The 53,643-nt window shown below is 45.3% G+C and carries 67 protein-coding genes, 1 pseudogene and 1 riboswitch; of the genes and pseudogenes, 45 read left to right on the plus strand and 23 right to left on the minus strand.

Going from position 1 to position 53,643, the window contains the following annotated elements; translation table 11 throughout:
• The 31 genes and pseudogenes from F0251_RS12745 to rplQ form a co-directional block, all read left to right on the plus strand.
• A pseudogene (locus F0251_RS12745) lies at positions 1 to 111 on the plus strand (elongation factor Tu); the annotation flags it as partial.
• Positions 112 to 428: 317 nt separating this feature from the next.
• Complete coding sequence (locus F0251_RS12750) at positions 429 to 617, plus strand: (2Fe-2S)-binding protein (protein WP_061033930.1); 189 nt, start codon at positions 429 to 431, stop codon at positions 615 to 617.
• Positions 618 to 698: 81 nt separating this feature from the next.
• Positions 699 to 1,181, plus strand: a complete 483-nt coding sequence (bfr, locus tag F0251_RS12755; protein ID WP_061033929.1) for a bacterioferritin — start codon at positions 699 to 701, stop codon at positions 1,179 to 1,181.
• A gap of 424 nt (positions 1,182 to 1,605) precedes the next feature.
• Positions 1,606 to 1,917 (plus strand): 30S ribosomal protein S10, encoded by a 312-nt coding sequence (gene rpsJ, locus F0251_RS12760; protein ID WP_004736761.1) that lies wholly within the window; start codon positions 1,606 to 1,608, stop codon positions 1,915 to 1,917.
• A gap of 14 nt (positions 1,918 to 1,931) precedes the next feature.
• A complete protein-coding gene (rplC, locus tag F0251_RS12765) occupies positions 1,932 to 2,561 on the plus strand; it encodes a 50S ribosomal protein L3 (RefSeq protein WP_004738804.1) in 630 nt (209 codons plus the stop codon).
• 16 nt (positions 2,562 to 2,577) lie between these two features.
• The gene (gene rplD, locus F0251_RS12770) at positions 2,578 to 3,180 is read left to right on the plus strand and encodes a 50S ribosomal protein L4 (protein ID WP_004738803.1); all 603 of its coding nucleotides are present in this window, start codon (positions 2,578 to 2,580) and stop codon (positions 3,178 to 3,180) included.
• Positions 3,177 to 3,479: a 50S ribosomal protein L23 gene (gene rplW / locus F0251_RS12775; protein ID WP_004738802.1), complete on the plus strand. Its 303-nt coding sequence runs from the start codon at positions 3,177 to 3,179 to the stop codon at positions 3,477 to 3,479. Before rplD ends, rplW begins: the two co-directional genes overlap by 4 nt.
• Positions 3,480 to 3,494: 15 nt before the next feature.
• Positions 3,495 to 4,319, plus strand: a complete 825-nt coding sequence (gene rplB / locus F0251_RS12780; protein ID WP_061033928.1) for a 50S ribosomal protein L2 — start codon at positions 3,495 to 3,497, stop codon at positions 4,317 to 4,319.
• 19 nt (positions 4,320 to 4,338) lie between these two features.
• Positions 4,339 to 4,617 carry a 30S ribosomal protein S19 gene (gene rpsS / locus F0251_RS12785; RefSeq protein ID WP_004736729.1) on the plus strand — a complete coding sequence of 93 codons (279 nt, stop codon included), beginning with the start codon at positions 4,339 to 4,341 and terminating at the stop codon, positions 4,615 to 4,617.
• 10 nt (positions 4,618 to 4,627) lie between these two features.
• The gene (gene rplV / locus F0251_RS12790) at positions 4,628 to 4,960 is read left to right on the plus strand and encodes a 50S ribosomal protein L22 (protein ID WP_004736732.1); all 333 of its coding nucleotides are present in this window, start codon (positions 4,628 to 4,630) and stop codon (positions 4,958 to 4,960) included.
• Between the two features lie 18 nt (positions 4,961 to 4,978).
• Positions 4,979 to 5,677 (plus strand): 30S ribosomal protein S3, encoded by a 699-nt coding sequence (rpsC, locus tag F0251_RS12795; protein WP_004738797.1) that lies wholly within the window; start codon positions 4,979 to 4,981, stop codon positions 5,675 to 5,677.
• 11 nt (positions 5,678 to 5,688) lie between these two features.
• The gene (gene rplP, locus F0251_RS12800; protein ID WP_004736736.1) at positions 5,689 to 6,099 is read left to right on the plus strand and encodes a 50S ribosomal protein L16; all 411 of its coding nucleotides are present in this window, start codon (positions 5,689 to 5,691) and stop codon (positions 6,097 to 6,099) included.
• Positions 6,099 to 6,290, plus strand: a complete 192-nt coding sequence (gene rpmC, locus F0251_RS12805) for a 50S ribosomal protein L29 (RefSeq protein ID WP_004736737.1) — start codon at positions 6,099 to 6,101, stop codon at positions 6,288 to 6,290. The genes rplP and rpmC overlap by 1 nt, the downstream gene beginning before the upstream one ends.
• Positions 6,290 to 6,544 carry a 30S ribosomal protein S17 gene (gene rpsQ, locus F0251_RS12810; protein ID WP_004738796.1) on the plus strand — a complete coding sequence of 85 codons (255 nt, stop codon included), beginning with the start codon at positions 6,290 to 6,292 and terminating at the stop codon, positions 6,542 to 6,544. The genes rpmC and rpsQ overlap by 1 nt, the downstream gene beginning before the upstream one ends.
• A gap of 161 nt (positions 6,545 to 6,705) precedes the next feature.
• Positions 6,706 to 7,077: a 50S ribosomal protein L14 gene (rplN, locus tag F0251_RS12815; protein ID WP_004738793.1), complete on the plus strand. Its 372-nt coding sequence runs from the start codon at positions 6,706 to 6,708 to the stop codon at positions 7,075 to 7,077.
• A gap of 11 nt (positions 7,078 to 7,088) precedes the next feature.
• Positions 7,089 to 7,406, plus strand: a complete 318-nt coding sequence (gene rplX, locus F0251_RS12820; RefSeq protein WP_004738792.1) for a 50S ribosomal protein L24 — start codon at positions 7,089 to 7,091, stop codon at positions 7,404 to 7,406.
• Between the two features lie 24 nt (positions 7,407 to 7,430).
• Positions 7,431 to 7,970: a 50S ribosomal protein L5 gene (gene rplE / locus F0251_RS12825; protein WP_004738790.1), complete on the plus strand. Its 540-nt coding sequence runs from the start codon at positions 7,431 to 7,433 to the stop codon at positions 7,968 to 7,970.
• Positions 7,971 to 7,986: 16 nt separating this feature from the next.
• The gene (rpsN, locus tag F0251_RS12830) at positions 7,987 to 8,292 is read left to right on the plus strand and encodes a 30S ribosomal protein S14 (protein ID WP_004738789.1); all 306 of its coding nucleotides are present in this window, start codon (positions 7,987 to 7,989) and stop codon (positions 8,290 to 8,292) included.
• A gap of 29 nt (positions 8,293 to 8,321) precedes the next feature.
• Positions 8,322 to 8,714 carry a 30S ribosomal protein S8 gene (rpsH, locus tag F0251_RS12835; RefSeq protein ID WP_004738788.1) on the plus strand — a complete coding sequence of 131 codons (393 nt, stop codon included), beginning with the start codon at positions 8,322 to 8,324 and terminating at the stop codon, positions 8,712 to 8,714.
• A 13-nt stretch (positions 8,715 to 8,727) separates the two neighbouring features.
• Complete coding sequence (rplF, locus tag F0251_RS12840; RefSeq protein ID WP_004738786.1) at positions 8,728 to 9,261, plus strand: 50S ribosomal protein L6; 534 nt, start codon at positions 8,728 to 8,730, stop codon at positions 9,259 to 9,261.
• Between the two features lie 9 nt (positions 9,262 to 9,270).
• Positions 9,271 to 9,624 (plus strand): 50S ribosomal protein L18, encoded by a 354-nt coding sequence (gene rplR / locus F0251_RS12845; RefSeq protein WP_004738784.1) that lies wholly within the window; start codon positions 9,271 to 9,273, stop codon positions 9,622 to 9,624.
• Positions 9,625 to 9,638: 14 nt separating this feature from the next.
• A complete protein-coding gene (gene rpsE / locus F0251_RS12850; RefSeq protein WP_004738783.1) occupies positions 9,639 to 10,139 on the plus strand; it encodes a 30S ribosomal protein S5 in 501 nt (166 codons plus the stop codon).
• Positions 10,140 to 10,146: 7 nt separating this feature from the next.
• Positions 10,147 to 10,323, plus strand: a complete 177-nt coding sequence (rpmD, locus tag F0251_RS12855; RefSeq protein ID WP_004736756.1) for a 50S ribosomal protein L30 — start codon at positions 10,147 to 10,149, stop codon at positions 10,321 to 10,323.
• A gap of 5 nt (positions 10,324 to 10,328) precedes the next feature.
• Positions 10,329 to 10,763, plus strand: a complete 435-nt coding sequence (gene rplO / locus F0251_RS12860) for a 50S ribosomal protein L15 (protein WP_004736758.1) — start codon at positions 10,329 to 10,331, stop codon at positions 10,761 to 10,763.
• Positions 10,764 to 10,783: 20 nt separating this feature from the next.
• Complete coding sequence (gene secY / locus F0251_RS12865) at positions 10,784 to 12,118, plus strand: preprotein translocase subunit SecY (protein ID WP_004738781.1); 1,335 nt, start codon at positions 10,784 to 10,786, stop codon at positions 12,116 to 12,118.
• Positions 12,119 to 12,159: 41 nt separating this feature from the next.
• Positions 12,160 to 12,273 carry a 50S ribosomal protein L36 gene (rpmJ, locus tag F0251_RS12870; protein WP_000868186.1) on the plus strand — a complete coding sequence of 38 codons (114 nt, stop codon included), beginning with the start codon at positions 12,160 to 12,162 and terminating at the stop codon, positions 12,271 to 12,273.
• 148 nt (positions 12,274 to 12,421) lie between these two features.
• The gene (rpsM, locus tag F0251_RS12875) at positions 12,422 to 12,778 is read left to right on the plus strand and encodes a 30S ribosomal protein S13 (protein WP_004738779.1); all 357 of its coding nucleotides are present in this window, start codon (positions 12,422 to 12,424) and stop codon (positions 12,776 to 12,778) included.
• Between the two features lie 19 nt (positions 12,779 to 12,797).
• Positions 12,798 to 13,187 carry a 30S ribosomal protein S11 gene (gene rpsK / locus F0251_RS12880; RefSeq protein WP_004738778.1) on the plus strand — a complete coding sequence of 130 codons (390 nt, stop codon included), beginning with the start codon at positions 12,798 to 12,800 and terminating at the stop codon, positions 13,185 to 13,187.
• 31 nt (positions 13,188 to 13,218) lie between these two features.
• Positions 13,219 to 13,839, plus strand: a complete 621-nt coding sequence (rpsD, locus tag F0251_RS12885; protein ID WP_004738777.1) for a 30S ribosomal protein S4 — start codon at positions 13,219 to 13,221, stop codon at positions 13,837 to 13,839.
• A 22-nt stretch (positions 13,840 to 13,861) separates the two neighbouring features.
• On the plus strand, positions 13,862 to 14,854 hold the full coding sequence (gene rpoA / locus F0251_RS12890; RefSeq protein WP_004729813.1) for a DNA-directed RNA polymerase subunit alpha: 993 nt from the start codon (positions 13,862 to 13,864) through the stop codon (positions 14,852 to 14,854).
• 24 nt (positions 14,855 to 14,878) lie between these two features.
• Positions 14,879 to 15,259 (plus strand): 50S ribosomal protein L17, encoded by a 381-nt coding sequence (gene rplQ / locus F0251_RS12895; protein WP_004729812.1) that lies wholly within the window; start codon positions 14,879 to 14,881, stop codon positions 15,257 to 15,259.
• A gap of 292 nt (positions 15,260 to 15,551) precedes the next feature.
• Here the strand turns inward: rplQ and F0251_RS12900 are convergent, their stop codons facing one another.
• Complete coding sequence (locus tag F0251_RS12900; protein WP_116871590.1) at positions 15,552 to 16,046, minus strand: DUF2780 domain-containing protein; 495 nt, start codon at positions 16,044 to 16,046, stop codon at positions 15,552 to 15,554.
• A 134-nt stretch (positions 16,047 to 16,180) separates the two neighbouring features.
• A complete protein-coding gene (locus F0251_RS12905) occupies positions 16,181 to 16,801 on the minus strand; it encodes an FKBP-type peptidyl-prolyl cis-trans isomerase (protein WP_008220519.1) in 621 nt (206 codons plus the stop codon).
• Between the two features lie 213 nt (positions 16,802 to 17,014).
• Here F0251_RS12905 and F0251_RS12910 point away from each other — a divergent pair, with 213 nt between their 5' ends.
• Positions 17,015 to 17,599, plus strand: a complete 585-nt coding sequence (locus F0251_RS12910) for a LysM-like peptidoglycan-binding domain-containing protein (RefSeq protein ID WP_008220517.1) — start codon at positions 17,015 to 17,017, stop codon at positions 17,597 to 17,599.
• Between the two features lie 22 nt (positions 17,600 to 17,621).
• On the opposite strand, the gene F0251_RS12915 is transcribed toward F0251_RS12910, so the two are convergent.
• The 11 genes from F0251_RS12915 to F0251_RS12965 all read right to left on the minus strand — a co-directional run bounded on the left by F0251_RS12915 (position 17,622) and on the right by F0251_RS12965 (position 27,601).
• Positions 17,622 to 18,488 carry a DMT family transporter gene (locus F0251_RS12915; RefSeq protein WP_171731112.1) on the minus strand — a complete coding sequence of 289 codons (867 nt, stop codon included), beginning with the start codon at positions 18,486 to 18,488 and terminating at the stop codon, positions 17,622 to 17,624.
• Positions 18,488 to 18,940 (minus strand): GNAT family N-acetyltransferase, encoded by a 453-nt coding sequence (locus F0251_RS12920; RefSeq protein WP_116871593.1) that lies wholly within the window; start codon positions 18,938 to 18,940, stop codon positions 18,488 to 18,490. Before F0251_RS12920 ends, F0251_RS12915 begins: the two co-directional genes overlap by 1 nt.
• A 57-nt stretch (positions 18,941 to 18,997) precedes the next feature.
• Positions 18,998 to 19,564 (minus strand): Crp/Fnr family transcriptional regulator, encoded by a 567-nt coding sequence (locus F0251_RS12925; protein ID WP_008220511.1) that lies wholly within the window; start codon positions 19,562 to 19,564, stop codon positions 18,998 to 19,000.
• A gap of 71 nt (positions 19,565 to 19,635) precedes the next feature.
• Positions 19,636 to 21,390, minus strand: a complete 1,755-nt coding sequence (locus F0251_RS12930; protein WP_171731113.1) for a lysophospholipid acyltransferase family protein — start codon at positions 21,388 to 21,390, stop codon at positions 19,636 to 19,638.
• 12 nt (positions 21,391 to 21,402) lie between these two features.
• Positions 21,403 to 21,846: a hypothetical protein gene (locus F0251_RS12935; protein ID WP_171731114.1), complete on the minus strand. Its 444-nt coding sequence runs from the start codon at positions 21,844 to 21,846 to the stop codon at positions 21,403 to 21,405.
• Between the two features lie 10 nt (positions 21,847 to 21,856).
• Positions 21,857 to 22,294 carry a YHS domain-containing (seleno)protein gene (locus tag F0251_RS12940; RefSeq protein ID WP_171731115.1) on the minus strand — a complete coding sequence of 146 codons (438 nt, stop codon included), beginning with the start codon at positions 22,292 to 22,294 and terminating at the stop codon, positions 21,857 to 21,859.
• Positions 22,295 to 22,306: 12 nt separating this feature from the next.
• Entirely contained in the window at positions 22,307 to 23,056 is a 750-nt protein-coding gene (locus F0251_RS12945; RefSeq protein WP_171731116.1) for an NRDE family protein, read from the minus strand.
• A gap of 2 nt (positions 23,057 to 23,058) precedes the next feature.
• Positions 23,059 to 23,601, minus strand: a complete 543-nt coding sequence (locus F0251_RS12950) for a hypothetical protein (protein ID WP_171731117.1) — start codon at positions 23,599 to 23,601, stop codon at positions 23,059 to 23,061.
• A 19-nt stretch (positions 23,602 to 23,620) separates the two neighbouring features.
• Positions 23,621 to 24,754, minus strand: coding sequence for an ATP-grasp domain-containing protein (locus F0251_RS12955; protein ID WP_171731118.1), 1,134 nt, complete (start codon positions 24,752 to 24,754; stop codon positions 23,621 to 23,623).
• Positions 24,751 to 25,338, minus strand: coding sequence for a DedA family protein (locus tag F0251_RS12960; protein ID WP_171731119.1), 588 nt, complete (start codon positions 25,336 to 25,338; stop codon positions 24,751 to 24,753). The genes F0251_RS12955 and F0251_RS12960 overlap by 4 nt, the downstream gene beginning before the upstream one ends.
• 286 nt (positions 25,339 to 25,624) lie before the next feature.
• Positions 25,625 to 27,601, minus strand: coding sequence for a bifunctional 2',3'-cyclic-nucleotide 2'-phosphodiesterase/3'-nucleotidase (locus tag F0251_RS12965; RefSeq protein WP_061033919.1), 1,977 nt, complete (start codon positions 27,599 to 27,601; stop codon positions 25,625 to 25,627).
• A 413-nt stretch (positions 27,602 to 28,014) separates the two neighbouring features.
• Here F0251_RS12965 and cysD point away from each other — a divergent pair, with 413 nt between their 5' ends.
• The 4 genes from cysD (at position 28,015) to cysC (ending at position 32,843) form a co-directional block, all read left to right on the plus strand.
• The gene (gene cysD / locus F0251_RS12970; protein ID WP_258166798.1) at positions 28,015 to 28,959 is read left to right on the plus strand and encodes a sulfate adenylyltransferase subunit CysD; all 945 of its coding nucleotides are present in this window, start codon (positions 28,015 to 28,017) and stop codon (positions 28,957 to 28,959) included.
• 18 nt (positions 28,960 to 28,977) lie between these two features.
• The gene (gene cysN, locus F0251_RS12975) at positions 28,978 to 30,408 is read left to right on the plus strand and encodes a sulfate adenylyltransferase subunit CysN (protein WP_061033918.1); all 1,431 of its coding nucleotides are present in this window, start codon (positions 28,978 to 28,980) and stop codon (positions 30,406 to 30,408) included.
• A gap of 65 nt (positions 30,409 to 30,473) precedes the next feature.
• A complete protein-coding gene (locus F0251_RS12980) occupies positions 30,474 to 32,198 on the plus strand; it encodes an SLC13 family permease (protein ID WP_171731120.1) in 1,725 nt (574 codons plus the stop codon).
• Between the two features lie 24 nt (positions 32,199 to 32,222).
• Positions 32,223 to 32,843, plus strand: a complete 621-nt coding sequence (gene cysC / locus F0251_RS12985) for an adenylyl-sulfate kinase (RefSeq protein WP_008220490.1) — start codon at positions 32,223 to 32,225, stop codon at positions 32,841 to 32,843.
• A gap of 146 nt (positions 32,844 to 32,989) precedes the next feature.
• On the opposite strand, the gene F0251_RS12990 is transcribed toward cysC, so the two are convergent.
• From F0251_RS12990 to F0251_RS13020, 7 genes are all read right to left on the minus strand, one after another.
• Positions 32,990 to 33,898, minus strand: coding sequence for a TIGR03899 family protein (locus F0251_RS12990; RefSeq protein ID WP_032498533.1), 909 nt, complete (start codon positions 33,896 to 33,898; stop codon positions 32,990 to 32,992).
• A gap of 426 nt (positions 33,899 to 34,324) precedes the next feature.
• On the minus strand, positions 34,325 to 34,840 hold the full coding sequence (locus F0251_RS12995; RefSeq protein WP_061033917.1) for a DUF3299 domain-containing protein: 516 nt from the start codon (positions 34,838 to 34,840) through the stop codon (positions 34,325 to 34,327).
• A 14-nt stretch (positions 34,841 to 34,854) separates the two neighbouring features.
• Positions 34,855 to 36,114 (minus strand): ABC transporter permease, encoded by a 1,260-nt coding sequence (locus F0251_RS13000; protein WP_008220483.1) that lies wholly within the window; start codon positions 36,112 to 36,114, stop codon positions 34,855 to 34,857.
• Complete coding sequence (locus tag F0251_RS13005; protein WP_116871603.1) at positions 36,111 to 36,827, minus strand: ABC transporter ATP-binding protein; 717 nt, start codon at positions 36,825 to 36,827, stop codon at positions 36,111 to 36,113. The genes F0251_RS13000 and F0251_RS13005 overlap by 4 nt, the downstream gene beginning before the upstream one ends.
• Before the next feature lie 140 nt (positions 36,828 to 36,967).
• Entirely contained in the window at positions 36,968 to 37,768 is an 801-nt protein-coding gene (locus F0251_RS13010) for a DUF2796 domain-containing protein (protein WP_171731121.1), read from the minus strand.
• Between the two features lie 41 nt (positions 37,769 to 37,809).
• Positions 37,810 to 38,100: a DUF2607 family protein gene (locus F0251_RS13015; RefSeq protein ID WP_061033914.1), complete on the minus strand. Its 291-nt coding sequence runs from the start codon at positions 38,098 to 38,100 to the stop codon at positions 37,810 to 37,812.
• A gap of 90 nt (positions 38,101 to 38,190) precedes the next feature.
• Complete coding sequence (locus tag F0251_RS13020; RefSeq protein WP_061033934.1) at positions 38,191 to 38,742, minus strand: YtfJ family protein; 552 nt, start codon at positions 38,740 to 38,742, stop codon at positions 38,191 to 38,193.
• Between the two features lie 252 nt (positions 38,743 to 38,994).
• Here F0251_RS13020 and F0251_RS13025 point away from each other — a divergent pair, with 252 nt between their 5' ends.
• On the plus strand, positions 38,995 to 39,195 hold the full coding sequence (locus F0251_RS13025; protein WP_008220470.1) for a DUF1107 family protein: 201 nt from the start codon (positions 38,995 to 38,997) through the stop codon (positions 39,193 to 39,195).
• A gap of 110 nt (positions 39,196 to 39,305) precedes the next feature.
• On the opposite strand, the gene msrA is transcribed toward F0251_RS13025, so the two are convergent.
• Positions 39,306 to 39,935 carry a peptide-methionine (S)-S-oxide reductase MsrA gene (gene msrA / locus F0251_RS13030; RefSeq protein ID WP_171731122.1) on the minus strand — a complete coding sequence of 210 codons (630 nt, stop codon included), beginning with the start codon at positions 39,933 to 39,935 and terminating at the stop codon, positions 39,306 to 39,308.
• Positions 39,936 to 40,128: 193 nt separating this feature from the next.
• Between msrA and F0251_RS13035 the strand changes: the two genes are divergently transcribed.
• The 3 genes from F0251_RS13035 (at position 40,129) to F0251_RS13045 (ending at position 46,027) form a co-directional block, all read left to right on the plus strand.
• Positions 40,129 to 41,841: an autotransporter assembly complex family protein gene (locus F0251_RS13035; RefSeq protein WP_116871606.1), complete on the plus strand. Its 1,713-nt coding sequence runs from the start codon at positions 40,129 to 40,131 to the stop codon at positions 41,839 to 41,841.
• Positions 41,838 to 45,596: a translocation/assembly module TamB domain-containing protein gene (locus tag F0251_RS13040; RefSeq protein ID WP_171731123.1), complete on the plus strand. Its 3,759-nt coding sequence runs from the start codon at positions 41,838 to 41,840 to the stop codon at positions 45,594 to 45,596. Before F0251_RS13035 ends, F0251_RS13040 begins: the two co-directional genes overlap by 4 nt.
• Before the next feature lie 74 nt (positions 45,597 to 45,670).
• A complete protein-coding gene (locus F0251_RS13045; protein ID WP_171731124.1) occupies positions 45,671 to 46,027 on the plus strand; it encodes a gamma-glutamylcyclotransferase in 357 nt (118 codons plus the stop codon).
• Positions 46,028 to 46,115: 88 nt separating this feature from the next.
• Here F0251_RS13045 and fbp read toward each other — a convergent pair whose 3' ends face one another.
• On the minus strand, positions 46,116 to 47,126 hold the full coding sequence (gene fbp / locus F0251_RS13050; protein WP_116871609.1) for a class 1 fructose-bisphosphatase: 1,011 nt from the start codon (positions 47,124 to 47,126) through the stop codon (positions 46,116 to 46,118).
• A gap of 271 nt (positions 47,127 to 47,397) precedes the next feature.
• Between fbp and mpl the strand changes: the two genes are divergently transcribed.
• From mpl to thiQ, 5 genes are all read left to right on the plus strand, one after another.
• Positions 47,398 to 48,756, plus strand: a complete 1,359-nt coding sequence (mpl, locus tag F0251_RS13055) for a UDP-N-acetylmuramate:L-alanyl-gamma-D-glutamyl-meso-diaminopimelate ligase (RefSeq protein WP_171731125.1) — start codon at positions 47,398 to 47,400, stop codon at positions 48,754 to 48,756.
• A gap of 37 nt (positions 48,757 to 48,793) precedes the next feature.
• Positions 48,794 to 49,417 (plus strand): flavin prenyltransferase UbiX, encoded by a 624-nt coding sequence (locus F0251_RS13060; RefSeq protein ID WP_171731126.1) that lies wholly within the window; start codon positions 48,794 to 48,796, stop codon positions 49,415 to 49,417.
• 43 nt (positions 49,418 to 49,460) lie between these two features.
• Positions 49,461 to 49,580, plus strand: a riboswitch (TPP riboswitch).
• A 53-nt stretch (positions 49,581 to 49,633) separates the two neighbouring features.
• Positions 49,634 to 50,626, plus strand: a complete 993-nt coding sequence (thiB, locus tag F0251_RS13065; protein WP_171731127.1) for a thiamine ABC transporter substrate binding subunit — start codon at positions 49,634 to 49,636, stop codon at positions 50,624 to 50,626.
• An 82-nt stretch (positions 50,627 to 50,708) separates the two neighbouring features.
• Positions 50,709 to 52,304: a thiamine/thiamine pyrophosphate ABC transporter permease ThiP gene (gene thiP, locus F0251_RS13070; RefSeq protein WP_171731128.1), complete on the plus strand. Its 1,596-nt coding sequence runs from the start codon at positions 50,709 to 50,711 to the stop codon at positions 52,302 to 52,304.
• A gap of 10 nt (positions 52,305 to 52,314) precedes the next feature.
• A complete protein-coding gene (thiQ, locus tag F0251_RS13075; RefSeq protein ID WP_061033907.1) occupies positions 52,315 to 53,019 on the plus strand; it encodes a thiamine ABC transporter ATP-binding protein in 705 nt (234 codons plus the stop codon).
• A gap of 79 nt (positions 53,020 to 53,098) precedes the next feature.
• Here the strand turns inward: thiQ and yjgA are convergent, their stop codons facing one another.
• Positions 53,099 to 53,623: a ribosome biogenesis factor YjgA gene (gene yjgA, locus F0251_RS13080; RefSeq protein ID WP_008220444.1), complete on the minus strand. Its 525-nt coding sequence runs from the start codon at positions 53,621 to 53,623 to the stop codon at positions 53,099 to 53,101.
• Positions 53,624 to 53,643 lie beyond the last annotated feature (20 nt).

The raw sequence follows: 53,643 nt of genomic DNA on the forward strand, positions 1-53,643 counted from the left end.
ATGACTGTTGAGCTAATCGCTCCAATCGCAATGGACGAAGGCCTACGTTTCGCTATCCGTGAAGGTGGCCGTACTGTAGGTGCTGGTGTTGTAGCTAAAATCTTCGCTTAATAGCATTTAGATTTTTGCACACTCTTCATTAGAAGAGCACGCATCAAAAAAAGGGGAGCTTCGGCTTCCCTTTTTTATTTTGGTTATAAGGAAAATTCCCAACTCGTAATATCCGCAGTCTATATTCCGATGTAAATACAGTTATTTACTTAGCGGCTTAAGCTGCCCACCTAAACTCTCTCCTCTCCAAAGCCCGTTAAACTCTCTTTTCGACGAAACACTATAACCAATCGATATAAATATACGGCAATTTTTGACTGGTAATAAGAATGATTCCTTTTTATATTTAACCTCAAGTTAAGGGGTTAGGTTTTACTATGTACGTTTGTTTATGCCATGGGGTCTCGGACAAGAAAATCCGCAAGTTGGTATTAGAAGAGGGTATTACTGACATAAAAGGAATTAAAAAGTGTACGGCACTTGGCAGCCAATGCGGAAAGTGTGTACGTTCAGCAAAAGAAGTCATTAACGACACCGCGAAAGACCTGTTCAAACAGGCAAGCTAGTTCTGCTCAAAGGGCAGTAGCTTTTTTGACACTTCTCGATTTGGTTCTACAGTTAGAAGAGCCAAAGAGGAGGGCTATGTCATGAAAGGCGATCCAATCATCATTCAACATCTCAATAAAATTCTTGGTAATGAACTTGTCGCAATAAATCAGTACTTCTTGCATGCGCGCATGTATAAAGACTGGGGTTTAAAGCACCTAGCCGACAAGGAATATCATGAATCCATCGACGAAATGAAACATGCCGACCATCTGATTGAACGAATCTTGTTTCTCGAAGGGCTCCCCAATCTGCAAGATCTGGGCAAACTTAAAATCGGCGAAGATACTCAGGAAATGCTGGAGTGCGACTTATCATTAGAGATGGAAGCCATTCCGGATCTGAAAAACGCCATCGCTTATGCTGAAGACATTCACGATTATGTGTCACGAGATCTGTTTCTTGAGATTTTGGAAGATGAAGAAGAACATGTCGATTGGTTAGAAACCCAACTCGGCCTCATCAAAATGACGGGTATTCAAAATTACCTACAAGCTCAATATGTCGATGAAGACGAAGGCTAAAAAGTACCGATAACAAGGGTAGTTGCTCAGGCGCATCCTAGCGGCTACCTTGCTTTTCTTTTTCAGTCGGTAGGGCACTACCAAGAATGAAAAATTCTCCAATCACCCCTTCCACCAGATTCTGCGATTATTTTTCAAACACAGCTTGCAAGTTAAAGTGTGATCTGTATAATGCACCGCACTGGCTTAAGCTGGTTGTGAACCAATGAGCACTGAGGAGTAGGTTTTACCTAGTAATGTATACTCAGCTTATGTTCGCGGTTAATAAAAATAGTAAGGCTTGTCTTTACTTCAAAAGTTAACTGACAATGCGTCCTAATTTTGGATGCTACGGTTTCACATAAATCAATCGGCATTCTCTCGTTTTATCGAGTTTGAGTGGCGATATTGTTTGTGTAATTTTTAATAATTGGAGCTCTGTCTCATGCAGAACCAACGTATTCGTATCCGCCTTAAAGCGTTTGATTACAAGCTAATCGATGCTTCAACTGCGGAAATCGTTGAAACAGCAAAACGTACTGGCGCACAGGTTCGTGGTCCTATCCCACTACCTACTCGTAAAGAGCGTTTCACTGTTCTTACCTCTCCACACGTCAACAAAGATGCACGTGACCAGTACGAAATCCGTACTCACAAGCGTTTGATCGACATCGTTGAGCCAACAGATAAAACTGTTGATGCTCTAATGCGTCTTGATCTTGCAGCTGGCGTTGATGTTCAAATCAGCCTAGGTTAAGGGAGATAAGAATAATGATTGGTCTAGTCGGACGTAAAGTGGGTATGACCCGCGTATTTACTGAAGAAGGCGTTTCTATCCCAGTAACTGTTGTTGAGGTTGAAGCGAACCGTATTTCTCAAGTTAAAACTCTAGAGAACGACGGCTACGCAGCAATCCAAGTAACTACTGGTGCTAAGAAAGCTAACCGTGTAACTAAACCTGAAGCTGGTCACTTCGCGAAAGCGGGTGTAGAAGCAGGTCGCGGTCTTTGGGAATTCCGTTTAGAAAACGGCGAAGAGTTTGAAGTTGGCGCTGAGCTAAACGTAGAACTTTTCAACGAAATTAAAAAAGTAGACGTTACTGGTACATCTAAAGGTAAAGGCTTCCAAGGCGCTGTTAAGCGTTGGAACTTCTCTACTCAAGATATGACTCACGGTAACTCTTTGTCTCACCGTGCACCGGGTTCAATTGGCCAATGTCAAACTCCAGGTCGCGTGTTTAAAGGCAAGAAAATGGCAGGTCACATGGGTGCTGAGCGTGTAACGACTCAAAACCTAGAGATCGTACGTGTTGACGCTGAGCGCAATCTGCTTCTTATTAAAGGTGCAGTACCAGGCTCAACAGGCGGCAACGTGATCGTAAAACCTGCTGTTAAAGCATAACGTCTAGGAGTAAGTAATGGAATTGATGGTTAAAGGTGCTGATGCACTAACTGTTTCCGAGACTACTTTCGGACGTGACTTCAACGAAGCTCTTGTACACCAAGTAGTTGTTGCATATGCAGCAGGTGCTCGTCAAGGTACTCGTGCTCAAAAGACTCGTTCTGAAGTATCTGGCGGTGGCGCTAAGCCATGGCGTCAAAAAGGTACTGGCCGCGCACGTGCTGGTACAATTCGTAGCCCAATCTGGCGTACAGGTGGTGTTACTTTTGCTGCGAAACCACAAGATCACAGCCAAAAAGTAAACAAGAAAATGTACCGCGGTGCTATGAAGAGCATTCTTTCTGAGCTTGTTCGTCAAGAGCGTCTAATCGTTGTTGATAACTTCTCAGTAGAAGCACCAAAAACAAAAGAACTTGTAGCTAAGCTTAAAGAGCTTGAGCTAAGCGACGTTCTGATTGTAACTGGCGAAGTAGATGAAAATCTATTCTTAGCTGCTCGTAACCTATACAAAGTTGACGCACGTGACGTTGCTGGTGTTGATCCAGTATCTCTAATTGCATTCGACAAGGTTCTAATGACTGCTGACGCAGTTAAGCAAGTTGAGGAGATGCTAGCATGATCACTGAAGAGCGTATCTTAAAAGTTCTACGTGCTCCGCACATCTCTGAAAAAGCAACTATGGCAGCTGAGAAAGCGAACACTATCGTTTTCAAAGTAGCTAAAGATGCAACTAAGAAAGAGATCAAAGCAGCTGTAGAAAAGCTATTTGAAGTTGAAGTTAAGTCTGTAAATACTCTTGTTCAAAAGGGTAAGACCAAACGTCAAGGTATGCGTGAAGGCCGTCGTTCAGACGTTAAGAAAGCCTACGTTACTTTGAAAGAAGGTCAAGATCTTGACTTCGTTGGCGGCGCGGAATAACAGGAGTAGTTAAAAATGGCTATTGTTAAATGTAAGCCGACTTCCCCTGGTCGTCGTCACGTCGTTAAAGTTGTTAACGCTGACCTACACAAGGGTAAGCCATACGCACCTCTTCTAGAGAAAAACTCTAAGAACGGTGGTCGTAACAACAACGGTCGTATCACAGTACGTCACATCGGCGGTGGTCACAAGCACCACTACCGTGTAATTGACTTCAAACGTACTAAAGATGGCATCCCAGCGAAAGTTGAGCGTCTAGAATACGATCCAAACCGTAGCGCTAACATCGCTCTAGTTCTGTACGCAGACGGTGAGCGTCGTTACATCATTGCACCAAAAGGTGTTCAAGCAGGTGACCAGATCCAATCTGGTGTTGATGCGCCAATCAAAGCAGGTAACACTCTGCCGATGCGTAACATCCCAGTAGGTTCTACTGTACACTGTGTTGAACTTAAGCCTGGTAAAGGTGCTCAACTAGCTCGTTCGGCTGGTGCTTATGCTCAAATCGTTGCTCGCGACGGTGCATACATCACTATCCGTCTACGTTCTGGTGAAATGCGCAAAGTACTTTCTGAAGGTCGTGCAACGATCGGTGAAGTTGGTAACTCTGAGCATATGCTACGTGAACTTGGTAAAGCTGGTGCTTCACGCTGGCGCGGCGTACGTCCAACCGTACGTGGTGTAGTAATGAACCCGGTGGATCACCCACACGGTGGTGGTGAAGGCCGCACATCTGGTGGTCGTCACCCAGTTTCTCCTTGGGGCGTTCCTACTAAGGGCTTCAAGACTCGTAAGAACAAGCGCACTGACAAGTACATCGTACGTCGTCGCACTAAATAATTTATAAAGAGGAATCGCCATGCCACGTTCTCTCAAGAAAGGTCCTTTTATTGACCTACACTTGCTGAAGAAGGTAGAGAAAGCGGTGGAAAGCGGAGACAAAAAGCCTATTAAGACTTGGTCCCGTCGCTCAATGATCATCCCAACAATGATTGGTTTGACCATCGCTGTCCATAATGGTCGTCAGCACGTTCCAGTTTTCGTTACCGAAGAAATGATCGGTCACAAACTGGGCGAATTTGCACCAACTCGTACTTATCGCGGTCATGCTGCAGATAAGAAAGCTAAGAAGAAGTAAGGAGTAGATGATGGAAGCTTTAGCTAAACATAACTTTGCTCGTATTTCTCCACAGAAAGCTCGCTTAGTTGCAGACCAAATTCGCGGTAAGTCGGTAGACCAAGCTCTAGAAATTCTAACTTTCAGCAACAAAAAAGCTGCTGTATTGGTTAAGAAGGTTCTTGAGTCAGCTATCGCTAACGCGGAACATAACGAAGGTGCAGATATCGACGATCTAAATGTCGCTAAAATCTTCGTAGATGAGGGCCCTATCATGAAGCGTATTATGCCTCGTGCTAAAGGTCGTGCGGATCGTATCTTGAAGCGTTCAAGCCACATCACTATTGTTGTAGCAGATCGCTAAAGACTAGGAGAGTAAGCAATGGGTCAGAAAGTACATCCTAATGGTATTCGTCTTGGCATCGTTAAGCCTTGGAATGCTACATGGTTTGCTAATACCAAAGATTTCGCTGACAACCTAGACGGCGACTTCAAGGTACGTCAGTTCCTTACAAAGGAACTACAAAAAGCATCACTATCTCGTATCGTTATCGAGCGTCCAGCTAAGAGCATCCGTGTGACTATTCACACTGCTCGTCCTGGCGTTGTTATCGGTAAGAAAGGTGAAGACGTAGAGAAGCTACGCGCAGCTGTAGCTAAAATCGCAGGTGTACCAGCGCAAATCAATATCGCTGAAGTACGTAAGCCTGAGTTAGATGGTCAGCTTGTAGCTGATAGCATCGCGTCTCAACTAGAGCGTCGTGTTATGTTCCGTCGTGCTATGAAGCGCGCAGTACAAAACGCAATGCGTCTAGGCGCTAAAGGTATCAAAGTGGAAGTAAGTGGTCGTCTAGGCGGCGCTGAAATCGCACGTTCTGAGTGGTACCGTGAAGGCCGTGTGCCTCTACACACTCTACGTGCAGACATTGATTACGCAACTTCTTCGGCTCACACTCAATACGGTGTGATCGGCATTAAAGTTTGGATCTTCAAAGGTGAGATTCTAGGCGGTATGCCAGCTGCTAACGCAGTAGAGCCTAAAGGCGATAAGCCTAAGAAGCAGCGTAAAGGCCGTAAGTAAGGAGTCGAACGATGCTACAACCAAAACGTACTAAGTTCCGCAAGGTTATGACTGGTCGTAACCGTGGTCTAGCTAAAGGTACTGAAGTAAGCTTCGGCGAATTCGGTCTTAAAGCTGTTGGCCGTGGTCGTCTGACTGCACGTCAAATCGAAGCGGCACGTCGTGCTATGACACGTCACATTAAGCGTCAAGGTCAAATCTGGATCCGTGTATTCCCAGACAAACCGATTACTGAAAAGCCTCTTGAAGTTCGTCAAGGTAAAGGTAAAGGTTCAGTAGCGTACTGGGTTGCTCAAATCCAACCTGGCAAAGTTATGTACGAAATGAATGGCGTACCTGAAGAGTTGGCACGTGAAGCGTTCCGCCTAGCGGCACGTAAACTGCCTGTTAAAACTACTTTTGTAACTAAGCAGGTGATGTGATGAAAGCACAAGATCTACGCGAAAAGAACGTTGAAGAGCTTAACGCTGAGCTATTGAATTTGCTACGTGAACAGTTCAACTTGCGCATGCAAGCTGCAACTGGTCAGCTTCAGCAAACTCATACTCTAAAAGCTGTACGCCGTGATATCGCACGTGTGAAAACTGTTTTGACTGAAAAGGCAGGCGCATAATGAGCGAAACTAACCGCATCCAGCAAGGCCGTGTAGTAAGTGACAAGATGGACAAGTCTATCGTTGTTGCTATCGAACGTACTGTAAAACACCCAATTTACGGTAAATACGTTAAACGCACGACTAAAGTACACGCACACGACGAAGACAACACTTGTGGCCTAGGCGACAAAGTTGAAATCGCTGAGTGTCGTCCTCTGTCTAAGACTAAGTCTTGGACATTGGTTAAAGTTCTAGAAAAAGCGAAGATTTAATCTTTGTAATTCTATAACTTATAAGCGGCTCCAAATTATTTTTGGGGCCGCTTGTTTTTTGTCTACCCAATTTAAAAAAAGGGTGGTACAATTCGCGTCCCTTTTAAAGAGGCAGCCCGACCCGAGAGGGTCTAGTTTTAATATTTAGCGGAGCACTAACAATGATCCAGATGCAAAGTACACTTGACGCAGCAGATAACTCTGGCGCGCGCAAGGTAATGTGTATTAAGGTTCTGGGTGGCTCTCACCGCCGTTATGCACATATCGGTGACATCATCAAAGTTACAGTTAAGGAAGCAATTCCTCGCGGTAAAGTAAAAAAAGGTGATGTTCTGAAGGCGGTAGTAGTGCGCACCCGTAAAGGCGTTCGTCGCCCAGACGGTTCTGTCATTCGCTTCGACAGTAATGCTTGTGTATTGTTAAACGACACTACTGAGCAACCAGTCGGCACACGTATCTTTGGTCCTGTGACTCGTGAACTTCGTAACGCGAAATTCATGAAGATTGTATCACTAGCACCTGAAGTTCTGTAAGGAGCGGCAATATGGCAGCTAAAATCCGTCGTAATGACGAAGTAATCATTCTTGCTGGTAAAGATAAAGGCAAGAAAGGTAAAGTAACTAAGGTTCTGACAACTGGTAAAGTTATCGTTGAAGGCATCAACCTTGTTAAGAAACACCAAAAGCCGGTTCCGGCTCTAGGTCAACAAGGTGGCATCGTTGAACAAGAAGCAGCTATTGACGCTTCTAACGTTGCAGTTTTTAACGCGGCTACTGGTAAAGCAGACCGTATCGGTTTCCGTATCGAAGATGGCAAGAAAGTTCGTTTCTTCAAATCTAACGGCGAAACTGTTTCTAACTAATTAGAAGTAATTTGGAGTTCTACTATGGCGAAACTGCATGATTACTACAAGTCGTCTGTAGTCGCTGAGCTTACCAAAGAGTTCAGCTACACAAGCGTCATGCAAGTCCCTAGGATTGAGAAAATCACCCTAAACATGGGCGTTGGTGAAGCAATCAACGATAAGAAACTGCTAGAAAACGCAGCAGCTGATATGGCAACGATCTCTGGTCAAAAGCCACTTATCACTAAAGCGCGTAAATCTGTAGCTGGTTTCAAAATTCGTGAAGGCTACCCAATTGGTTGTAAAGTAACCTTGCGTGGTGAGCGCATGTGGGAATTTTTAGAGCGTTTAATCTCTATCGCACTTCCACGTGTACGTGATTTCCGTGGTGTTAGCGCTAAGTCTTTCGACGGTCGCGGTAACTACAGCATGGGCGTTCGCGAGCAAATCATCTTTCCGGAAATCGACTACGATAAAGTCGATCGTGTCCGCGGTCTTGATATCACTATCACGACTTCTGCGGGTTCCGATGAGGAAGGCCGAGCTCTGCTGGCTGCCTTTAACTTCCCATTCCGTAAGTAAGGGTAGGGTTACTGTTATGGCTAAACAATCAATGAAAGCACGTGAAGCTAAACGTGCAAAACTAGTAGCTAAGTTCGCTGAAAAGCGTTCTGCGCTAAAAGTTATCATTAGCGATGTAAACGCATCTGAAGAAGATCGTTGGAATGCGGTTCTTAAACTGCAATCTCTTCCACGTGATTCAAGTGCATCACGTCAGCGTAACCGTTGCAACCAAACTGGTCGTCCACACGGTTACCTACGTAAATTCGGTCTAAGCCGCATTAAGGTTCGTGAAGCTTGCATGAAAGGCGAGATTCCGGGTCTTCGTAAGGCTAGCTGGTAATTGCCACTTAATCATTTGGAGTAAATCTTATGAGCATGCAAGATCCGATTTCGGATATGCTGACCCGCGTTCGTAACGGTCAGGCAGCAAACAAAGTTGCTGTAAAAATGCCTTCTTCAAAGCTTAAAGTTGCAATTGCTGCACTACTAAAAGCTGAAGGTTACATCGTAGACTTCGCTGTTGAAGGCGAAGCAAAACCTGAGCTAGAAGTTACTCTTAAGTACTTCCAAGCTAAACCTGTAATCGAGCAAATCAAGCGTGTATCACGTCCTGGTCTAAGAGTTTATAAAAATAAAGACTCTCTACCAACAGTGATGGGCGGTCTTGGTATTGCAGTTGTTTCTACTTCCAAGGGTCTAATGTCTGACCGTGCTGCTCGTAAAGCAGGTCTTGGCGGTGAAATCATCTGTTACGTAGCTTAATAAGGAGTAGATTATGTCTCGTGTTGCTAAAGCACCTGTCGCTATTCCAGCTGGCGTAGAGGTGAAACTAAACGGCCAAGAAGTTACTGTAAAAGGTAGCAAAGGTGAGCTTACTCGCGTTCTTAACAACGCCGTAGTTATTGCACAGGAAGAAAACAACCTAACTTTCGGTCCGAAAGAAGGTGTTGCTAACGCATGGGCACAAGCTGGTACAGCTCGCGCTCTAGTTAACAACATGGTTGTGGGTGTTACAGAGGGCTTCACTAAGAAGCTAACTCTAAAGGGTGTTGGTTACCGTGCTGCTATGAAAGGCAACTCTGTAGCTCTAACTCTTGGTTTTTCTCACCCAGTAGAGCACGCTCTACCTGAAGGTATTAAAGCTGAGTGCCCTAGCCAAACTGAGATCGTTGTAACTGGTTGTGACAAGCAGCTAGTTGGTCAAGTTGCGGCTGACATTCGTTCTTACCGTGCTCCTGAGCCTTACAAAGGTAAAGGTGTTCGTTACGCAGATGAAAATGTGCGTACTAAAGAAGCTAAGAAGAAGTAAGGTATCACTATGGATAAGAAAGCATCTCGCATCCGTCGTGCTACACGTGCACGTCGTAAGATTGCAGAACTTGGTGCAACTCGCCTGGTAGTACACCGTACTCCTCGCCATGTTTACGCACAAGTTATCGCGGCAAACGGCTCTGAGGTTATCGCAGCTGCTTCTACTGTAGAAAAAGCGATCCGTGAGCAAGTTAAGAACACTGGTAACGTTGATGCAGCTAAAGCAGTTGGTAAAGCTGTTGCTGAGCGCGCTCTTGAAAAAGGCGTAGCTTCAGTTGCATTCGATCGTTCTGGTTTCCAATACCACGGTCGAGTAGCGGCGCTAGCAGAATCTGCTCGCGAAGCTGGTCTGAAATTCTAAGGTAGGGTTGGAAGATGGCTAAAGAACAACAACAAGCTAATGATTTGCAAGAAAAGCTAATCGCTGTTAACCGTGTATCTAAGACGGTTAAAGGTGGTCGAATCATGAGCTTCACTGCACTAACAGTAGTTGGTGACGGTAATGGTCGTGTAGGTTTCGGTTACGGCAAAGCTCGTGAAGTACCTGCTGCGATTCAAAAAGCAATGGAAAAAGCGCGTCGTAACATGGTTACCGTTGCGCTGAACGAAGGCACTCTTCACCACCCGGTGAAAGGTCGTCATTCGGGCTCTAAAGTTTACATGCAGCCAGCTGCAGAAGGTACAGGTGTTATTGCCGGTGGTGCAATGCGTGCTGTACTTGAAGTTGCGGGCGTACATAACGTACTTTCTAAAGCATACGGTTCTACGAACCCTATCAACATCGTTCGTGCAACGATTGGTGCTCTAGTAGACGTTAAGTCACCAGAAATGGTTGCTGCTAAACGTGGTCTAACTGTTGAATCTATTTCGGAGTAAGCACACGATGGCAACTATTAAAGTAACTCAAACTAAAAGCTCAATTGGTCGCCTACCTAAGCACAAAGCGTGTCTTAAAGGTCTAGGTCTTCGTCGCATCAACCATACAGTAGAACTTGAAGATACTCCGTGCGTACGCGGTATGATCAACAAGGTTTACTACATGGTTAAGATTGAGGAGTAATCAGAATGCGTTTGAATACTCTATCACCGGCTGCTGGCTCTAAACCTTCTAAGAAGCGTGTAGGTCGTGGTATCGGTTCTGGCCTTGGTAAAACAGGTGGCCGCGGTCACAAAGGTCAAAAGTCACGTTCTGGCGGCTCTGTTCGTCCAGGTTTTGAAGGCGGTCAAATGCCTCTAAAACAACGTCTACCTAAATTCGGTTTCACTTCTCGTAAGAGCCTAGTGTCTGCTGAAGTTCGTCTAGCTGAGCTAGCGAAAGTAACAGGTGACGTAGTTGATCTTAACAGCCTTAAAGCTGCTAACGTTATCACTAAGAACATCGAATTCGTTAAGATTGTTCTTTCTGGTGACCTAAGCAAAGCTGTGACTGTTAAAGGTCTACGCGTGACTAAAGGCGCTAAAGCTGCAATCGAAGCTGCAGGCGGTAAAATCGAGGAATAATCTCGAGGAACGAGGTACAGATGGCTAAGAAACCAGGACAAGATTTTCGTAGTGCTCAGAGCGGCTTAAGTGAACTAAAGTCGCGCTTATTATTCGTAATTGGTGCACTTTTAGTATTCCGAGCCGGCTCTTTTGTGCCGATCCCTGGTATTGACGCAGCTGTACTTGCCGATTTGTTCGATCAGCAAAAAGGTACCATCGTTGAAATGTTTAACATGTTCTCCGGTGGTGCTCTTGAGCGTGCATCTATATTAGCATTGGGTATCATGCCGTACATTTCGGCATCGATCGTAGTCCAATTGTTAACTGTAGTTCATCCAGCGTTAGCGGAACTCAAGAAAGAGGGTGAAGCAGGCCGTCGTAAGATAAGCCAATATACACGCTACGGCACGCTTGTACTTGCAACATTCCAAGCTATTGGTATTGCAACGGGCTTACCAAACATGGTCGACAATCTGGTTGTTATCAACCAAACCATGTTTACGCTTATTGCTACCGTGAGTTTAGTAACTGGTACCATGTTCTTAATGTGGTTAGGTGAACAAATCACTGAGCGAGGAATCGGTAATGGTATTTCCATTCTGATTTTTGCAGGTATTGTTGCTGGATTGCCTTCTGCAATCGGTCAAACAATCGAGCAAGCGCGTCAAGGTGAATTGCATGTGCTTCTTCTGCTGTTGATTGCTGTATTGTCTTTTGCTGTTATCTACTTCGTAGTTTTCATGGAACGTGGTCAACGTCGTATCGTCGTTAACTATGCGAAACGTCAACAAGGTCGTAAGGTTTTTGCAGCACAAAGCTCTCACTTGCCTCTTAAAATTAATATGGCAGGTGTTATTCCAGCGATTTTCGCATCGAGCATTATTTTGTTCCCAGGAACATTAGCACAGTGGTTTGGTCAAAATGGTGAAAGCAGCGCGTTCGGTTGGTTAACTGACGTGTCATTAGCTCTTAGCCCAGGTCAGCCTCTGTATGTAATGCTTTATGCAGCAGCTATAATCTTCTTCTGTTTCTTCTATACAGCGTTGGTGTTTAACCCACGTGAAACAGCTGATAACTTGAAGAAGTCTGGTGCATTCGTACCCGGTATCCGCCCAGGTGAGCAGACAGCGAAATATATCGATAAAGTGATGACTAGACTAACCCTTGCGGGCGCTCTATACATTACTTTTATATGTCTGATTCCTGAATTCATGATGGTCGCGTGGAACGTTCGTTTCTACTTCGGCGGCACTTCACTACTAATCGTAGTGGTAGTTATCATGGATTTCATGGCACAGGTACAGACTCATCTGATGTCACAACAGTATGATTCTGTGTTAAAGAAAGCGAATCTGAAAGGTTACGGCCGTTAATTCGGTGGTAATAATTTCAGTTCCATTTACGGAGTTTAGCAATGAAAGTTCGTGCTTCCGTTAAAAAAATCTGCCGTAACTGTAAAGTTATCAAGCGTAACGGTGTCGTTCGCGTGATTTGCAGTGAGCCAAAGCATAAGCAACGCCAAGGCTAATCAGCAGAAATTTTTACTTGAAATACAAGGTAGAGTCGAGTATATTCCTCGGCCTACCTTTTGCGTGCAAAAGAAGTAGTATGCCGCAGCGTATCCATAACGGGCTTTGCTGCGGATAATTCTTTTATGAACCCCTTAGGAGTGAATAATGGCCCGTATAGCCGGCATTAACATTCCTGATCACAAGCATTCTGTAATTGCACTTACTGCAATCTACGGTATCGGTAAAACTCGCTCTCAAGCTATTCTAGCTGAAGTGGGTATTGCTGAAGATGCTAAGATCAGTGAACTAACTGAAGAGCAGATCGATCAACTGCGTGATGGTGTAGCTAAGTACACTGTAGAAGGTGATCTACGTCGTGAAGTATCGATGAACATCAAGCGTCTTATGGACCTTGGCTGTTACCGCGGTCTTCGTCATCGTCGCAGTCTACCACTACGTGGACAGCGTACTAAAACCAACGCTCGCACCCGTAAGGGTCCGCGCAAGCCGATCAAGAAATAGTCGGATAAGGTAGAGTACAATGGCAAAACAACCAACTCGCGCGCGTAAGCGCGTACGCAAGCAAGTAGCTGATGGCGTAGCGCACATTCATGCTTCTTTCAACAACACAATCGTAACTATCACTGACCGTCAAGGCAACGCTCTTGCATGGGCTACAGCAGGTGGTTCAGGTTTCCGTGGTTCTCGTAAATCTACTCCGTTCGCAGCACAAGTTGCAGCTGAGCGTTGTGGTGAAATGGCTAAAGAATATGGCCTAAAGAACTTGGAAGTTATGGTTAAGGGTCCAGGTCCAGGTCGTGAATCTACTGTTCGCGCACTGAACGCTGCTGGTTTCCGTATCACTAACATTGTTGATGCGACACCAATCCCTCATAACGGTTGTCGTCCACCTAAGAAACGTCGCGTTTAAGTTTCGTTTCTAGGAATATTGGAGAAAGATCATGGCAAGATATTTGGGTCCTAAGCTAAAGCTTAGCCGTCGCGAAGGTACTGACTTATTCCTTAAGTCTGGTGTCCGTGCGATCGATACCAAGTGTAAAATTGATAACGCACCAGGTGTACACGGCGCTCGTCGCGGTCGTCTATCTGAGTATGGCGTTCAGCTTCGTGAGAAGCAAAAAGTTCGTCGTATCTACGGCGTTCTAGAAAAACAATTCCGCAACTACTACAAAGAAGCTGCACGTCTAAAAGGCAACACGGGTGCAAACCTGCTTCAGCTTCTTGAAGGTCGTCTTGATAACGTAGTTTACCGTATGGGCTTTGGTGCAACTCGCGCTGAATCTCGTCAACTAGTTAGCCACAAGTCTATCCTAGTTAACGGTAAAGTTGTAAACGTTCCTTCTTTCAAAGTAGCGGCAAACGACGTTGTTTCTATCCGCGAGAAAGCTAAACAGCAATCTCGTATTAAAGCGGCTCTAGAAGTTGCTGAACAACGTGAAAAGCCAACTTGGATTGAAGTAGATGCTGGCAAAATGGAAGGTACATTCAAGCGTATGCCTGAGCGTTCTGACCTATCAGCTGACATCAATGAACACTTGATCGTCGAACTTTACTCTAAGTAAGGTTAAAAAAAGAGAGGACACAATGCAGGGTTCTGTAACAGAATTTCTTAAGCCGCGTCTTGTTGACATTGAACAGATCAATACGACACACGCGAAAGTAACTCTTGAGCCATTAGAGCGCGGTTTCGGCCACACTCTAGGTAATGCTCTTCGCCGCATTCTTCTATCTTCTATGCCGGGTTGTGCCGTAACAGAAGTTGAAATCGAAGGTGTGCTACACGAATACAGCACTAAAGAAGGCGTTCAGGAAGATATCCTGGAAATCCTTCTAAACCTTAAAGGTTTGGCTGTGCGCGTTGCTGAAGGCAAAGATGAAGTGTTTATTACACTGAACAAATCAGGCTCAGGCCCTGTTGTTGCAGGTGACATCACCCACGATGGTGATGTAGAGATCGCTAACCCTGAGCACGTAATTTGTCACCTAACGGATGACAACGCTGAGATCGCTATGCGCATCAAAGTTGAACGTGGTCGTGGTTACGTTCCAGCTTCAGCTCGTATCCATACTGAAGAAGATGAGCGTCCAATCGGTCGTCTACTTGTTGACGCTACTTACAGCCCGGTTGATAAAATCGCTTACGCTGTAGAAGCGGCACGTGTAGAACAACGTACTGACTTAGACAAGCTTGTTATCGATATGGAAACGAACGGTACTCTAGAACCTGAGGAAGCAATCCGTCGTGCAGCTACTATTCTAGCTGAACAACTGGATGCGTTCGTAGATCTTCGTGATGTACGTGTACCTGAGGAGAAGGAAGAGAAGCCAGAATTCGATCCTATCCTACTACGTCCTGTAGACGATCTTGAACTAACAGTTCGCTCTGCTAACTGTTTGAAAGCAGAAGCGATTCACTACATCGGTGATCTTGTACAGCGCACTGAGGTTGAGCTACTTAAAACGCCAAACCTTGGTAAGAAATCTCTTACAGAGATTAAAGATGTGCTTGCTTCACGTGGTCTTTCTCTAGGCATGCGTCTAGAAAACTGGCCACCAGCGTCAATCGCTGAAGATTAATCGAAAAGTTAGAAGGATTAGGTCATGCGCCATCGTAAAAGTGGTCGTCAACTCAACCGCAACAGCAGTCATCGTAAAGCGATGTTCAGCAACATGGCTAGCTCTCTTGTTCGTCACGAAGTTATCAAAACTACCGTGCCTAAAGCAAAAGAACTACGTCGCGTAATTGAGCCGTTGATTACCCTAGCTAAGACAGACAGTGTTGCTAACCGTCGTCTTGCATTCGCTCGCACTCGTGATAACGAAGTGGTAGCAAAACTATTTAATGAACTAGGCCCGCGTTTCGCGGCTCGCCAAGGTGGTTACACTCGCATTCTTAAATGTGGTTTCCGTACTGGTGATAAAGCTCCAATGGCTTACATTGAGCTTGTAGACCGCCCAGCTGCTGAAGAAGCTGCTGAGTAATCTATCTAGATTCTTAATACAAAAAGCCGAGCATTAGCTCGGCTTTTTTGTATCTGGACTATGTGTTTTTAAAGGTTGAATCTTGCACCACGATGTTTGGCATTTATTCTTGCCTTCTCTGCTTCACTATTCAAAATATCTCGCATCTCGCATCTCGCATCTCGCATCTCGCATCTCGCATCTCGCATCTCGCATCTCGCATCTCGCATCTCGCATCTCGCATCCCATTTCTTCCACCCACAAAAAAGAGCACCGAAGTGCCCTTATCATTTTCTAAACTAACCACTCACTATTATTGCCAAATAGCAGCCAAAGAATCCATCAAGCCACTCGTTGCGCCTTGAGATTGCAGTGTTTGCAGAATGATTGGTGCAAACGTTGATACCATCGATGGATCCATACCTAAACTAGAAAAGGCACTTTCAACTGCACCTTGTGAGTTTAGTAGTGATGATAGACCCGTTGACTCCAGGCTAGACATACCTGGGATAAGTGACGCAAGCTCTTTGTTATCTGTAGTATCTAATGAGTTCTGTGCCAGTGCTAACATAGAACCGATACCACCAATCGCTTGATCGCTAGTGACAGACGCTTGGTCGGCAACAGTTTCAGCAAGCGGTGTTGTTTCATTTTGTTGAGACCACATGTTTACAGCTGCCATCAATGCAGTTTGTGATAGTTGAGAGTAGTTGGTATCAGAACCAGAACTGGTTTGTTCAGAGTCGCTAGTGCTAGCGCAAGAGACAACAGCAAGGCTGCTTAAAACTGTGATGAGTACTTTCTTCATTATTCGTCCTTAAGTAATAAAGTAATTTACTCTTTCACTATAAACGAAAAACGGCGATGTAGTGACATCGCCGTTGGATTATTTCAATTTTATTTGCCTATAGTATTTTGTTTTACTAGAGGTTTTTATAAAAATTAAAGAATAGCTAGAAGTTCAACTTCAAATACTAGAGCAGCAAATGGTGGGATTGCAGCACCTGCGCCACGCTCACCGTATGCTAGATCTTGAGGGATGTATAGCTTCCACTTAGAGCCAACAGGCATCATTTGTAGAGCTTGTACCCAACCTTGAATTACGCCAGTTACTGGGAATTCAGCTGGTTGACCGCGAGATACAGAGCTGTCGAAAACAGTACCGTCAGTTAGTTCGCCGTGGTAGTGAACACGTACTTGCTTGTCTGCTGTTGGGATTTCGCCAGTGCCTTCAGTTAGTACTTCGTATTGAAGACCAGACTCAAGAACGGTTACTTCTGAACGAAGAGCGTTGTCAGCTAGGAAAGCTTCGCCGTCAGCAGCTGCAGCTTTAGCTAGTTCTTGACGTGCAGCTTCACCGCGAGTGTGTAGCTCTTGTAGTGCGTTGTTGATTTCGTCAACTTCAATAGCTGGCATGTCACCAACTAGAGCTGTAGCGATACCAGCAGCGATTGCGTCAACGTTTAGGCCTTCAAGACCAGAGCCAGCAAGTTGTTGGCCCATTTGTAGACCGATACCGTAGCTAGCTTTTTGCTCTACAGTTTCAAATTTTACTTCAGACATGAAAAGTCACTCTTTTTGTCAGTACGAAAAAGGTAAGAATACCAGTATTAGCAGCGTGAAGAAACGGCTAGTCTCTGATCACTTGCGCTTTACCGCGTCCAAATCACAGCCATGTCAATTTTCTTGCATTGAGCCCTGTTGTGACGGAAAGATCTATACTGTTGGTACTTTGGTTTTTATACTGTAGTTATTCAATGTATAGGACGCAGTGGTATGAATCGTCGTCAAAAGAAAAAGCAGAAAGTTGACCACTTAGCAGAACTCAAGGATCGACTGAATCAGGTCAAAGAGAAATTGAGCTCGATCGATATTAAAGGAATGAAAACCTCAGCAGTGCAAACTTGGGGCTCATTACCAAAATTACACCAAAGATTATTAATGGTGATTTCGCCGATCGTTCTTATCCTACTTGTTGTGCCGTTGCCTGAACCTAAAGTAGAGGCAACTCCGGTTACATCTCGCGTTGCGCTAGAGATAAATACCGTTGGGCTGAGCGAACAGCAAAACACCAAGAGCAGCTCATCAGAGCCGAGTAACAATAATTGGCAGGAATACCTAGTTAAGCAAGGTGATACCTTGGCTCAGGTTTTTCGAAACAACGATCTACCACTGTCTGATTTAAATGCGCTAGTGCGTATTGAAGGCGCAGACAAGCCACTCAGCCAGATCCGCAAAGGTCAGTTAGTTCGATTCAAATTAGCTGAAACCGGACAACTTGATATCCTACAGTTAGAGAAGGGCGACACATCAGTTATGTTCTTCCGTTTATCTGATGGTGGCTTTGGCCGCAGCAAATAGATATCTTGCGTGAGTTACGAACTCAACAGTACGAACGAGACAAAGCATTAGCTCTTTTTTTTGGTCGCTTGAAAGGCGCGAGCGGTAAGATGATCAACATAATACCAATGAAGGTTAGCGTATCAGGGATCTCATCGAACCATATGGCGCCAATTAACGCGACAAACACCAAGCCTGAATATTCAGCGAGAGCAATTTGGCTTGAATGCGCTTTTTGGTAGGCAGCGACGGCAAGCCCGTTGTAACTCAGTATGAGCGTCGCACTCAATGCTATGTATCCAAGATGTTCTAAAGACACCGGTTGCCAATACAATAAGCATAGTATTAACGAGGCTGGGATAGAGAAGAGGGTTGTCCACCACAACGTGGTCACCACAGATTGTTCACTAGGGAGCTTTCGTACCAATACATTGAACAGGGCAAGCGTTAGTGCAGTCCCCAATGCAAACAGTGCTGCCCAGTGAAATTGCGATGGCCGTAAAACGATTAGCGCGCCAACAAAGCCGACAGTGGTGGCGATGACTTTGCCAAGCGCAGGCTGCTCTTTGAGTAGAAGTACTGACAGAGGCAGCATCAACAATGGGGCTACGTAAAATACCGCGTTAGCTGTCGCTAAGGACATATGGGTGATCGCAACCACCATACACCCACTGCCGATTAGGATTAGCTGTCCGCGGATCAAGGTGACTTTAGCTTGCTGTAAGCGGCGTTGTGCTTTGCTTTGGCTCAGCCACAGAGGGGTAATGAGCATTAGGGATATCAACTGACGAAAAAAAATATACTGAAGAGGCGGTACTTCACCATTCAATAATTTTACCGCTACGTCAGAGAGCGAGGCAAACAGGTTGCCCGCAATCAACAATAGGATACCGACAGTGATATTCGACATTACTTCTCTAATCTCATGTCTACGTGCGGAATATCATCTTCCAAGTACATTTCAGAGATCGTCTTGAATCCATGGCTTGCGTAGAAGCTTTCTAGGTGTTCTTGTGCACCAATATCGATGGTCGTGTTCGGCCATAATGCCTCACAGCGAGTTAATGCTTCTACCAGTAATTTATGCCCTAAACCGTTGCCTCTTGCTGATTGCTTGGTGGCAACTCGGCCAATACTGGCATTGTCATAAGTCGTGCCAGGTGGTAATAAACGAGCACAAGCGATGAGTTCTCCGTCCGCATAGCCCATTAGGTGCTGAACACCTTCAAGGTTATCTTTGCCATCGAGCTCTGGATAAGGGCAGGTTTGCTCAACCACAAATACATCGACTCGTAGTTGCAGCAGTTGATAGAGCTGTTGTGTTGAAAGTTTAGAAAAGGGAATAGAGTGCCAAGTGATCATGTTTACATCCAGAGATTATCGATGCTTTGAATGTACTATGCACACTGACCGTTGGCATTAACTATTGTTAATTCGACCTTTAATTCTACTCAAGCTTATCGCGGTTATTCCTAAGTAGGCAGCGATTTGATTGTCGTTGAGGCGTTGTTCTAGGTCTGGGTAGTGCTCGCAGAAAAGCTGATAACGTTGCTCTGGGGTATAGAGCAACATGAAACGCTCTTTGTTTTCCTTGTGCATCAGCTGGGTTTCTAACAACTTTAAATACAAAGGATTATTAGAGGCACGCCACTCGATCACGGCCTTCATTGGCAGTTCTAATAGCGTGATAGGTGTGAGGGTTTCAAGTAGGTAAGGGGACGCTTGGTTTTTTATTAGGCTTTCAAAGCCGATGATCCAGTCTTGCTCCCAGTAGAACTCTTTGCTGTATTGCTTGCCCTCATCAGTGAGGTAACAAGCGTGGCATAAGCCTTCAAGCACGAAGTAAATTGAGCCCGCCATCTCTCCTTGGTTAATAAGGATGTGTCTGGTTGGTAGCTCAAGAGGCTTGGCGACAGCGACGAGCGATTCAATCTGACTTTCTGAGAAGTCGAAGCTTTGCAGTTGTTCGATAAAAGAGGTGTGCATGAAAATAACCTAACCCAAATAAGTGCTGAAATCATCGCACTTATTTGAGTGTAGGTACAGAGGGGGCGAAATCAGCGTCGAGCGTGTTGCTCTAGGTAGTCTTGAGCAAGCTCTCGACCCATGTACTTACCTAAGGTTTTCAATGGTACCTTCTTAAGGTTCACCACAATCAAACCATCTAGCGCATCATTAAACGATGGGTCGACGTTAAAACACACCAGCTTGCCATTCATTCCAAGGTATTGGCGCAATAATACTGGTAGGCCTTTTCCTTGCTCCATGCGTGCTAACACTTTAGAGAGCAGAGGCACACTCGCCAGTGACGATAATAGATGATTCTGCCAGAACACATGACTACTGGTATTGAGCGGTGAAGAAGGGGAAACCAGACTTGCCTTTTCCTCATCATAGTGGTGAATCGATAAGGTAGTCGCGATCAACAAGCGCGCATTGTGGCTGTAATCATTGCTGATACTGACCGGGCCAAATAGATGAGTGTATTGAGGATGTCGAGACACAAAGGTCGCAATGCCCTTCCATAGCAGTAACAGTGAATTAAGGCTCTTTTGGTAAGGTTTACTCACTACAGAGCGACCAAGCTCAATGCTGTTGTCTAACGTATCGATGAACTCCTGGTTATAGTTAAACAGACTTCGAGAATAGAGTTGGTCCAACCCGTGCTCTGCGATTAACTTGTCGACCATACCGAGTCGATAAGCACCGACCAATTCTGCCTTAGCTTTGTTCCACACAAACAATTGATGGTAGTAAAGGTCATACTCATCCAAGTCACAGGCAAGCCCACTGCCTTCTCCAACTTCACGGAAACTCTCTTCTCTGACTCGACCAATCTCACGCATTAAGTTGGGAATAGATTGGCTTGGCGTGCAGTAGACCTCGAAGTCACCTTGCTCGAGCAGTTTCATCTCTTCAGGGAGTGAGCTTATCTCTATTGCCAATATTTCGGGTGATATTGGCGCTATCACTTGGGTATCGAAAGAGGGTGCGTGGATTGGCGTGTTCGGACTATCTGGCTGACTCATTAGGTAGGTATTAAGTCGTAGGTAGTTGACGATATCCATCTCTTTTTCAAACGATTTAATCTCTGAATACGGAATCGATGAGCCAATTGAGATAGAGATAGTTGTCGCTTGTTTATTAAGAAGTTCACGCCCGAGTAGAGCGGTTCTCAACAGTGGATGTACACGACCCGCTTGATAGAAAAGCTCACTGTTTTTGCCATTGATAAAGATAGGAACCGTAGTGGCTTGATGACGTTTAACGAATTTCGCGACTGATTTGCTCCATTCGATATCCGTGAGTGTTTTAGCCCCTTTGCGGTAACTTGATACTTCCCCGGCAGGGAACACGATCAACAGCCCGCCATCAGCTAGATGACGATTGGCATCACGAATGGCTTTGGCATTGGTACGTTTCGATTCTTTACTATTAAAGACATCAACACCAATGAAAAGATCATCCAGTTCAGGCAGTCGCTTGAGTAATTCATTTGCTAATACCTTCACATCCTTTCTTACCGATCCTACGAGGTCAGCAAGGATCACACCTTCAATAGCGCCAAGTGGGTGGTTCGCCACAATCACGACGGGCCCTTCTTCCGGGATGTTTTCCGTGCTTCCCGATGCAACCGAGTAGTCGATATTGAGCGCCGATAGGGTGTAATTCATGAATTCAAAGCTAGATAACTCGTTTTTTCGATCTTGGTAGAGTCGGTCTAGCTTAGATAGCCCAGTTGCCCACTCGACAACAGACTCACCTAAACCAAAAGGCGTGTAACGTGGTAAACGAAAAGGACTATCAATCATAATGAAGCTACCTTATTGACTAAAGTTGTTTAGGAAACCGTCTTGATTCTTGAAATCTTTCACACTTAAAAATGCACCGCATAACCAGACTAGGCATGCCATACCAAACAATAATCCGCCGTCGTAACCGACAATGTCACCCGCGGCATTGAACTCTGGCATTTGAATACCGAGTGGCGTAAACAGGTGGAAGAAAATTGCGCCAGTCATGATCCCCATACTCATAATGGCGCCGAGGCCATGCCAACGAGTGAACAACAAAATGGCCGCAATCAATTCAGCGAATCCAATCAAGTAGCCGCCAAACGAGCCAAACCAGCTTAAGCCTGACCATGTCGCTAGCGTGCCAAAGATATGCTCTGTCTCGTATGAGCCGGTGAACTTAAAGAACTGTGACTGAATAAACACAAAAGCGATAAATGCTGCCGGGAGATGTTTAGCTGGAGTGAATGTCATGGTTATTCCCTTACTTAATCAGCTGCGGCCAAGCTTTATCGGCTTGTTGAATATGCTGTGCACGGTCTTTCTCCCAGGTCTCCTGAATCTCTTGGTCGTAGTTCAGGTAAAGTTTGTCATCCACTATGGTCCAATACTGTGGATCGCCTGGAGCAAAATCGTTTTTGGCAGAAACGGCCCATGCGCAATAACCACCATATTGAGGGGCATATTTTTCAGGATTATTAACAAATAAAGTCAGATTCTTTTCAGAAGAGAAATACCAATCCGCGCCTTTGTATTCAGTGCTGAATTGTTTACTGCCTTCAACAGGCTGACCTGAGGTGAAGTAAGCTACGGTATCGTAGCCATCGAGTGCTTTGCTGCTAAAGAAGCCGGTATAGATTTCATCGGCGGCAATTACGTAAGGACTAACAAGTAGCATGACCATGGTGATTAGTTTTCTCATGATGGACTCCATCTATAGATTGATTGCTGGTGATAAATCGAAGGTAAAGCGCTGCTGATTTATCTGGCACGGTTTGATTGGTTCGCAAGGTGAGCCGGATGCATAAAACATCGAGGCTTGACCGTGCAAATTACGTAAATGGGTAAAGCTGACTGTGTGTGCGTCTTCACGATGCATGCAGGTTGCTAAATGGGGCTGTTCACTGTGATGGTGAGAGTGAAACTTGAGTAAATTCTGTTGGTTCTTACCTGTTGCGATGAGTTGATCGTATTGGGCTTGTCGGTAGGCTTGTACTCGTTCTAAATCAACACCGGATGAGAACAGTGGTGAGTCGGTTTCCACTATTTTCTGTTGAATACCATCCCACATGTAGGCAATTACCACACCGTTGCGCTGCGTTAAATTCGGAGCAAAAGCCAGTAAGGTAAATGGGGCAAACGAGTTTAGGTTGAGCCTATGAAAAGCCTCGGAAAGCTGACTGAGATTACGACTCGAGGATAGGTTTTTCAGTAATAAACCACGGCTGACTAAAGGGCCGACTGGAACCATGCCTTGATAGTTGTTGAGCAGGCATAGTGAAAGCCCGTACTGGTTAATGCTGATCCAGCTACCACCGCCTGTTGGGTCGAGTGGCATGATGATATCGACACCGTTAACTTGATACTGTTTAGGTGGCATGGCTAATGCTCGTGTCTTTTGTTCATCACGATTAAAAAAGACCTGATAGCCATTTTCTTCAAGTAACCAAGATACTGAACACATGATTATTGCTCCCTCAGATAGCTGCTAGTGGTTGGGGCATAACCAAAGGTGTTACAGGTTTCAATGTCTAGGAAGGTGGTGATCACCTTGATCATCGCGTAATGATGATTGGCATGCAGCGCCGCAAAAGTCACTTCTCTTTCTAGCGTAGAAGGTAGGCTGGCAAACACCTGAGCATCCATCGAAACCTCGGTTTGGATCATGATAGGCGCTTCGAGATCGTTGCGGTCTAACCGTTCAAGCCAGTTGATCACATAGTGGATCTCTTTTACTGCGATTGAGCGATCGTATTCGACAGGGTGAGCACGACGACGAGTGTTGTAATCAACGGTCGCATTCTCTTTTAAAATCAGCGCATGAAAAAGATCCAGCGTATGGCGAGTATGCTCACCAATAGAGCTAGTGACATGTGGCTTAGCACTCGTTAGATAATCGCTATCAGAAATCGCTGTCAGAAACTCTAGGCCTTGATTCAGTATCTCTACCGCTCCCTTGATACTCGGAGATACAGCGGCAAAGGCGCTCGGCTGGGCTATCGGGTTCATGCATGTTCCTCGTATAAAGTTAGTCGGTGGTCGGATATTGTTGAACAAGGCGTCGCTCTTCTTGCCACGCGTTAAATAGGCTCTTAAAAGATGGAGGCTGGTGGCCTCGCTGTTTCTGTTGAGCGCCGATGTCAAAAAGAATGCGGTATTGTCGAAGTAGAGTAGAAAATATCTCTCGCAGTGGGGTGTTGCGATCCCATATGTGTCCAGCCTCGCTGCTTGCACCATTGACTTCAAGGATAGTGAAATCCTCACCTCTCATTAGGCTGCGCATGTCCTTAAACTTGACGTCGAGTCGACCAAAGTGGAAGCCATCGAAGTCGTCAAATATTTCATCTAAACGTTCGGTTAGAGCCTGAGTGATGTATTGATTACCATCTCGGAAGATACAGCCACGGCTATGGTTACCTGCAAACGCAAGCTGGAACTCTTCGCCCTCTGCGAGTACTTGATCCAACTTATTTTCATGTCTTGGTAGATACAGGTGACTGAGCTGCCCAGCTCGCGGGTTATCTGCTATTAATTGCTTGAGTGTCGAAGTGCCATCGCCAGTCACCATTGGCGAATATTTGAGAGTGATCGAAATGATCTCGCCTTGTTTGCTATTCGGGTAACGAATATAAAAAACACCAGCCTCAGCTTGATAAGGCGCTTTTTCTTGCAGCAAAAAGCGAGCATGATTTGGGAAGGATTCAATATATTGCTCAAGTTGATCTTGGTTATTGATCAGCTTGACGCCCACACCTCGGCAACCAAGATCCGGTTTCGCCACAATAGGGAAATCAAGATCCGATTGGATGAGTGCACTGCGCGCATCTTCTGCTTGTTTCTTACTGCTGAGATCGGTTTTGGTGAGGGTGATAAACGGCGAGATCCAGTGCTGGCTTGACGATCCGGCAAGGCTCAGTATCTCGTGTTTTGACTCACCGACCATGCCACTGAGTTTGATGCTCGGATTAGCGATCAGCGGCAGCGCCCAATCAAAATGCCGTAACCCTTGCATCAGGCTTTGAATGACCACTGGCGTGTAGAAGAACCACGTCGGAAGAAACTCATAAGGAGAGACACTGCGCACGGTATCTTTTTCAAGCAGGGGCATACCTGCATTAATTTGATGTGCTGGAATGATGTGAATATCTTGCGGTGAACTCATGATAGTCCTCTAGAGTAGGTTTTATTCATTAATCGATTACCGACAAACAACAAAGCGATGGCACACGGGGTGACGATCCATTGATATTCAGAGGCTTGCAGCCACGCTGATGTCCCTAAATAGTAGATGGCAGAGAAGACAATGCCAGTCCATAACGCGGTAGCACTGATTACAGCCAGTAAGAAAGTCGGAAGCGGGATAGCGAAAAAACCACTTAAGGTAAAACCAACCGTGCGTAGCCCAGGAATAAAGCGGATAACGAAAAGGCTGCTGAATGCGTTTTGACGTAATTTGGTGCGAAGTGCACGAAAGTATCGATTGGTGAGTGCCTTATAACGAACGCCTCTAAAATAACGCCCTGATTTACCAAGGTAATAAAGACCAAGATCACCAGTGGCAATGCCAATGAAAATTGCAAGTAACGCATATTGAGGAAGAATGATCCCTTGCGTGGCTAAACCAGCGGCCGTCACGATTGCCAGATCTTCAAGCAGGTAAGAAAGCGCGATAATGCCAAGCATAAGCCATAGCAGCGACTCCTCCCCTGAATTTAACCATGCTTGAATGCTCTCGACGGTGCCCATCAAATGTCCTTATCTATCCTATAGGTGAATGGCTTATCGACCATTCATTGAGTGTAGTAAATTAAATAGACAGGAGGAGCTCAGAAAAACTTACAGCGAATTGCTGCTTTTTTACGTTGATTGGATTCAATAGGTGATTTGAGGTGTGCGATATTAGGCGAAGAATGAGCAGGAGTTTAAGCTTCGCAAGTTAAGGCTTTACACTGAGAATTTAGATAAGAAAAGAAAAAGGCTGAGTCGTTAAACTCAGCCTTTTAGAAGGTTAACTATTGATTACTAGAGTAATCTATTTAGTTAGATCAATTTGGTAAACGCCGAAACCAACATCGTCAGTGGCAACACGTTTCATTGGGTATTGACCCTTCTCTTTGATGAACTGTGCCGCTTTCTCACTTGGCGACGTTTCAAAGCGGATATCTAGCTTTTTATCCGTTTTGATTGGTGCGAATGACCAGTTGTTATCAGCTGTTGGGCTCACTTGGCCTTGCTCTTTGCTTACGCGAGAGATGTAGTTCGCCAGTACAGTACGGTTCTCATCTGGTGCATCAAATGCGATGAAGTCTTCACCTGTGCCTGGGAATTTAGCGCTGTAAGCTCGGTAGTTGTTGGTTGCGATCAGGAAGTCTTGCTTCATGTCGATTGGCTTACCTTGGTAAGTTAGGCCAACAATACGCTGAGAATCAGGGTTAACCACTTTACAGTTTGCATCGTATTTCGCAGGCTGAGTTACGTCGATTTGGTAATCCACACCGTCGATAACATCGAAGTTGTAAGTACGGAAGTTATCCCACTCAATCAGCTGTTGTGGTGCTGTTGAGTTCACATCGATTTGGTTGAATTGGCCAGCAGAACACTCAAGCCACTCTTTTACTTCGTGACCCGTTACCTTCATCGCAACTAGCGTGTTCGGGTAAAGGTACAAGTCAGCCGCGTTACGGAATGTTAGTTGACCAGATTCCACTTCAGTGAAGTTTGCTGGGTCATTCTTACGACCGCCTGCTTTGAATGGTGCCGCTGCAGAAAGTACTGGTGTACCGTCTAGATCAGGGTCGCCTTGGATGAATTGCTCAACGTAATCTTTTTGTGCAAGGTTAACGATCTGTACGGTTGGATCGTCTTGTACTAGAGACAGGAAGCTGTACATCACGTCATCTGCTTTACCAATTGGTTGGTTTACAAAATCACGAGTACCTTGGTGGTCTTTTTCTAGTGCAGTTACGATGCCTTCATCTGCTGCAGCCAGTGATTTCTTCTCGATCTTGTCGTAGATAGGGCGAGCTTCAGATTGGCCTTTTACGACTTCCCACTTACCGTCTTTTTGCGCCAGTGTTAGGTCCATAACACCTACGTGGCTACCCCAACGACCTGGCATTACTGCCGCAACACCGTTCATGGTGCCGTTTTCGTTGTCAACGCCTTGGATGTTGTCGAAGCCTTTACCTGGGAATACGGCGTGAGAGTGACCGAATGCAATCGCATCAATACCTTCTACTTCAGATAGGTAAAGCGTCGAGTTCTCTTCGCCTGCTTTGTATGGGTCTTGAGATACGCCAGAGTGAGGGATCGCAACGATAACGTCTGCACCTTCAGCCTTCATTTGAGGTACTAGCTCGTTCGCTGTCTCAACGATGTCGCGAGCGATCACTTTACCTTCAAGGTTCTTTTTATCCCACGTCATGATTTGTGGTGGAACAAAGCCGATGTAACCCACTTTGATCTCGTGCTCTACGCCAGCTGTATCTGCGAACGTGTGTGTCTTGATGATGTAAGGCGTGAAGTAGTGCTCTTTTGTTTCAGCATCGTAAACGTTAGCACTGATGTATGGGAAATCAGCGTCGTTGATAGATTCTTCTAGGAACTCTAGGCCGTAGTTGAACTCGTGGTTGCCGATGTTCGCTGCATCATAGCTTAGCTGGTTCATTGCTTTGTAAGCAGGGTGAACTTCACCGGCAACGATGCCTTTGTCTGCCATGTAGTCACCCATTGGGCTACCTTGCAGTAGGTCACCGTTATCAACTAATACGCTGTTTGTTACTTCGTTTTGAGCTTCTTTTACTAGAGTTGCAGTACGTGCTAAGCCAATTTTTTGTGATGGCTTGTCTTTGTAGTAGTCGTAATCCATTAGGTTAGTATGGATGTCAGTTGTCTCTACGACACGTAGTTTAATCACTTCATCGGTATCTGGTGTTGTTGTGCAGCCTGCGAGTGTCAGACCAAGACCTGCAAGTACAGCCAATGATAAAGGTTTCATTGCAACTTTCATTTTGTAGCTCCAAAGTGGATAGAAGAAAATTCGTTGCGTAATGTAACAAAATGGAATGAAACAATGATTACAACGAATGTTAATTCGTGACTTAGATCGATTACTTTATGGTGTTCTGCAAGATGCCTCCCAAAGCTGCTCAATCCATGCACAAATGATATCGATAAGATTAGTCCATTCATTTCACCTGGTTATCTATTTATTACACGCCTTATCAGCTTTTCGAATAAAAAATGAAATTTTAGAATTTCCAGTAATATGAGCGGCTCGTCATAATGCCTATATCAAGGACGTATCAGGCAGATGAATAGCAAGGACAGCTCAACACGAAGCTTCTGTTTTCTTCTAGTGCCAATACTCCCATTCACTAAGTGGATGAGCTAAATCCCTTGCTTGGTGAGACCAAGTAATGAATTGCTCGCAACGCGAGCCTTAAAGGAAGCACTGAAATGGACCAAGAACGTTTAACCCACCTAAAACAGCTAGAAGCGGAAAGTATTCATATTATCCGTGAAGTGGCGGCTGAGTTTGATAACCCAGTAATGATGTACTCCATCGGTAAAGATTCTTCTGTGATGCTTCATTTAGCTCGCAAAGCGTTTTACCCAGGTAAGATTCCATTCCCGCTGTTACACGTTGATACGGATTGGAAATTCCGCGAGATGATTGAGTTCCGTGACCGCACAGCCAAAAAGTACGGTTTTGACCTTTTGGTACATAAGAACCCTGAAGGTCTAGCAATGGGGTGTAGCCCATTTGTGCACGGCTCTTCTAAGCATACCGACATCATGAAAACTCAGGGCCTTAAGCAGGCGTTAAACAAGTATGGGTTCGATGCTGCTTTTGGTGGTGCTCGTCGTGATGAAGAGAAATCTCGAGCGAAAGAGCGTGTTTACTCTTTCCGCGATAAGAACCACACGTGGGATCCAAAGAACCAGCGTCCAGAGCTTTGGCACACTTATAACGGTCAGGTTAACAAGGGCGAAAGCATCCGTGTATTCCCTCTATCAAACTGGACTGAGCTGGATATTTGGCAATACATCTATCTAGAGAGCATCGATATTGTTCCACTTTACCTTTCAGATAAACGCCCGGTGGTTGAGCGTGATGGCATGCTGATCATGGTTGATGATGACCGTATGGAGCTGCAAGAAGGTGAAGTGATTGAAGAGAAAAGCGTTCGTTTTCGTACTTTAGGCTGTTACCCACTAACCGGAGCGGTTGAATCTGAGGCGAATACGCTAACAGGCATTATTGAAGAGATGCTGGTGGCGACGTCCAGTGAGCGTCAAGGTAGAGCGATTGACCATGATCAGTCGGGCTCAATGGAGCTGAAAAAGCGCCAAGGTTATTTCTAAGAATCTAAGGAAAGAAAAATGAATAGTGCAGTAGAAGCCGAATTGGCTGAACTAGGGATTGAAGGTTATCTGAGTCAGCATCAGCATAAATCTATGCTTAGATTCTTAACTTGTGGCTCGGTAGACGACGGTAAAAGTACGTTAATCGGTCGCTTACTCCATGATACAAAGCAGATTTATGAAGATCAGCTAGCCGCGGTTCACTCGGATAGCCAACGAGTAGGTACCACAGGTGAGAAGCCTGATTTAGCACTGCTTGTTGATGGCCTGCAGGCTGAGCGTGAGCAAGGCATCACCATCGATGTGGCTTACCGCTACTTCTCGACGCAAAAGCGTAAATTCATTATTGCTGATACCCCAGGGCATGAGCAGTACACGCGCAACATGGCAACAGGCGCTTCAACGTGTGATCTGGCGGTGATCTTGATTGATGCTCGTAAGGGCGTTCTGGATCAAACGCGTCGTCATTCGTTTATTTCTAACTTGCTTGGTTTGAAGCATTTCATCGTTGCAGTCAACAAGATGGATCTCGTGGATTATTCACAAGATCGTTTTGAAGAGATTCGCGATGAATACCTAGAGTTTGCTGAAAACCTAGAAGGCGAAACCAACATTCAGATCTTGCCGGTTTCGGCGCTTGAAGGCATCAACGTTGCTGCACCAAGTAAAGAGTTAGCATGGTTTGAAGGCCCATCTCTATTGGAAGTGTTAGAGAACGTTGATATTGACCAAAAACGTTCTGCGGGTGAGTTCCGTTTCCCAGTGCAGTATGTGAATCGCCCGAACTTAGATTTCCGAGGTTTTGCAGGCACAGTAGCCTCTGGCCGTGTCAGCGTTGGTGATGAAATCAAGGCGCTGCCATCAGGCAAAACTTCTAAGGTTGCACGTATCGTAACCTTTGATGGTGATTTGGAATCTGCCCAGGCGGGCTTGGCGGTAACGCTGACCCTTGAAGATGAAATCGATATCAGTCGTGGTGATTTGATTGTGTTGGAAAACGCTCAGATTGAATCAACTAACCACGTATTGGCAGACATCGTGTGGATGACAGAGCAACCACTGCAACCGGGCAAAGCTTACGATATCAAGATCGCTGGTAAGAAGACTGTTGGTCAGGTTGAAACGGTTCGTCACCAATACGACATCAACAATCTCTCGACTCACGAAGTCGATGAGTTGCCACTGAATGGTATTGGCTTGTGTGAGTGGTCATTGAACGAGACTGTCGCACTGGATAAATACCGTGAAAGTGCCGATACCGGTGGCTTCATCGTGATCGACCGTCTAACTAACGTGACGGTTGGTGCGGGTTTGATTCGAGACCGTTTGGACTCTGTTGAACAGCAAGTCGGTAACTTCTCTGCATTTGAACTTGAGTTTAATGCATTGGTTCGCAAGCACTTCCCGCATTGGGATGCCAAAGATTTAAGCCAACTACTGAAGTCATAAACGACTGAGTAACAGCTTATTGAATCAGGCGGAAACTGATTGTTTCCGCCATAAAGGACGGGTATATGTGGCAACAAGGATTTGTATTAGCGATTTTGCTCGGCATCATTACTTGCCTGCTCGTTACCCGTATTAAGCCAAGCTTTATCTTTGCTGGCGCGGCGTTTATAGCTTTTATGGGCGGGATGATCGACCTTTCGAGCTTAGCCAATAACTTCACTAACTCTTCGTTACTGACGTTAATTCTTTTGATCCTCGCATCGAGTGCGTTGGAGAAAACTCGCTTGATCAGCTGGGTTAGCCGTAATATCTCTGAAGGTAGGCTAGGCACAGTGGTGGCAAAGTTGGGTATCTCTACAGCGCTGCTTTCTTCCTTTACCAATAACACGGCTGTAGTGGTCTCTTTGATCGGTGCGATCAAACGTAATCAGCAGCACGCGCCTTCTAAGTTACTTATTCCTTTGTCATACGCCGCTATTTTGGGGGGAACACTGACATTGATCGGCACCTCAACCAACTTGATCATCAATAGCTTTGTTGAAGATGCAGGATTGCCGAGCCTAAACTTTTTTACACCAACTTTGATCGGTTTAGCGGTCTTGGCTGGTGGCGTGTTGATCCTTATTCCTCTGAGTTACTTCTTACCTAGCTACGATGATGGAGCGCAAGATGATCTACCTTATTTCTTAGAAGCCAGAGTTGAGCCAGGCTCTCCGTTGGTTGGTCGTAGTGTTAGTGAAAACAACTTAAGAGCATTGCGAAAACTTTTCTTAGCGGAAGTGATTCGTGACGGTAAAACCACCGCCTCGATTGACCCTGATTTTGTATTGCAGGCTCGAGATCGCTTGCTGTTTTGTGGTGATGTCGAGAGCGTGGCAACACTGCAAGAAATCCAAGGGCTAACCCTATTTGGTCAGCACCACCTCAACGGACAGAGCTTTGTTGAAGTGGTGGTGAGCTCGTCGGCAAGCTTCTGTAATAAAACATTGAAAACCAGCCAGTTTAGAGACCGGTTTGATGCGGTGGTCGTGGCGATTCGTCGTGGCCATGAACGTCTTGAAGGTGGTTTGGGTAACATCACGCTGACGGCAGGTGATACCTTAATTCTGGTGCCTGGCAAACGTTTTGAAGAGCAGCGCCAGCAACACAACAAAGAGTTTGTGTTGATGAATGATTTGGATTCGAGTGCCAAGCTTGATGCAGATAAATCGGCACTCGTGCTACTCGGTTTCACCAGTGTGATTGGCTTAGCGCTGCTTGATATGGTGCCGATAATTAAAGGCTTAGCTGGGTTCTTATTGTTGCTGGTAGCATTTGGTATCGTGCAGCTGAGTGAGCTTCGCCGCCGCTTTCCTGTTGATATTGTTGTGATTGTTGGGTCTGCACTCTCTATTGCTCAACTGATGATTTCATCTGGCTTATCTGAACGTATGGGGCAGATGTTTATGGAGGCCTTTAATGGCTGGGGCGTATTTGGTGCCTTGGTCGCGACTTATCTGATGACTCTGATTCTGACTGAGTTAGTCACCAATAACGCCGCAGCGGCACTCTCTTTCCCGATCGGCTACAGCATGGCGGTAGGCTATGGCGTTGACCCAATGCCATTCATCATGGCGGTATTGTTTGGTGCGAGTGCCAGTTTCATTTCGCCATACGGCTACCAGACTAACTTACTTGTTTATAGCGTAGGTAATTATCACCTCACAGATTATCTGCGCATCGGTATCCCAATCTCGATTGTTTACTCGGGCTTGGTACTGACCCTAATTCCTTACTTTTTCCCATTTTAATGCTGTTTATTTAAAGGACTATTTATGACCGCAGTACTCAAACACAAAGATGAGAATGTTGTGTGGCATCAACACTCGATTGATAAAGGATTCCGCGCGGATCTGAAATCACAAAAGCCTGCTGTGCTTTGGTTTACTGGATTATCTGGTTCTGGTAAATCGACAGTAGCTGGAGCACTTGAGAATCGCTTAGCGCAACTTGGTTACCATACCTATTTACTGGACGGTGATAATGTTCGTCATGGTTTGTGTAGTGACCTTGGCTTTTCTGAGCAAGACCGTCGAGAGAATATTCGTCGTATCGGTGAGTTAGCTAAATTGATGGCTGATGCTGGTTTGATTGTACTGTCTGCGTTTATTTCTCCTCACCAAGCTGAAAGGCAGCTGGTACGCGACTTATTGCCTGAAGGGGAGTTTCTTGAAGTGTTTGTGAATACACCATTAGAGGTGTGCGAACAGCGTGACCCTAAAGGCTTATATAAGAAAGCACGTGCGGGAGAAATTCCTAATTTCACGGGGATTAGTTCGACTTACGAAGCGCCACAGAATCCTGAGATTGATCTACCTGCAGGAGAGAAGACGATCGATGAATTGGTAGAGTTGTGCATTGATGCGTTAGAGAAGCGTAACATTTTAGCCAATTGAGACCGCTGGTATGACTAAGGCTGCCCATCAGCATATCTGCTTGTTCGCCAAAAGCAGTGCAGCCTTACTCTACCGAGACAAGAAACCTATCCTCTAGATTCTCTTTTTTCTTCTCAATATTTTTCAGTTTTTACACCGTCTATTATCTAGACGGTGTAGTTCACACTGCTTTTCACTTCTGTCTGCACCGTGAATTTTTGGCTCAATAGCGCAATTAATTGGTCGTAATAAGGCATGTTGGGTTTATTGCCAAGCAAGGTACACAGTTCGTTGCCAGTAGGGCTGAATCGGTAGTACACCAACTTCACGCCTTTTGATAGCGGCGCCAGTGACATGCTCTTACCTTGATACGTCAGATGCAATGCAGGGTCGAAGTCGATCTCTCCAGACTCTAGCTCCGTGCCTAGAATAATGCCAAGTTCAATCAAGTGGAGAAGACTAGAGTAGGGCAGGTTATGCCCACCAAGGTTAATGGTGTTGGTGGTGTCTCTTTTACCAAAACTGAACAGCCCTGCGTGAGACTTAAAACCAAGTAGCAGTTTTTTACTGTTGTCACTACCAAAGCTACAACCCAGTGAAGCAGCTCTTTGCAAGGTCAGTGCTTCCTTTGGTGTCATATCTTTTAGGATTTGTAGCGCCTTCATCGACGTAGAGCCTGGGTTGGTGACTTCTCGTTTCAGCACCTGAGCCCACAGCCTTTGCATTGATGTGTTGTGGATCTCTTGTGCCATATCGAAAAAGCGGTACAGCCAGTCCTGATCTGGATCTCCAGCCGCTTCATCTTTACATGAAGAGTGGGCCAGTTTCAGGATCTGCTCTAGGTTCTTCTGGCGCAGCTCCTTACGTTTCTTCTCTCGCAATAACGCTCGCTCAATCAGAGTGCTAGCGGCTTTATCGTTCGTTTTTTCGCTATGACTAATTAAGGAATCTAAACCGAAGCTTTGGGCAATGTGCAGCATTCGACTGGCACTGTCGGCAATATGAGGCTTTTTCTCATGCTTGTGCTGTGTGTCGCTAGCATGCTCAATGATCACTGGCTGTTTGGTTTCTGACATAAGAGTACCGTTGGGAGACGAATCAATACCAATCGTAGTCATTGCTCTCAAGGCTTTTCCCTACGCTATTGCTGATCACTGACTTACTGTGATTGGTATAACTGTCTAAAATGTAACTCTTTATCTGATTGGTGGCTAGATTTTGCGTGCAGAGTTGAAGACTTCAACAAAATTTTACTTTTGATAATGATAATAAAATGTTAAATTTGTTGTAATTATCAAGGAGGAGTTATGAATCAAGTCAATGATAACAAGCTGAAAAAGCAGCTTGGTATAGGTTTATTACTCGCGACTTATGTGGGTGTGCTAGCTTATTTATCTAATTACATTGCGTAATTTAGAGGAACAATATCGTTATTAAACTGTTATTGAATAACTTGGTTTATTCAGTGACGGCGGCTCATCGCTGAGCCACCCTCCAAACGACTACATGTCGTCGTATTCTTCAATTGCAGTACCTTCAATCAGATAGCCCGTTTGCGCTAGATCGTGACTGATAGATTCTGTTTTCAGCGTACCTACCAAATAGATCACATCCCATAGTTGCTGGATTGGCGCGCCCTTAGGGAACTTAACGTAAATAATTTGGTTCGGTGGCGGTGGTGGAACATGGATACATGCACCAAAGTACGGCACTAACAGAAACTCAGTGATCATATTCTCATCGCCTTCCAATGGAATCACAAACCCTGGGATCTTAACCTTACTGCCGTTTAACTCCGGACGAACCGCTCCAAGTGTCGACTGTTGAGGCTTTTCCATACTGTTATGGTCAACCATCGGCATGCCAAACGAATCTAGTTGAGCGCGCTCTGATTCTGGAATCAAATCAATCCATTCGAGTGTTAATACCGATTCCTCATTCTGAGGTGTTTCAGCGTGAGCTGTACTGATAAATGGGAACATCATTAGCCCAAGTATCAGTAGGAATTTGCGTTGCATCGTAGGTTCCTATTTTAGATTCGAATCGTCATGCCATCAGACAATGACTGGCGGTAAGCCCTGAAAGCGGGAATGAAGCCGATAATTATTCCGGCAATTTGCACCAGCATAAGCAATTTCCACTCGTGTGGTGTGATTGCGGATATCGATATGTTGATACCATAACTTTGTTGCACAATAGGAGCAACTACTGCGATCAGAGCAAACAACACTGCAACGCCTAATGTGATGCCTAAGAAGGTCAGAGCACTGGCTTCACTAATCAGCAAACCAAATACATGGCGAGGCCTTGCGCCCATTGCACGCAGGATAGCCATCTCGCGACGTCTTTCTTGCAAGCTCGTTAGTAGGCTACTCAGCATTCCTAGTAAACCGGCAACCACTACAAACCCTGAAACAATGAGCAATGCTTGCTCTGCTACGGCCATCATGCCCCATAATTCATGCAGAGCAATGCCCGGCATAATTGCGCTTAACGGTTCTTGACGGTAGTTATTGATTTCTCTTTGCAGTGCGAAGGTTTGAATCTTTGAGTTCAAACCAAGCATCATCGCGGTGATTTGCTGAGGCTGGAAATCGTAGGTTTTCAAGGTTTCGGCATCTGGGGTATGCCCTAGGTTGGCACCCGACTCCCAACCAACGTGAATCGCTTCGATCGCTTCTAAAGATACATGCACGGTTTTGTCTACTGGCGTTCCTGTTGGTGCGAGTATTCCGACAATCTTGAAGGGTAGGTTATCGTGTCGGCTGAACGCCACATCACTGATACCGTGTGCAAGAATGATTTGATCGCCAATCTTGTAATCTAACTTTTTCGCGACATCGGCACCAATCACCACATCAAATAGCTCATTAAACTCTTTACCTTGCTGGAAAGTAAGTGGTTGCTTACTTCCATAGCGGTAGTTTTCAAAGTAGCTATGGTTAGTACCCATCACACGGAAGCCTTTATGAGAATCACCCAATGAAATAGGGATCGCCCACTTTACGGCTTTGTGTTGGCTAAATTCTTGATAGCTTTTCCAGTCGATATTGTTGGTCGCATTGCCAATTCGAAATACAGAATAAAGCAGAAGGTTTACCTGGCCAGAACGGCCACCGACGATCAAGTCAGTACCTGAAATAGTATTGGCAAAGCTGCTCTTGGCTTCGGTTCTCACGCGCTCTACGCCGAGCAATAGAATGACAGACACTGCCACGGTAAGAATGGTCAGAATAGCTGTGGCTTTACGATTGAGTACGCTTTTTAAGGCTAAGTGAGTAATTACTTTCATACGACAACCTTAGCTTGGTTAACGGTTTTTAAATCTATGGTTCGAGTGAACAATTTTTCGAGTGTTGGGTCGTGACTCACAAAGATAAGAGTAGAACCAGCTTGGTTAGCTTGTTCTAGCAACAGTTCGATAAAGGCTTCTCGGTTGTCATGATCCAATGCGGATGTTGGTTCATCTGCAATGATGATTTTAGGCTGACCCATTAAAGCGCGCGCGGCGGCAACACGTTGTTGTTGGCCAATACTCAGCTCAGTGACTGGCTTATCCATTAATGTTTGAGGCAGCTTCAATCGGAGCAGTAGTTCTTGGGCAGTTTCTTGTAAACTGTGTTTGCTGTCAGTGACTTGCTGCTTACGAATTTTTGAGAATTGGCAAGGAAGCGTAACGTTATCGATCACTGACAGATAAGGAAGCAGGTTAAATTGTTGGAAAATATAACCAATATGATCGGCTCTAAACGTGTCTCTTTGGCGAGGTGTTAGCTGAGTCAGATCTTGACCTAAAATAGAGACTTCGCCTTGCTCTGCTTGGTTTATACCAGTCAGTAACCCTAACAATGTTGACTTGCCACAGCCACTTGGCCCTTTTATGAAGAGGTGCTCTTGGGCTTGGATATGCAGAGAAGGGATCTCTAGAGTTGGGGGTAATTCTGGTTTCCAACGAAAGCTGATATTTTCGAGTTTGACCACAAGTGATGAACTGTCAAAAGACATGCTAGCTCCAATAATTAAAGCGGTGTATCTACTGGACAGCAGTTCGCGACATAAATTCCCAGAGCACACCGATTTGAACAGCCAAGTAAGTAGCCACTTACTTGGCTGCTTGTTTTACGTTTAATCCGATCTAGGAGTGGTTAGAATCGAAAACTAATGCGCTCTGCGTTAAGAACTTCTTGTACTTGAGCGGTATCTGTTAGTAGGTTCACCGTCATTTTTTCAGTGTTGCTGAACTTAGAGAACCACTGAGTGTTAACTGTGTCTAGCTTAGCTACATCTGAACATTGGTAGTGGTACTCAACCGTGAACTCACCGTGGCCACCTTCAGAGTGGTCATGACCTTCATGATCGTGGTGGTCGTGACCTTCGTGGTCGTCATGATCATGTTCAGCGTGGTCATGGTCTTTGTGGTCGTCATGATCGTGCTCAGCGTGGTCATGGTCTTTATGGTCATCATGATCGTGCTCAGCGTGGTCATGGTCTTTGTGGTCGTCATGATCGTGCTCAGCGTGGTCATGGTCTTTATGGTCATCATGATCGTGCTCAGCGTGGTCATGGCCTTCGTGGTCGTCATGATCGTGTTTAGCGTGGTCATGTCCTTCATGCTCATCATGATCGCTTTCTAACGTGTTCGACACTGATTTAAATTTCAGAGTACAGTTCGCGTTGTTAAAGCTAAATAGCTCGTCTGGCTTGTTTAGTTGCGCGATAGCTTGTTCAAACACTTTCTTTTGCTCTGCTGTTTCTGGAGCATGTTCAAAGCCAACTACGTCTGCACCCGGGGCTGTCACTTCAACAAGCAGTTCTTGTCCGTCTTGAGCAATGTTTACTTCAACCTGACCATGCACGTGTGCACCGTGAGAGCGGAACTCTTCGTTAGCTAGAACATTAGTAGAGACAGTCATGCCGATAACAACGGCTAAAATAGAAGGTTTCATGTTTTTTTCCTGAATAAAGGTTAATTAAAAAGTAGTGGTAATTAAATAGTTTTGACAGGAGGAGAGCGCGCTAGATAAGCGAAATAGAGGCGCTGTAGTGAGGTTACTGACTCCGTGATAACAACAGTAAACTCTGAATGAAACTCTGGAACTTGTGGTAACGAGTGCGAGGTAATGAACTGATTTATGGAAAACAGCTCACAGTGGTGTGAGGTGTGATGCTCTGGGTCAATATCCACCATATGTGTTGCTGCCAACACGCTTAGCATGAGCATCAGCCCAAGCAAGAAGCCTGTTTTTCGTTTCACATTGTTGGGTGTGTCTTGCCACATCAGGATGATTAACCACAGAATTAAAAAAGGATACTGTTATAATATAACAATATCCTTTGATAAGGTCTCGAAAAAGACGAGAATATCTGATTAAAGGCTCGCTTTAATCAATTCAATAACTTGCGTTACCTCTGATTCGTTAAGTGCGCCTTCTTTCACAAACAAGATTTTACCTTGTTTGTCTTGCACGATAATTGCTGAGCTCTCTTCTTTTAGAGCCCATGACGAAGCAACGGTGCCATTTTCATCCAAAACCATAGACGACCATGGAAATTCTTCTTTGCTGCTTTCAGCTGATGATTTTACAAAAGAGCCTGTGCCCCAAATTGCATCATCTTGGTTGATAATGGTGGTGGTTTGGTAGCTATCTTCTGAAAATTTGGATGCTGTAATTGCTGCCATCAGTGGTGCATTAAGCTCTTTAGAGCTGCTGCGGCCAGCAATCGCTTGAACGACACGGACTTTACCCAGAAGATCCTTGGTTGCCCAAGCTTGATATCCTGTAGCTCCGTCTTTTAGTACGATTTCACCATAGTTGCTAACATCAACGGCAGGAAGAGTTGAACCTACAGATAAGTTGTGAGCATTGGCGAAGAGTGGAGAGGCTGCGGCTAATAAAGCCAGTAGAGTTTTGTTTTTCATTATATTTTTGTTCCGCTTGTTGGTTTGCATTGGAAGTATAATATGAAATTTGAAAAATGCCTCTTTAACTTTTTTATCGTACGATGTAGAAATAAGTTGCAGGCTTGTTACCAAAGGGTATAATGCAACGATATCAAGATGAACAACAGATTATCTTGCTGTTTGCTAAAGGAATTAGCGATTAAATGTGCTTAGAATACGGTCGTGTTCAGGTGCGTGACAGTAGTACTCAAATGGAATTGAGGTTGTAATATGTTAAGAAAATTTTCTACTTACCGCCCACATCAGGTGGCGCGTTTCGTTAAAGTCCTATTCAAAGGCCAGTTTGCCATCGAAGGTGTCGGAGAGTTCCGTTTCGACCATGGTAAAGTGCTGCTCCCTGAAGTTTCAGATAAACAAAAGCTCACTATTTTTAAAGAAGTTAACGGCACGATTGCTGCTATGCCGATGTAATTAAGCTTTATTGATTGGTCTTGCTTCAAATAGATTAACAGCGAAAAGGGCTTCCGAATGGAAGCCCTTTTTTATGGATATCGTTTAAGGTAGTACAGCCTGACTGCCCTTTATTGTGGTGGGAAGCAAACGCCTGTTCCGCCCAATCCACAGTAGCCGTTAGGGTTTTTGGCTAGATATTGCTGGTGGTAGGTCTCAGCAAAAAAATATTTCCCTGCAGGCAGAACTTCCGTTGTGATTTCGTTGCCTAAAGAATCGGTAATGGCTCTTTGGTAATCTTGGCGAGATTGTTCAGCAATGGCTTGTTGCTCTTCACTGAAGGTGTAGATAGCCGAGCGGTATTGTGTACCTAAATCATTACCTTGGCGCATCCCCTGAGTTGGGTCATGACGCTCCCAGAAGGTCTCAAGTAGTTGTGCTAAAGACGTTTTCTCGCTATCAAAAATGACACGAACGACTTCAGTGTGGCCAGTTTGTCCGGTACACACTTGTTCATAGGTTGGATTTACTGTGTAACCGCCAGCGTAGCCCACTGATGTAGAAACCACACCGTCCAATTGCCAGAACAGGCGCTCAGCGCCCCAGAAACATCCCATACCTAATAACACTTGTTGTTGGGAACCAGAAGGAGCGGCGAGTAAGTCAGTTTGGTTAACGAAATGGCGCTCAGTAATTTGAATTGGAGCTGCATTTCCCGGTAATGCGGTTGCTGCGGAAACCAGTTGTTGTTTGTTTAGCATGTTATATTCCTTTTCGCATACGTTTACCGTGTCGGCTTTTGTAACTGTAGGCGTATTTAGCTCTTGGTTCGTATTAAATAAGTCTTTAAATTAGACCGTGTTATTACAGGATTTCTTACAGACTCAATGCCTTTTTAGCGGTATTATTTCTTTTTGATTATTAACGTATTGATAACTTCTTCACCAATTAAGCATGATAAGAAAAACTTTACCAGTTCTGTTTGGCACTCTATTGTCATCGACGCTCGCTTTTGCTGACGTTTCCCTTGAGATTAAAGGGCTTGATGGAGCGCTAGAAGATAATGTTGATGCTTATCTAAGTGCTGTGCCTGAAGAAGAATATGCGATTTCATTAAGGTTCCAGTCTCGCGTGGAATCTATGATTAAAGAAGCACTCAATGCGTTAGGTTACTACCAACCGACTATCACTTTTTCTCACTCCCAAGATGAAACTGAACTGACTGTAACTGTTGATCGGGGAGAGCCCGTTCTTATTTACGAATCAGACATCGTGCTGAGCGGGGAAGCCAAAGATGATCCAGATTTTTTAGCCTTGATTGCTAAGAGTAAGCTATCCAAAGGTTCGATTCTCAATCATGGTAACTACGACTCTTTGAAATCATCGATGCGCAACCTTGGATTAGCCAAAGGTTACTTCGACGGCTCGTATGAGCTCAGTAAGCTAGAAGTGGCTCCTGAGTTGAATCGAGCTTACATTCGCCTTCACTACAACAGTGGTATTCGTTATCACTTTGGCACTACCACGGTAACGGGCAGCCAAATAGAAGATGATAGGGTTCAATCGCTCAAGCCGTTTAAAGATGGTGAACCTTACTCGATTACTAAGGTTGGCGAGTACAACCAAAACCTGTCCAATACCGATTGGTTCTCTTCGGTTTTTGTTGAACCAGATTTAAGTCAACTGGGTGAAGGTCGAGAAATTCCAATGAAGGTTAGCCTTGCTCCTCAAGCGCGTAACCAAATTGAAACGGGTATCGGTGTATCTACCGACCTTGGCGTAAAAGGCACCCTGAAGTGGAAAAAACCTTGGGTTAATGAACAAGGCCATAGCTTCAATAGCAGCCTGTCGATTTCTAAACCTGAACAGACGATTACCGCTACCTATAAAATCCCTCTGGATGACGTGCTGAACGACTACTATCAAGTTAAGTACGGTATGAAAAACTTGGATAACCGTGACACCAAAAGTTTGGAATCGAACCTAGCGTTAGAAAGGTATTGGCGCCTTGATAATGGCTGGCAGCGCACCGTGTTCATTCGATACTTGGTTGAAAACTATGAGCAAGGTTTACAAGACGATTTGGCGCAATTCGTCTTGCCGGGTATTTCGTTTTCACGAACTCGAACTCGTGGTGGTTCGATGCCAATGTGGGGGGATAAACAAACCATCATGGTTGAGGCGGCTGATGACACCTTATTGTCGGAAACCAAGGTGGTACGTTTTCAAGGACAAACGGCTTGGATTCGTAGCATTGGTAATAACCATCGTGGTCTAACCCGCCTTCAATTTGGTGGTAACTTTGCCGATGAATTTGAGAAACTGTCTCCCTCGCTCAGATTCTTTGCTGGTGGTGATAACAGTATTCGAGGCTATGGCTATGAGTCGATCTCTCCTCGAGATGAAAGTGGTGCACTAACCGGTGCAAAGTTCATTGCAACCAGTTCATTTGAGTATCAATACCGTTTGGTTGGAAATTGGTGGGGAGCGGCTTTCTACGATATTGGTGATGCATTCAATGATACGCCAGAATGGAAGCACGGCACCGGTGTCGGTGTTCGTTGGGCATCGCCGGTTGGCCCTGTCAGTTTAGATTTTGCTTGGGGCCTAGATGCGAAGAAAGGTGACGAGTTCCAACTGCACTTTAGTTTAGGGCCAGAATTATGATCAAAGTGATGGGCAAATGCATAAAATGGACGTCGATTTTCTTGACGTCTATTTTGCTGTTGTTGATAGCCCTACTCGGTTTTGTACTGTTTACAAACCCTGGCTTAAACACTGTGTTGTGGGGCGCTGAAAAAGCTCTGCCACAACTTAAAGTGGGGAGCACAAAAGGTGCTCTGTTCCCGAACTTCACACTTAATAATGTTCAATTCAAAGATGATAGCCTCCATATCGATACCACAGTGGAAAAGCTGGTATTGGCTATTAATCCTCGCTGTTTACTCGACCCTAAGTTGTGTGTCGACCGCTTAGCGATTCAAGGTTTGGACTTCGCATTTACGGAATTACCTCCAGCTTCTGCAGAAGAGACAGAGCCGACTCCGCCAGTGACATCGCTGAAAACACCGCTACCAATCGTGATCAATCGTATTGCTTTGTCTGATATCAAACTGAATATCTTGGGTCATGAGATTGAATGGGGTTTGTTTTCAACTGCTTTGAGTATGCAGGGTGAAAAGCTGACGGTATCGCCAACCCTGTTCAATGACCTTAAAGTAAAAATTGCTGAATCGACGGAAGAACCACAGGCAGAACCTGTCGAACCAGAGCCTGCGGTGAAAACAGCAATTGAGCTGCCTGAGGTCTGGATTCCGTTACAGATTGTGTTAGAGCGCTTTGATTTAAATCACTTCACCTTAGTGCAAGAAACCCCAATTGTTGTCAATCATCTTGGACTCGAAGCTCAAGCGGGCGGGCATAAAGTGGATGTTTCAACACTTGAGCTCGATATACCGCAGGCGAGCGCGAACCTTTCTACTAAGGTTGAGCTTAAAGATGGTTATCCTTTAGAGCTTTCATTGGATGCTAAGGTGAAGGACACCGACCTTGCTGGTCAGAAGTTATCACTGAAAGCACAGGGGAGTGTGGCTAAGCTGCAGCTCGACTCGCAGTTTTCTGACTTGATAGAAGCCAAGCTCTCTGGAGAACTTCAACCTTTAGAGCCGACGCTGCCATTTGATTTACTGTTAGAAGATGGACAAGCACAATGGCCCCTAACTGGTAAAAGTGATTACCAAGCCGAAATTGAGCGCTTTAAGGCTGATGGCTCATTAGATGGCTTTAATGTTCAGCTCAAGGGCGAAGCCGATGGTAATGAAATCCCAGCTCTAGTCATCGACCTACAAGGTAAAGGTACCACTGAGCAAATAGAGCTTGAGCGACTGAAACTGAACACCTTGGGCGGTGAGCTCAATGGTGCGGTCAAAGCTAACTGGGCAAAGCTCGTTAATTGGCAAGCGGATGTGACCCTTAAAGATATTCAACCTGGTCTGCAGTGGCCAGAAGCTGAGGGCAATATTAGCGGTAGTTTAGTCACATCGGGTGAATTGACTGAGGCTGGGGGCTGGGCCATTGAGCTACCTCAGCTTGATATTGAAGGTATCTTGCGTGATTACCCGTTAGATATCGAAGGTCAGTTGTCGGCATCTGATCGCAGCGCCAGCGGTGAGCCTAAACTGAAAACCAGTGGTTTGAGTTTGGCGCACGGTGTGAACTCGATTAAGGCTCAGGGGCAGCTTGATAAACAGTGGGATATGGGTGTTGATATTTATTTCCCTGAGCTGGTGAAAAGTGTTCCTGATTTGAAAGGACAAGTGATTGGTAACATCCAACTTAGCGGTCCAACTCAAGAGCCTAAGGTCGACCTGACACTGAATGTAAATAAGGTGGACTGGAATAACGAGGCAACGCTTGAGTCATTATCACTTAATGGTTCTGTGGTCCCACTTCCGTTACCCGAAGCGCAAGCTGACCTTGCTTTAAAGGCTAAAAATTTAACTTATCAAGAACAAAACGTCGAAAGCATTGATTTGACCGTGAGTGGCGGTGAGAAAAAGCACACTGTGACTCTAGATGTGATATCTGACATTGTCTCTACAAGCCTAGCAATTTCTGGCGAGTTGATTCAGAAGCCTTCTCTCATTTGGGATGGCTCGTTAGACCGAGTAAAAGTCACCACTCAACAAGGCCCTTGGGTGCTTGATAAACCTGTCTCTATTAAGGCGGATGTCGACAATCAGTTTGCTGATGTTCAAGCGCACTGTTGGAAGCAAGCTGGTTCGAGTGTGTGTCTGGGCGAAGACATCCGTGCTGGGAAGTCGGGTGAGGCTAAGATTGCAATCAATCAGTTCGACTTCGATCAGATTAAAGCCTTTGTTCCAAAAGAGACTGAGCTACAAGGCTTAGTAAATGTTAAAGCTCATGCTAAGTGGTCGGAACAAGGCCAGCCAGAGGTAACAGTAAACCTTGATATGCCAAAAGGTCAGGCTGTACAGCAAGTCGGTGAGCCAATCACAATCGGTTGGGAGAGCATTGCCCTAAATGCTCAATTGAAAGACAACAAGCTAGATGCAGACTTCAAACTGGATGTTTCCGATAACGGTGACCTGTCTGGTACCGTGTCGCTGCCTGATGTTCTTGCACAAGATAAAATGGTCGATGCTGCGATTAAGTTGACGACCTTCCATTTGGATTTCTTACAGCCAATTTTAGGTGAATACAGCTTGTTGAAAGCCGACCTTGCGAGTGACCTGCAGGTGAAAGGTTCTTTGATGCACCCTCAAGTTTTTGGTCAATTCTCTGTGGATGGAATTCAAGTCAAAGGTGATGTAACTCCTATTGATGTGAAGGATGGCCGCATTGCTCTCGACTTTAATGGTTATAGCGCCAAGCTTGACGCTAACGTGGAAACACCAGATGGTCAGTTGGATATCGAAGGCTCTGGTGAGTGGCAAGATCTCCAAGCATGGCATTCGAATGTTAGGGTGTTTGCTGATGAGTTGATGGTGGTTGTTCCACCTATGGTCAAGGTTAAGGTCGTCCCTGATATGACCATAGACGTTACGCCTGAGCTTGCAAAAATTACTGGTGACATTGCATTACCGTGGGGCCGCATTGTCGTTGAAGACTTGCCACCGTCTGCAGTTGGTGTTTCTTCTGATCAGGTTATTTTGAATAAAGACCTGCAACCTGAAGGTGAATCGACCATTCCATTTAATGTGATGACCAATATTAATATTTCAATCGGTGATGACTTTAAATTGTCCGCTTTCGGCCTTGAAGGTGAATTGGTCGGTAAACTGAATGTGGCTCAAAAAGACCAAGGCCCGTTTGTGACGGGCGAGGTCAACATCGTTAACGGTACCTACCAATCGTTTGGACAAGACCTGCTTATCGAAGAGGGAAAAATCTTAATGAATGGGCCACCGGACCAGCCATACGTTGCGATCAATGCGATTCGTAACCCTGACAATACTCAAGATGATGTGACAGCTGGTATTCGAGTGACAGGGCCAGCGACAGAGCCAGCCATTGAGATTTATTCTGATCCTGCGATGCCGCAAGCAAATGCTCTTTCATACATCTTGCGGGGTCAAGATATTGATGGCGAGTCGAATGGCTCAATGACAACGACCTTAATTGGCTTGAGCTTAGCGAAGAGCGGTAAGGTCGTTGGTGAGATTGGTGAGGCCTTTGGTGTACAAGATTTGCAACTGGATACCGCAGGCTCTGGCGACGACTCACAAGTCACGGTAAGTGGTTACATCCTGCCTGGTTTACAGGTTAAGTATGGCGTTGGTATCTTCAATTCGCTTGGTGAGTTTACCGTTCGTTATCGATTGATGCAGGATCTCTACGTTGAAGCCGTTTCGGGTCTCGACAGCGCGGTCGACCTTCTCTATCAATTTGAATTCGAGTAGAACAGTTTGAGCTCGATCGGCAATGTTTTAGCTATTCATTTAACGCGCTTGCGTGAATGGCTTGTGGGGGGGTTATGAAGCATCTTGTTTTTGTTTATGGAACCTTGAGACAGGGTCAATCGAATCATCATTATTTGAAGGGCTGTGATTTACTTGGGCGATTTGATACTCCTGAGGAATACGCTCTTTTTGACCTAGATGCCTATCCCGCGATGATTTTTGGAAAGAAAAGTGTCGCTGGGGAAGTCTATATGATTAACGATGAAGTCTTGGCTTCGCTCGATCGGCTAGAAGATGTGCCTGTCGAGTATCGTCGCGAGCATATAGAGACTATATTTGGGTTAGCATGGGTATATTTGTATCAGCTTGATCTAACAGCTAATAAAGAAATACTTTCGGGTGACTGGTGTCAGCGGAACAATGATTCCTAACTAGTTAATCACCTTACGAGACAACAAAAAGCCAGCACTGAGGTGCTGGCTTTTTTAATGGTGTTTATTTGAGAATGAAGCGAGAGGGTTACTCTGGGTTCAGCTCTAGGAACTCTTCTACTTTACGAACCATGTTTGTTGAACCAACGAAGAAAGGTACACGTTGGTGCAGCTCAGTTGGTTTGATGTCCATGATACGTTGTGCACCGTCTGATGCAATACCGCCAGCTTGCTCCATAAGGAAAGCAATAGGGTTGCATTCATAAAGCAAACGCAATTTACCTTGAGGGTGGCTCTCTGTACTTGGGTACAAGTAGATGCCGCCTTTTAGCAAGTTACGGTGGAAATCAGACACAAGAGAACCAATGTAACGTGACGTGTAAGGGCGGTTATCGCTTGGCTCACTTTCCTGACAGTATTTGATGTACTTCTTAACACCGGTTGGGAAGCGGATGTAGTTACCTTCGTTGATCGAGTAGATCTTGCCTTCGTCTGGAATCATCATGTTTTCATGAGATAGACAGAAAGTACCCAGAGATGGATCGTAGGTGAAACCATTTACGCCAGCACCAGTTGTGTAAACCAGCATGGTTGAAGAACCGTAAATTACGTAACCGGCAGCTACCTGTTTGTGACCTGGTTGCAGGAAGTCTTCTTGAGTCGGTGGTGTTCCGATTGGAGAGACACGGCGGTAGATAGAGAAAATCGTACCAACCGATACATTTACATCGATATTTGATGAACCATCAAGTGGGTCCATCAACACGACGTATTTTGCGTTTTTGTTGAGCTCTTTATTGAAGGCAACCGCTTCGTCTTCTTCTTCACTTGCTACACCACAAACTTGGTCACGAGCTTCTAGAGCCGCTTTAAATTTGTCGTTCGCATAAAGGTCTAGCTTCTGCTGCTCTTCACCTTGAACGTTGTCTGTACCAACAGCGCCAGTAATGTCGACAAGACCTGCTTTGTTGATTTCACGGTTAACAATTTTTGCAGCAAGACGAATTGATGACAAAAGGGATGATAGATCACCACTTGCATGGGGAAAGTCACTCTGTTTCTCAACAATGAACTCACCAAGGGTGCGCATCTCAGACATGTTATTTCCTTAAACTTCTCTGAATATTAGGGGGGATTTGAGCACCATAGAATTTGCCTCTTAAGTGGGCTTTATTCATCTAGACGCTTACCTAAATTCTAAGGCTTAGATCTTTTTAATGGTAATGAACTAAGCGACACAGATCTCACTTACTATGTCGACTCAATTTGTTTTGCATTGCTGCTCGCTTTTAAGCGTCATTTAATGATAATGAGTACAAGCCGTTTTAATTAGGCACTGTTTATTTAGCCAAGCGTTTTGGAAGCAATTTATGCATATTCATATCTTAGGAATTTGTGGCACCTTCATGGGTGGTGCTGCGGTATTGGCTCGTCAATTAGGTCACAAGGTTACGGGTAGTGACGCGAATGTTTACCCACCAATGAGCACCTTGTTGGAGTCGCAAGGGATTGAAATTATTGAAGGGTTCGACCCAAGCCAACTAGAGCCTAGGCCTGACCTGGTCGTTATCGGTAATGCGATGAGCCGTGGTAACCCATGTGTTGAGTATGTTTTGGATAACAACCTTAGATACACCTCTGGTCCACAATGGCTGCAAGAGTTCTTACTGCATGACCGCTGGGTTCTTGCGGTGTCCGGTACTCACGGTAAAACCACAACTTCCAGTATGTTGGCTTGGATCTTAGAAGACTGCGGTTATGCGCCAGGCTTTTTAGTTGGTGGGGTATTGGGTAACTTTGGTATCTCTGCTCGCTTAGGTGACAGCATGTTCTTCGTGGTAGAAGCCGACGAATACGACAGTGCTTTTTTCGACAAACGCTCTAAGTTCGTTCATTACCATCCAAGAACCTTGGTAATGAATAACCTTGAGTTCGATCATGCCGACATTTTTGACGATCTTGAAGCGATCAAACGTCAATTCCATCATTTAGTGCGAACTGTGCCTAGCAATGGTCGTATTTTCTCACCCAAGCAGGATACTGCTATTCAAGATGTTCTATCTCGTGGCTGTTGGAGTGAGACTGAATCGAGTGGCGAAGCTGGCGATTGGGATGCCAAAAAACGAGTTAAAGACGGCTCTAAATTTGAGGTCTACTTCCAAGGCGAATGTGTTGGTACGGTAGACTGGGACTTGGTTGGTGATCACAACGTCAGCAATGCTCTTATGGCGATTGCTGCGGCAAGGCATGTGGGTGTGACGCCTGATTTAGCGTGCGAATCGTTGGCGAAATTCATCAATACTAAACGTCGTCTAGAGTTTAAAGGCGAGGTAGCTGGTGTGTCTGTTTATGATGATTTTGCTCATCACCCAACGGCGATTGAACTTACGCTCGGCGGCTTACGTAATAAGGTCGACTCGAAAAAAATCATTGCCGTTTTAGAGCCTCGTTCCGCCACCATGAAACGTGGTGTGCATAAAGAAACCTTGGCTGATTCGCTTAAACAAGCGGATTCCACCTACTTATTCCAACCGGACAACATTGATTGGTCGGTGCAGGATGTCGCAGATGCTTGTCATCAGCCTGCACATGTTAGTGACGATATGGATGTATTTGTTGCTAAAATTGTCTCAGAGGCGCAAGCGGGCGACCAAATTCTGGTAATGAGTAATGGTGGCTTTGGTGGTATTCACCAGAAATTGTTGGACGCGTTAGCTCTTAAAGGTTAACCCTGTCCACGACTTTATAATTGAAGTAACTGAGAACATGACAAAACACGATAAAGCGATAACTCTTGCTTTTACTGGCGCATCTGGTGCGCCTTACGGACTGCGCTTGCTTGAATGCTTGTTGGCAGCAGACTATCAGGTCTATCTGTTGATCTCGTCGGCAGCGCGAGTGGTGTTGGCTACTGAGCATGAGCTTAAGTTACCTGCTGGGCCAGATGCGGCAAAGCAAGCCTTGGTTAAGCACTTGGGCTGCGATCCAGAAAAGCTGGTGGTATGCGGCAAAGATGACTGGTTCTCTCCAGTTGCATCAGGTTCTGCAGCGCCGAAGCAGATGGTGGTCTGCCCATGTTCTGCGGGCAGTTTGGCATCCATTGCTCATGGGTTATCGGATAACCTGATTGAGCGCGCAGCAGATGTGGTGATGAAAGAGCGAGGCCAGCTGTTATTGGTGGTTCGTGAAACGCCATTCTCAACGCTACATCTAGAGAACATGCACAAGCTATCGACGATGGGTGTGACGGTCATGCCAGCCGCACCGGGTTTTTATCACCAACCTAAGTCAATAGAAGACCTGGTCGATTTCATGGTGGCGCGCATTCTGGACCATCTTGGTATTGAGCAAGGTTTAGTGCCTAGATGGGGCTACGATCAACGTAATTGATCCAAACTTGATAGCTTATTGTTAAAAATCGAATTACAATTCTGAACACTCATCGGGGAGCACACCATTCAAATAATGAATGCGAGCTGAGATCAAGCAGGTGCTTGGGACCCGTAAACCTGAACCAGATAATGCTGGCGTAGGAATTGAGTTAGGAACAACCTCTATCGTTCTCCTCCCTCAAACCTGTGCCGCTCAGACCATGGAGAGCGTCCAGTGAAATTCACATTAACTACCCTTGCTGTTACTACAGCGATCTCTTTTTCTGCCTTTGCTGCAGACGATACGTTAACCGTCTACACCTATGACTCTTTTGCTGCGGATTGGGGTCCTCGTCCTGTCGTAGAGAAAGCGTTTGAAGAAAAGTGTGGCTGTGATGTGAATTTTGTCGCGCTCGAAGATGGTGTCTCTATCTTGAACCGTTTACGCCTTGAAGGCGGCAACAGCAAAGCTGACATTGTATTGGGCCTAGACAATAACCTCATGGCTGAAGCGAAAGCGACTGGCTTACTGGCTGAGCATAATGTTGATACATCATCAGTAACACTGCCAAATGGTTGGGACGACAATACATTTGTCCCTTACGACTTTGGCTACTTCGCTTTTGTCTACAATACAGAGAAGCTAGCAAACCCACCGAAAAGTCTGAAAGAGTTGGTTGAGCAACGTGAAGACCTGAAGGTTATCTACCAAGATCCACGTACTTCAACACCGGGTCAAGGCATGATGCTTTGGATGAAATCGGTATACGGTGATGAAGCGACAGCGGCATGGAAGAAGCTAGCTCAGAAAACGGTGACGGTAACTAAAGGCTGGTCTGAAGCTTACTCTATGTTCCTAGAGGGCGAATCTGATTTAGTATTGTCTTACACCACTTCTCCGGCTTACCACATCATTGCGGAGAACGATTCTAAGTACGCAGCTGCGAACTTTGAAGAGGGACATTACACTCAAGTGGAAGTGGCAGCAAAGGTCAAAGGCAGTAAGAATGAAAAGCTTGCTGATGAGTTTATGGCGTTTATCCTAAGTGATAAATTCCAATCGGCGATGCCGACAGGCAACTGGATGTACCCAGTGACAGATGTTGAGCTACCTAAAGGTTTCGAACAACTGACGGTACCTCAGCAAGCGTTAAGCTTTAGCTCTGAAGAGATCGCCGAGAAGCGTAGGCCTTGGATTCGTGAATGGCAGAGTGCGCTTACTTTTTAATTTACTTTTAAAAGAATGAACGGCCTGTATTTAAAGCCATTCTTTATGTTTGGAATGGACTTTTTACGGTAATAATCAATTTATGATAAAGAAAACGCCTAAGGTCGGTATTTGGGTTGCGATACTCATTACCGCCTTCGTGGTTTCAGCAGTAGGGGCATTGCTTAGCAATGCCCCTTCTCTTGATATCAGCCAAGTATGGTCCGATCCCTACTATTGGCATGTAACGAAGTTCAGTTTTTATCAAGCGACACTCTCAACGGTGCTGAGTGTTGGCTTTGCTATACCTATTGCACACGCCCTGTGTCGCAGACAGTTTTTTGGGCGAGCACTACTGTTAAGGCTCTTTGCGTCGACCTTAGTTCTGCCTGTGTTGGTCGGTGTATTCGGTTTGTTAGCGATTTACGGCAACAGTGGGTGGTTAGCTAAATCCTTGGCGAACTTCGACATTGAGCTCCCATTCTCTATTTATGGCCTGAATGGTATTTTGTTGGCACACGTCTTCTTCAACCTGCCTTATGCTAGTCGCTTACTTCTGCAAGCGTTAGATACCGTGCCTGCAGAGCAGCACAAGTTGTGTGCGCATTTAGGCATGAGTCATTGGAATAAATTCAAATGGGTTGAATGGCCTCGCTTAAGACAACAGTTACCCCATGTATGTGGCTTAGTCTTCATGCTGTGCTTTACCAGCTTTGCAACTGTGATGGCGCTGGGCGGTGGGCCTAAGTCAACCACTATTGAGCTCGCTATTTATCAGGCGATTAAATTCGACTTTGATCTGCAAGCGGGGGCTTTGCTGGCGATATGGCAAATGCTGTTATGTGGCTTGTTAGCGGTGAGTATTCAGCGCCTATCTAAGCCTATCTCAGTGACGGCGAGTCAGCTGTCGGAAGAGAAGTATTTGGTTAAGGACAGCTGGTGGTCAAAAGCTTGGGATAGCTTTTGGATCATCATGGTATCAATACTCGTATTACCGCCACTGTTGATGGTGCTTGTTAGTGGTATTAACGCTCAAGCCTTGACAGTACTGAGCAGTGAGCCATTTTGGGCGGCGCTGATGACGTCGGTGAGAGTCGCTTTATTGGCGAGTGTTATTGCTGTTGGCATAGGTATCGCTATATTGCTCACGAGCCGAGCATGGCGCTTGCAAAATAAGACGATCAGAGCCGATAAAATCGAGCTGATCGGCACTATTATCTTGGTGACGCCGGGATTAGTGATCAGCACAGGTATCTTCTTATTGCTACGTTCATTTACCGATGTGTTCAGCTTGGCTTTCTTTATTGTGATTGCCGTAAATAGCCTAATGGCGCTGCCTTATGTGATTAAGACACTTGCCCAACCTATGTTGCATCTGTCTCAGCAATATCAATATGTGTGTGCCAGTTTAGGTATGACTGGCTTTACTCGCTTTAGGTTAGTGGAGTGGCGTGCATTGCGTAAACCGATGGCGCAGGCTTTCTCAATCAGTTTTATGTTGGCGATGGGCGATCTAAGCGCGATTGCCTTGTTTGGTAGCCAAGACTTTAGAACCTTGCCTTTGTATCTATTCCAATTGTTAGGTAGCTATCAAATGGAAGCGGCTGCTGTGGTGTCAGTGAGTTTGCTGTTACTGAGTGTTGGCAGCTTTAGCCTGATTGAATTTTTGTTTACTCGAAGCTCAAAGCTAAAGAGTTAAGGAACCTATGATGTTAGTGATGAAAGATGTGGATTACCACTACCACCAAGAGTTGTTTAGTTTTGATTTCCAAGCCGAGCAGGGTGATATTGTTGCTCTGATGGGGCCAAGTGGTGCGGGTAAATCAACGCTACTCGCATTGGTTGCTGGGTTTATTGAGCCAACATCGGGTGAGATTTCAGTGGCCGGCCAGTCGCTTATTGGCAAAGAAGCACATCAGCGACCTTTGGCAATGCTGTTTCAAGAACACAACCTATTTGCTCACCTCACGGTACGTGAAAATATTGGTTTAGGGTTGCATCCTGGGTTAAAGCTTACCGCAACCCAAAAGCAATCTGTGGAACAAGCCGCAGCGCAAGTTGGTGTTGCTGAGTATTTGGATCGATTGCCTGAGCACTTATCAGGCGGTCAACGCCAACGTGTCGCCTTAGCGCGTTGTTTTGTTCAGCCTCATGATATTTGGCTGCTTGATGAACCTTTCTCTGCGCTTGATCCTTTGCTGCGAGAAGAGATGCTTAGCTTAGTGAAGCGATTAGCGGCAGAGCGAAATATTACGGTTTTGATGGTGACGCACCATTTAGGTGATGCGCGTAGCATTGCGAATAAATTTGTGTTCGTTGCTTTGGGGAAGGTATTGGTTGAGGATTCAATTGAGGTACTCACTGTCGACCACCCTCAGCCAGAGCTCAGCTCGTTTGTTGGAGCTGGCGAGTAGTACTCAATGAACAACAGAATCAAAAAAGACCTAGCGTGTGCTAGGTCTTTTTATAGGGAGCTGATAACACGATGACGGATTAGTCGTCTTGTTTTAGCTCTTTCAGAATTTGGAAGATCTCACGGAAAGCCTTTGCTGGCTTGTTTGCTTTCTTCTCTTTGTTAGCTTGGCGAGCAAGTTGACGAAGACGTTGACGGTCTGCTTCAGGGTACATTTCCATGACTTCTGAAATAGCAGCATCACCTTCTTCAACGATACGGTCACGCAGTTGCTCAAGCTTGTGTAGCTCTGCTGTTGCTTGTGAGTGCTTGTTACGTACCTTGTCCAAAGCCGCTTGAATCGGCTCTGGGTCGATGTTACGCATGATCTTACCAATGTATTGAAGCTGGCGACGTTTTGCTTCGTTTTTAAAGCGCTGTGCGTCTTTAATCGCGAGTGCCAAATCTTCAGACAGAGGGAATTTCTCTAATACTGATGGCTTTAGGGTAACAAGTTCTTCCCCTAGTTTCTGTAGGGCTTCCATGTCCGTTTTCATTTCGGTTTTACTTACCCAGATGATTTCTTCTTCTGGTTCCCATGGAGCTTTTTGGTTTTTGCGAGCCATCTTTTCTGCCTATGTCACTA

This window comes from Vibrio sp. 070316B (assembly GCF_013114115.1).
Lineage (GTDB): Bacteria > Pseudomonadota > Gammaproteobacteria > Enterobacterales > Vibrionaceae > Vibrio > Vibrio chagasii_B.

What these genes read in the sequence shown, in the direction of transcription:
- cysC (WP_008220490.1), top strand. Translation starts at nt 32,223, where the DNA reads ATGACCGCAGTACTCAAACACAAAGATGAGAATGTTGTGTGGCATCAA.
- fbp (WP_116871609.1), bottom strand. Translation starts at nt 47,126, where the DNA reads ATGTCTGAGATGCGCACCCTTGGTGAGTTCATTGTTGAGAAACAGAGT.
- rplR (WP_004738784.1), top strand. Translation starts at nt 9,271, where the DNA reads ATGGATAAGAAAGCATCTCGCATCCGTCGTGCTACACGTGCACGTCGT.
- F0251_RS12935 (WP_171731114.1), bottom strand. Translation starts at nt 21,846, where the DNA reads ATGACATTCACTCCAGCTAAACATCTCCCGGCAGCATTTATCGCTTTT.
- rpoA (WP_004729813.1), top strand. Translation starts at nt 13,862, where the DNA reads ATGCAGGGTTCTGTAACAGAATTTCTTAAGCCGCGTCTTGTTGACATT.
- rplD (WP_004738803.1), top strand. Translation starts at nt 2,578, where the DNA reads ATGGAATTGATGGTTAAAGGTGCTGATGCACTAACTGTTTCCGAGACT.
- F0251_RS13045 (WP_171731124.1), top strand. Translation starts at nt 45,671, where the DNA reads ATGAAGCATCTTGTTTTTGTTTATGGAACCTTGAGACAGGGTCAATCG.
- rpsJ (WP_004736761.1), top strand. Translation starts at nt 1,606, where the DNA reads ATGCAGAACCAACGTATTCGTATCCGCCTTAAAGCGTTTGATTACAAG.
- rplO (WP_004736758.1), top strand. Translation starts at nt 10,329, where the DNA reads ATGCGTTTGAATACTCTATCACCGGCTGCTGGCTCTAAACCTTCTAAG.
- rpsS (WP_004736729.1), top strand. Translation starts at nt 4,339, where the DNA reads ATGCCACGTTCTCTCAAGAAAGGTCCTTTTATTGACCTACACTTGCTG.
- F0251_RS12910 (WP_008220517.1), top strand. Translation starts at nt 17,015, where the DNA reads ATGAATCGTCGTCAAAAGAAAAAGCAGAAAGTTGACCACTTAGCAGAA.
- F0251_RS13040 (WP_171731123.1), top strand. Translation starts at nt 41,838, where the DNA reads ATGATCAAAGTGATGGGCAAATGCATAAAATGGACGTCGATTTTCTTG.
- thiQ (WP_061033907.1), top strand. Translation starts at nt 52,315, where the DNA reads ATGTTAGTGATGAAAGATGTGGATTACCACTACCACCAAGAGTTGTTT.
- rplX (WP_004738792.1), top strand. Translation starts at nt 7,089, where the DNA reads ATGGCAGCTAAAATCCGTCGTAATGACGAAGTAATCATTCTTGCTGGT.
- F0251_RS13020 (WP_061033934.1), bottom strand. Translation starts at nt 38,742, where the DNA reads ATGAAAAACAAAACTCTACTGGCTTTATTAGCCGCAGCCTCTCCACTC.
- rpsC (WP_004738797.1), top strand. Translation starts at nt 4,979, where the DNA reads ATGGGTCAGAAAGTACATCCTAATGGTATTCGTCTTGGCATCGTTAAG.
- rpsM (WP_004738779.1), top strand. Translation starts at nt 12,422, where the DNA reads ATGGCCCGTATAGCCGGCATTAACATTCCTGATCACAAGCATTCTGTA.
- F0251_RS12920 (WP_116871593.1), bottom strand. Translation starts at nt 18,940, where the DNA reads ATGATCACTTGGCACTCTATTCCCTTTTCTAAACTTTCAACACAACAG.
- rplQ (WP_004729812.1), top strand. Translation starts at nt 14,879, where the DNA reads ATGCGCCATCGTAAAAGTGGTCGTCAACTCAACCGCAACAGCAGTCAT.
- F0251_RS13015 (WP_061033914.1), bottom strand. Translation starts at nt 38,100, where the DNA reads ATGTGGCAAGACACACCCAACAATGTGAAACGAAAAACAGGCTTCTTG.
- rpsN (WP_004738789.1), top strand. Translation starts at nt 7,987, where the DNA reads ATGGCTAAACAATCAATGAAAGCACGTGAAGCTAAACGTGCAAAACTA.
- thiP (WP_171731128.1), top strand. Translation starts at nt 50,709, where the DNA reads ATGATAAAGAAAACGCCTAAGGTCGGTATTTGGGTTGCGATACTCATT.
- F0251_RS12960 (WP_171731119.1), bottom strand. Translation starts at nt 25,338, where the DNA reads ATGGGCACCGTCGAGAGCATTCAAGCATGGTTAAATTCAGGGGAGGAG.
- F0251_RS13060 (WP_171731126.1), top strand. Translation starts at nt 48,794, where the DNA reads ATGACAAAACACGATAAAGCGATAACTCTTGCTTTTACTGGCGCATCT.
- cysN (WP_061033918.1), top strand. Translation starts at nt 28,978, where the DNA reads ATGAATAGTGCAGTAGAAGCCGAATTGGCTGAACTAGGGATTGAAGGT.
- rpsD (WP_004738777.1), top strand. Translation starts at nt 13,219, where the DNA reads ATGGCAAGATATTTGGGTCCTAAGCTAAAGCTTAGCCGTCGCGAAGGT.
- F0251_RS12905 (WP_008220519.1), bottom strand. Translation starts at nt 16,801, where the DNA reads ATGTCTGAAGTAAAATTTGAAACTGTAGAGCAAAAAGCTAGCTACGGT.
- secY (WP_004738781.1), top strand. Translation starts at nt 10,784, where the DNA reads ATGGCTAAGAAACCAGGACAAGATTTTCGTAGTGCTCAGAGCGGCTTA.
- msrA (WP_171731122.1), bottom strand. Translation starts at nt 39,935, where the DNA reads ATGCTAAACAAACAACAACTGGTTTCCGCAGCAACCGCATTACCGGGA.
- bfr (WP_061033929.1), top strand. Translation starts at nt 699, where the DNA reads ATGAAAGGCGATCCAATCATCATTCAACATCTCAATAAAATTCTTGGT.
- rplN (WP_004738793.1), top strand. Translation starts at nt 6,706, where the DNA reads ATGATCCAGATGCAAAGTACACTTGACGCAGCAGATAACTCTGGCGCG.
- rplW (WP_004738802.1), top strand. Translation starts at nt 3,177, where the DNA reads ATGATCACTGAAGAGCGTATCTTAAAAGTTCTACGTGCTCCGCACATC.
- F0251_RS12925 (WP_008220511.1), bottom strand. Translation starts at nt 19,564, where the DNA reads ATGCACACCTCTTTTATCGAACAACTGCAAAGCTTCGACTTCTCAGAA.
- F0251_RS13010 (WP_171731121.1), bottom strand. Translation starts at nt 37,768, where the DNA reads ATGAAACCTTCTATTTTAGCCGTTGTTATCGGCATGACTGTCTCTACT.
- F0251_RS12955 (WP_171731118.1), bottom strand. Translation starts at nt 24,754, where the DNA reads ATGAGTTCACCGCAAGATATTCACATCATTCCAGCACATCAAATTAAT.
- rpsK (WP_004738778.1), top strand. Translation starts at nt 12,798, where the DNA reads ATGGCAAAACAACCAACTCGCGCGCGTAAGCGCGTACGCAAGCAAGTA.
- F0251_RS13025 (WP_008220470.1), top strand. Translation starts at nt 38,995, where the DNA reads ATGTTAAGAAAATTTTCTACTTACCGCCCACATCAGGTGGCGCGTTTC.
- F0251_RS12750 (WP_061033930.1), top strand. Translation starts at nt 429, where the DNA reads ATGTACGTTTGTTTATGCCATGGGGTCTCGGACAAGAAAATCCGCAAG.
- rplC (WP_004738804.1), top strand. Translation starts at nt 1,932, where the DNA reads ATGATTGGTCTAGTCGGACGTAAAGTGGGTATGACCCGCGTATTTACT.
- rplP (WP_004736736.1), top strand. Translation starts at nt 5,689, where the DNA reads ATGCTACAACCAAAACGTACTAAGTTCCGCAAGGTTATGACTGGTCGT.
- rpsQ (WP_004738796.1), top strand. Translation starts at nt 6,290, where the DNA reads ATGAGCGAAACTAACCGCATCCAGCAAGGCCGTGTAGTAAGTGACAAG.
- rplE (WP_004738790.1), top strand. Translation starts at nt 7,431, where the DNA reads ATGGCGAAACTGCATGATTACTACAAGTCGTCTGTAGTCGCTGAGCTT.
- F0251_RS12980 (WP_171731120.1), top strand. Translation starts at nt 30,474, where the DNA reads ATGTGGCAACAAGGATTTGTATTAGCGATTTTGCTCGGCATCATTACT.
- rplF (WP_004738786.1), top strand. Translation starts at nt 8,728, where the DNA reads ATGTCTCGTGTTGCTAAAGCACCTGTCGCTATTCCAGCTGGCGTAGAG.
- F0251_RS12990 (WP_032498533.1), bottom strand. Translation starts at nt 33,898, where the DNA reads ATGTCAGAAACCAAACAGCCAGTGATCATTGAGCATGCTAGCGACACA.
- rpmD (WP_004736756.1), top strand. Translation starts at nt 10,147, where the DNA reads ATGGCAACTATTAAAGTAACTCAAACTAAAAGCTCAATTGGTCGCCTA.
- rpmJ (WP_000868186.1), top strand. Translation starts at nt 12,160, where the DNA reads ATGAAAGTTCGTGCTTCCGTTAAAAAAATCTGCCGTAACTGTAAAGTT.
- F0251_RS13035 (WP_116871606.1), top strand. Translation starts at nt 40,129, where the DNA reads ATGATAAGAAAAACTTTACCAGTTCTGTTTGGCACTCTATTGTCATCG.
- F0251_RS12950 (WP_171731117.1), bottom strand. Translation starts at nt 23,601, where the DNA reads ATGAACCCGATAGCCCAGCCGAGCGCCTTTGCCGCTGTATCTCCGAGT.
- F0251_RS12900 (WP_116871590.1), bottom strand. Translation starts at nt 16,046, where the DNA reads ATGAAGAAAGTACTCATCACAGTTTTAAGCAGCCTTGCTGTTGTCTCT.
- rpmC (WP_004736737.1), top strand. Translation starts at nt 6,099, where the DNA reads ATGAAAGCACAAGATCTACGCGAAAAGAACGTTGAAGAGCTTAACGCT.
- F0251_RS12965 (WP_061033919.1), bottom strand. Translation starts at nt 27,601, where the DNA reads ATGAAAGTTGCAATGAAACCTTTATCATTGGCTGTACTTGCAGGTCTT.
- rpsE (WP_004738783.1), top strand. Translation starts at nt 9,639, where the DNA reads ATGGCTAAAGAACAACAACAAGCTAATGATTTGCAAGAAAAGCTAATC.
- F0251_RS12995 (WP_061033917.1), bottom strand. Translation starts at nt 34,840, where the DNA reads ATGCAACGCAAATTCCTACTGATACTTGGGCTAATGATGTTCCCATTT.
- rpsH (WP_004738788.1), top strand. Translation starts at nt 8,322, where the DNA reads ATGAGCATGCAAGATCCGATTTCGGATATGCTGACCCGCGTTCGTAAC.
- F0251_RS12915 (WP_171731112.1), bottom strand. Translation starts at nt 18,488, where the DNA reads ATGTCGAATATCACTGTCGGTATCCTATTGTTGATTGCGGGCAACCTG.
- mpl (WP_171731125.1), top strand. Translation starts at nt 47,398, where the DNA reads ATGCATATTCATATCTTAGGAATTTGTGGCACCTTCATGGGTGGTGCT.
- rplV (WP_004736732.1), top strand. Translation starts at nt 4,628, where the DNA reads ATGGAAGCTTTAGCTAAACATAACTTTGCTCGTATTTCTCCACAGAAA.
- F0251_RS12940 (WP_171731115.1), bottom strand. Translation starts at nt 22,294, where the DNA reads ATGAGAAAACTAATCACCATGGTCATGCTACTTGTTAGTCCTTACGTA.
- F0251_RS13005 (WP_116871603.1), bottom strand. Translation starts at nt 36,827, where the DNA reads ATGTCTTTTGACAGTTCATCACTTGTGGTCAAACTCGAAAATATCAGC.
- rplB (WP_061033928.1), top strand. Translation starts at nt 3,495, where the DNA reads ATGGCTATTGTTAAATGTAAGCCGACTTCCCCTGGTCGTCGTCACGTC.
- yjgA (WP_008220444.1), bottom strand. Translation starts at nt 53,623, where the DNA reads ATGGCTCGCAAAAACCAAAAAGCTCCATGGGAACCAGAAGAAGAAATC.
- F0251_RS12930 (WP_171731113.1), bottom strand. Translation starts at nt 21,390, where the DNA reads ATGATTGATAGTCCTTTTCGTTTACCACGTTACACGCCTTTTGGTTTA.
- F0251_RS12945 (WP_171731116.1), bottom strand. Translation starts at nt 23,056, where the DNA reads ATGTGTTCAGTATCTTGGTTACTTGAAGAAAATGGCTATCAGGTCTTT.
- F0251_RS13000 (WP_008220483.1), bottom strand. Translation starts at nt 36,114, where the DNA reads ATGAAAGTAATTACTCACTTAGCCTTAAAAAGCGTACTCAATCGTAAA.